Origin of the sequence: Fusibacter tunisiensis (assembly GCF_016908355.1) — a bacterium.
Lineage (GTDB): Bacteria > Bacillota > Clostridia > Peptostreptococcales > Acidaminobacteraceae > Fusibacter_D > Fusibacter_D tunisiensis.
The window spans coordinates 1-57,671 of record NZ_JAFBDT010000009.1 but is presented as its reverse complement, the minus strand read 5'-3'; the positions used below and the strand labels follow the sequence as shown (position 1 = coordinate 57,671).

Sequence of the window (57,671 nt, the reverse complement as noted above, 5' to 3'; positions counted from 1 at the left end):
GGTTTCATCACCCACTTTAGAATCAAAATATGCTTCGCCACCTGATTCCTTATATGCTTTTTCATGGATTTTATAGGATATATCAAACGATAACATTGGGATAAGTTCACCGTTTACTACCGCTATGGCATCCGTTGTATCTAATTTCTCTTGTGTTGGATTTTGGGCATTCCCATCATCTGGAGTTGTTCCCTGTGCATCACAACCTACTACGAACAGCATTGCAACGAGTGTTGCAATTGCAAATATTTTTTTAAGTCTAATCATAAATTTCCCCTCTGCTCTTCATCTAATCTTGTCATACCTTCATATATTAACATAGTCACTATGAAAACTATATAGGGTTTCAACAAATTTTTCAAGCATTCCAAGTTGTTGTTCTTTATTTCTTAATTTATTTGTAATCTTGATTTTGAGAACTGCAGGATTCCGTGCAAGGAATTTCACATTCACCGAATCCGCTTCCAGTACTTTACTAATGAAAAGCGGACTAATTTCAGCATCTTCAACAAATTTAAGGTTAAACCACCCTGATTCTTCAGAGACTTCTTCAATGGTCATTTCTTCACATAGTGACTTGATTAGCGCAATGGACATGAGGTTATAAACGGATGCAGGTACAGTTCCAAACCGGTCTTCTACCTCTTCATAAACAGCATCCAGCGCACTTCTGGAATCAATAGCAGCAATTTTTTTATAGATTTCAATTTTCATCTGGTGGTTTCCAATATAGCGGTCTGGTATGTAAGCATTGAGTGTCAAATCAATTTTTGCTTGAATCCGATCTTTGACAACCTGCCCTTTTTTACGCAACATACTTTCTTCTAAGAGTTTAACATACAAGTCATATCCAACAGCCTCCATGTGGCCATGTTGAGCCGTTCCTAGAACATTTCCAGTCCCCCTAATTTCAAGATCCCGCATTGCAATTTTAAAACCAGCACCAAGTTCTGTAAATTCCTTAATTGCTTTTAACCTTTTTTCCGCCACTTCACTTAGTACCTTGTTCTCTTGATAAAAAATGTAGCAGTAAGCAATTCGATTGCTCCGCCCAACACGTCCTCTAAGTTGATACAATTGAGAAAGACCAAATCTGTCGCCATCATTAATGATGATTGTATTCACATTTGAGATATCCATCCCAGTTTCAATTATAGTTGTAGACACCAACACATTGAATGAATTGTTCATAAAATCTACCATTAATTTTTCCAACACATGTTCATTCATTTGACCATGTGCAAATTGAACTTTTGCTTCTGGCACAAGTTCAGAAAGTTTTGCAGCAACCCTGTCGATATCTGAGATTCGGTTATGCACAAAATACACCTGGCCACCACGTTCTAACTCCCTTACAATTGCTTCACGCACAAGGTTTTCGTCATAGGACACAACATAGGTTTGAATGGGATACCTATCTTCAGGTGGGTCTTCAATTACACTCATGTCCCGAATACCAATCATCGACATATGAAGTGTTCTCGGGATTGGTGTTGCAGAAAGCGTCAATACGTCAATATTTTCTTTAAGTTGTTTAATCTTTTCTTTATGTTTAACGCCAAAGCGCTGTTCTTCATCTACAATCAAAAGGCCTAAATCTTTAAATTTAACATCTTTTGATAAAATTCGATGGGTTCCAACCACCACGTCCACTATGCCTTTTCCAATATTCTCAATAATTTTATCTTGTTCGGCTTTTGTCCTAAACCGAGAAATCATCTGAATATTTGCAGGATATTTTGAAAACCGCTCGACGATATTGGTGTAATGTTGCTGGGCAAGTATGGTTGTTGGCACTAAAATCGCAACTTGTTTCGAATCGAGAACCGCCTTAAATGCAGCCCTAAGCGCAACTTCTGTTTTACCATATCCAACATCTCCACAAAGGAGCCTTTCCATAGGCTGATCCCTTTCCATATCCGCCTTAATTTCATCAATACATTTCAATTGATCGTTGGTTTCTTGATATGGGAAAAGTGCTTCAAACTCTCTTTGCCATTCATTATCTCCCGAAAAAGCATAGCCTTTTTTTACCTTGCGAGCTGCATAAAGTTCAATCAGTTCATCTGTCATATCTTCTATTGCTTTTTTAGCACGTGATTTTGTGCGTTTCCACTCAGCGCCACCCAAACGGTTTAATTTGATTTTATCCTGGTCGGTTCCATGATATTTCTGAATCAAGCCCGCACTTTCAACCGGAATATATAGAAAGTCGTTTTGAGCATAACGAATTTTTAGAAAATCCTTACGTGTTAAGTCTATTTTCATCTGCTCGACGCCGACATATTGGCCAACACCGTGATTTTCATGGACCACAAAATCGCCCACAGCAAGTTCGGAAAAAGCTTTTATAACACCACCACGGCTTTGTTTACGCGCAGCGATTCTCTTGCCTTCACCTAAAAGTTCATTTTCCGTCAAAAGTACAGCCTTAAAGGTATCAAAATAAAAGCCCTGCTGAACAGATGCAATCACCGCCAACGCTTGGCCGCTTAAAATTTCATCAAATTCTTTTTCGGTGTTAACCACAACGTCTAGTTCTTGCATTGCATTTAAAAATCGTGCCATACGTTCTTCAGAACTTAAAGCAATCAAAACACGATACCCTTTAATTTTCCATTTTAGGATATCTTGTGCAACTTGATCATACTTGCCATAGTACTTGTTCATTTCACGCGACATCATTTTTATAATCTGCTGGGGTTCAAAATAAGCAGTTCGCTTCATTAACAACTCGTTTAACAAAACATCCCGCTTTTTTAGAAAACTCAAAACCTCCTCAAACGTAAATACACGGCCAAACTGTTCTGATACAACCTCTCCACGCTCCAGATAATCTGTAAACTGGCGGCTATAATCCTGAGAAAATTGGTCCAAGCGCGTTAGGGTTTGATTGTTTGAAACCAAGCATATTATGGGATTGTCTAAAACATCCGCTAAAAATCGCCCTTCTGGATCAATTAAAGAAAAATACTTATCACTATTTTCTGCATAAGTTCTCGTTTCAAACTGTTCGATAATTTCATCAATTTTATCCTGTTTATCTGACTTTAAACGAGATTGAATCCCTTTCAATCTCTGTATGGTATTTTCAACAGTTGTTGACGTTAATAAAAACTCCAATACTGGATAAAAGGATGCTTCCTGGACTTTATCAATGGATTTCTGCGATGCCAATTCAAACGTCCGAATCGAATCCACCTCATCCCCAAAAAACTCAATTCGATGAGGCAACTCACACATGGGTGAAAAAACATCGACAATCCCCCCTCGAACACTATATTGACCCTTGGATTCTACAATATCCACCCGTTCATAGCCAAATTCAAACAAATCCCCAACAAAGGTTTCAACCGAACAAACCGTTTCCATCGTCATATGAATCGATGCATTCAGCCAGTTATCTTGAGAAGAGTACTTATATGCCAAATTATGAATTGCTGTATAAAGCACGCCATTTTCTTTTTGATTCATTTCTAGGAGAGCTTCCATCCGTGCGAGTGATACTTGATGCGAATGGGCATAAGCGTCAAACCACACCATTTCACGACTTGGCAAATAGATGGCATCCAGAACATCTTCGGAAGCCAGCTTGGCTTTATGATCATCTTCAAAACACAAAATCACACGCCTGTTAAAATCTTTTGCCAGTTTATGAAAAACCCACTTCATGGCAGAAAAATCCGACCCATGAATCAAGACCGGCGAAATATGTTCTTCTATTGCTTTGTAAATTGTTTCATATTCAGTTGACTGTTGAAATAAACGCAATACTTTATGATTCATAATTACTCCATTAGCCATTAAAGGCGTTCATAGCCCGATCTATACCCTCCGTTATAATAACGTCTACAGCCTTTGAAGCATCTTCCAAAACGTCATTAACCGGTACCAACTCTTCCTTTGAAAATTTTTGAAGCACGTAATCTTTAAGCGGAATCCGTTCTGACTTGCCGATTCCGATTCTAATTCTTGGAAAGGTATCCTCTTGTATGCTATAAATAATATGCCGCATACCATTATGTGTCCCTGCACTCCCCTTTTTTCGAATTCTAAGTTTTCCGAAATCAGTATCGATATCATCGTATATGACAATTAAATTGGACAAGGGGAGCTGATAGTAGTTCACAATCTGTTGAACTGTCTCACCACTTAAATTCATATAGGTTTGTGGTTTTACAAGCAGAACTTTCTCCCCCGCTATTATGCCCTCGCCTATAAGTGCTTTATATTTGATTTTATTTACTTTTATGCCATGGCGAACCGCAAGCCTGTCCACAGTTTCAAAGCCGACATTGTGCCGTGTCCCTGAGTATTTTAGCCCCGGATTTCCCAATCCTACAATTACATACATGTTTTTCTCCTCAAACATTTTTCCATATCGATTATACCACAAAAATAAGCCTGACACGTGGTTTCGGTCAGGCAAATACACTCCTTTTTAAAGGGGGGGTACTTTTAGTTCTCAAACATGGTGCTCACAGAATCGTTGTTGAAAATTCTACGAATTGCTTCTGCAAAAACAGGTGCAACTGATAAAATTTTGATATTATCGAGTGCACGCATTTCATCTGAAAGATCAATCGTATCTAAAACAACCAATTCCTTAATCCCAGAGTCTTTAATCCGTTCAGCAGCAGGACCTGAGAAAACACCGTGTGTACAGCAAGCGTAAACATCTTTTGCGCCAAGTGATTTCAGAGCTTTAACAGCATTAACAATTGTTCCTGCTGTATCGATCATGTCATCAATCAGGATTACATTTTTATCTTTAATATCGCCAATTATATTCATAATCTCCGATACATTGGCTTCAGGGCGCCTTTTATCCACAATTGCAATGTTTGCATTCAATTTGTAGGAAAAATCTCTCGAACGTGTTACCGATCCCAAATCAGGTGCAACAACTACAAGATCTTCAATTTGTTTTTCTAGAAAATACTCAGCCAGAATTGGGGATCCCTTCAAATGATCAACAGGAATGTCAAAATACCCTTGAATTTGAGACGCATGTAAATCCATTGTCAATACGCGATCAGCGCCTGCAGCTACAATTAGATTTGCAACAAGTTTTGCTGAAATCGGATCTCTCGCTTTAGCCTTTCTATCTTGTCTGGCATATCCATAATAGGGTACCACCGCTGTAATTCGGCCTGCAGAAGCCCGTTTCAGCGCGTCTATCATGATTAAGAGTTCCATCAGGTAATCATTCACCTTTGGCAATGAAAAAGACTGAACGACATATACATCCACACCTCTGACACTTTCATCGATGTTGACGGATATTTCGCCATCACTAAATGTCTTCACGACACTATCACCTAACGGCAGTCCCAATTCAGCGCAAACAGCCTTAGCCAGATCCTGATTGGCATTGCATGAAAACACTTTAATCTTTCTTCCTCTTGTATGCATTGCATCCTCCTACTTTTTTGGGGTATATTTGTTAGACCACTCGGTCTTGTTCACTTGTCTTTGTCTTGCAATTGCAAGCGCTTCACCTGGCACATCATCGGTAATGGTAGAGCCCGCTGCAACATAAGCGCCCTTTCCAATTTTTACAGGTGCAATTAAATTGCTATTGCAACCTACAAACACATTATCTTCAACTTCAGTAATATGCTTGCTTTTACCGTTGTAATTTACAAAAACAACACCGCAACCCAAGTTCACATTTTTTCCAATAACACCATCTCCAACATAGGTGAGATGAGAAACTTTTGTATCATCACCGATTGTGCTGTTTTTCACTTCAACAAAATCGCCAATTTTCACATTTTTACCAATCATCGAATTTGGACGCAAATACGCATACGGACCAATTTTGGAATAACTTCCCACCTTTGATTCTACAAGTGTGGACTGCTTAATGTGTACGCCCTCTTCCACAATAACATGGTTTAAATCTGCATTGGGTCCTATAATGCAATTTTGCCCAATATTTGTATTTCCTAGCAGAATCGATCCAGGATACACAACTGTATCCTGACCAATTAAAACTTCTTTTCCAAGATAAACCGTCTCTGGCGCTAAAAAAGTAACACCATTCAACATATGTTTTTTTACTAATTTGTTTTGAAGGTATTTCTCTGCCTGAGAAAGTGCAACACGATCATTAACACCCATAAGCTCCGCTGAATCCGATGCTATAAAAGCACCCACAGGGTTTCCTGATCCTAATACCCATTCAAAAACATCTGTTAAATAATATTCACCTTGCTGATTATCATTTTGAAGATGTTTCAAACCTTCTGACAAAAGTTCAGATTTGAATATACCGATCCCAGAATTAACTTCTTTTATTTTTAAAAGGTCTGCATCTGCATCCTTATGTTCAACAATCCGTTTAAAGGCATTTGTCCCATCCCGAACAATTCGTCCGTATCCAGTAGGGTCTTCAAACTGCATGGAAATCAGGCTCGCTCCAAAATTATTTTTTTTATGATAGTCGATAAACAGAGCCAATGTTTCATGTGATAATAAGGGGGCATCCCCAAAAAGAACAAGTACATCGCCACTTCCAAAGTGTTCTTTTGCCATCATAACCGCATGTCCAGTGCCTAACTGCTCTTTCTGCTCTGCAAAAATAACATTCTCGTTCTCTAATGTTGACATCACCTGATCTTTTCCATGACCAACAACCACGACTACCCGATTGCTATCCACCGAGTATGCAACATCAATTACATGCTTTACCATTGGATTTCCACCAATTTTATGCAGAACTTTCGGCAGATTGGACTTCATCCGTTTTCCATGACCCGCAGCGAGGATCACTGTCGTTAATTGATTCATTGACTTCTCCTTATAACCCCTAAAATCTATTTAGTGTTCAACACGCAAAATTATATCATTTTTGTCTTTTTAAAAAAACATCTATTAATAAAATTTGACAATCAAAAAGAGATGCTTTTCAGCATCTCATGTGTGATTATTCCTCTTCAAAATATGAGTCTTCAACGGGAACACTCCGTGCTTTTTCATAAGCTTCAAAAATAATATCCTGAATTAAAGTCCGAGTTTCTTGATTAATTGGGTGTGCAATATCCCGATAATCTGCTTCCCCCACTTTACGACTTGGCATTGCCACAAAGAGACCATTCTGACCCTCAATCACTTTTATGTCATGCACCACAAAAGCATCGTCAAAAGTTAATGAAACCACAGCTTTCATTTTACCGTCATCTTTTAGTTTTCTGATTCTAACGTCTGTAATATTCATTTTGAAAATTCCCCCTAATTCTGTTGTATAGTACTTATTCTATAGGGATTTGGAAAATCCTTCTTTTTTTATTAATTTTTTTTAATTTTTAGATTTACAATAAATCTTCATAATTGGGATGAACCAATATTGTGCCATTTGAATCTATGCCTTCATATCGAATTAGGGACGTATACCTTGAAACCAATTTCTGTGTTGGATGAACAGAATCAAACAAGACACATATTCCAGCAACTTCGCAATCCAATTCTTTTACAAGAGCACTCATGCCCTTTGCACTTCCGCCTGCTCGCATAAAATCATCTACAATCAAAACACGAGACCCTTTTCGAATGGCATTCTTTGCAATGTACATGGTTCTAAGCGTTCCTGAAGAGCCCGATACATAATTAATGCTTAACTTTGGCCCTTCTGTCACTTTATTTTCATGTCTTGCAATTACCAAAGGGACATTTAGGCCTCTTGCAGTCATAACCGCGATTGGGATACCTTTTGTTTCAACTGTAAGCACATAGTCGACACGACTCTCTTCAGAAGAATAACGTTCGGTAAAAATATCACCAATACCCTTGGCATAAACTGGATTGTAAAGAATGTCTGCCATGTATAGAAAATTGCCTGGCACAATCCGGTCTGGGTTGCGCACATCCTGACAAATGCGTTCCACCAACTGCGTTTTGTCAATTTTACTAAGAGCGGGTACAAATTTAGCCCCACCTGCAGCACCTGCTATGGTCATAACTCTACCTAAATTCAGATCCTCCATTAGTTTTTTTACAATTACCAAGTCTTCACTAATCGTTGATTTTGCTGAATCAAATATTTCTGTGAAATAATTAAGTGTAAAAACCTTATTAGGGGCATCACTTAATATTTTTACAATTGCACCAATTCGTTCATTTCTTTTTAATTTACTCACGCGTCTCACTCCGAATATTTATATAGTATTTCCTTAATTTTATTCGTTTTTTTTAAGAACATCAATACCCTTTTAAGTTTTTATGTAATGTTTTTTAAAATATGGTATAATCATTATGATTTTATTTAACGTTAGGAGCACCCAAATGATTGATTTAAGTACGGTGAAACATATTCATTTTATAGGCATAGGCGGCGTTAGCAACAGTGCCATTGCACAGATATTAGCTAAGAAGGGTTTTCAAATCAGCGGCTCTGATCAGACAGCCTCAACATTTACCAAAGAACTTGAAGCACTTGGCATAACCATTTTCATCGGCCATGATAAAAACAATGTGCAAGATGCTGAGCTTATCGTCTACACTTCTGCAGTTTCGGATGACAATCCAGAACTACTTGCCGCACAAGCGTTAGGTCTTCCAACATTAAGCCGAGCAGAAATGCTTGGACAACTTATGCTTGGCTATAAAAACAGCATTGCAATTTCAGGAACACATGGCAAAACAACAACCACATCAATGGTAACGCGCATATTTAATGATGCCAAATACGATCCAACTGCTTTAGTTGGGGGATATTTTGAAGACTTAAAAAGCAATGTTAGAATAGGTGCTTCTGATCTTTTTATAACGGAAGCTTGCGAATATAAGGAAAACTTTTTATCATTTTACCCGAAAATTGGCGTTGTTTTAAACATCGATGAAGACCATTTAGACTATTTCAATGACTTAGACCATATCGTCAATGCTTTTGTAAAATTTGCAGCAAACATTGAAGAAGATGGTATTTTAGTGTTGAATGGCGATGACTATAACGCAAAAAAAATCATCCCCTATTATAAGGGACGCATTGCTACCTTCGGACTTTCAGACTCTTGTGACTTTATTGCCAAAAATATTACTTATAACCAAAAAGGATGCGCAACGTTTGACATCTATATAAAAGAGACCCTATTATGCCGTTTAAACTTGTCTGTTCCAGGTCTTCACAACATTTACAATGCCTTAGGGGCTTTTGCAACCGCCGCCCAAATTACAGAGGACTACAATTGGATTTCAGAAAAACTCGAAAACTTTAAAAATGCAGGTCGGCGCTTCGAAACCGTTGGTGAACTCAACGGCTGCCCTGTCATTGATGATTATGCACATCACCCCAACGAAATCAAAGCCACATTAGATGCAGCAGCCCGTATTGAAAATCACGGACGGATTATTTGCATTTTTCAGCCCCACACCTATTCGAGAACCAAGGAACTTTTGCATGGCTTCTCAAGTGCCTTTAATTTGGCTGACGAAATCATTGTTACCGATATTTATGCTGCCCGTGAAATTGACAAAGGTGAAATTCACGCTAGAGATCTTGTAACAGAACTGGTTGCTGAAAACAAGAAAAGTCTTTATATGAGTGACTTCGAGGCCATAGCTGCATATATCAAAGAGCATGCGTCCTCAGGCGATTTAATCATTACCATGGGTGCTGGAACCATTACTGAGCTCTCAAAAATGCTCACAAAATAATAATAAAAGAGGTATTGCCCATCTAATTACTTAGATTTGCAACACCTCTTTTTTAATTTAAGCCATATAATTCAAATAATTTTTCTTCCAATTTTGCCGGATCGTGAATCCAATAAGAAACCCCACCCATCATTGTATCTTCACCCTCTAGAGTATAAAACTGAATGTTCTCTTTCTCTAAAGTTGCCGCTTTTAGTGCATATGCCAGTGCATCTTCAAGTGTTAAGTCCGTCCTAACATAACGGCTTCCAATAATCGTATTTATGACAGATGGCAATTTAAAGCTTAATGATTTTTGAATCATATAATCCACAAACTGCTGCTGTCTTGGAATTCTTTGGATGTCGCCTTCTTTGATCGTACCATCATTATTTTGTCTAAATCTTAAAAATTTTACAGTTTCAGATCCACTAAGAACTTGTTTCCCAGCTTTAATGTCAATATGAAGCGGGGGATCGGCATAAATGTCATCATAAACCATATCATAAGGCACTCTAACCTCGTAGCCGCCAAGTGTATCCACAATTGCTTCTACAGCCTTAAAATCAATCCTTACATAGTAGTCAACCGGTATGCCCATGAATTCAGAAACATACTTCTTCATACCATTGACACCACCAATATCTTTCATACCATAAATGGCATTCATTTTCTTTTGACCAAGGCCATCATGTCCTTCAATGTGATTATAGGTGTCACGCGGGATGGAAATGATATCGAGTCTGGGAATTTCAGGGTCTAAACTCACCAACATCATGGTGTCTGCTAGATGATCATTTAGTCCAAAAGCGATCACATTAATTCTTGAAGATACTTCTGCAGCCTTTTCAAGTTCACTTCTATCATCTATTTCTACAGGCTCGGTCGTTGGTATCTCAGACTCTGCAACAGATGTCTCCACATCTACCGGTTCAGTTGTTTCACGTACTTCTTCTGTCCCATATGTATTGTCTATGGCAACAAAAATCCCTCCAAACAAGGCTAAAAACCCTACCAATGAAATGACAAATACCTTAATGTATATTGAATTCATAACAATCCTTTCACAATCTTTTAAATTTTCAATTGTAACAATTGTACCATAGGATACCCTAAGTCGATTTTAAATTTATGTTACAGGTTAAAAATCATACTTCATAAATAGAATTGCATAGGATAATAAAATAACACCCACAACCACCAAAACATCTGCAACATTAAATACTGGGAATCTTATGAATTTAAACTCTAAGAAATCAATTACATAATTGAGGCGTGCACGATCAATAAAATTCCCAACTGCGCCTGAAATAATAGAAATATAGGCAAGTTTCACAACAATCGGTGCCTCTGTCTTAATTGCTTTAATCATGTAGCCTATCATCCCTGCCAAAATCACAAATGTAATCAAGATTAAAAGCAGTTGTTGATCCTTTAATATACTGAAAGCAGCCCCTGTGTTTTCTACATATCTAAACCCAAGAAATCCATCTATGAAACCCTGAGGTCCTTTGTGCATCAGGGCATCTACAGCCCAAATTTTCGTTAATTGATCAATCCCAATCAAGCCTATAATCGTAATGAAATAAATCAAAATCCTACCTCCTAAATTATTGCAACGGGGAAACCAGGCGGCCCATTGCTTCCAAAAACCGATAACGCAATTTGCGCTTGTTAAAGTTTTCCAAATTATATTCAACACTGTCTTCAAAATCATTGATAAAATCTTCTTCCAAACGCACAATTACCGCTTCATCATACAAGAAAGCATTTACCTCAAAGTTAATTTCCATTGATCTAATATCTAGATTTGCCGTTCCAACTGAAGCCACCTGTCGATCGATTACGATAACTTTAGAATGTATAAACCCATTGGCATATCTATAAATACGCACACCAGCTTCCAAAAGTTGTTGAATATTTGCTTGAGATGCCCAGTAGACAAAAAAATGGTCCGGCTCAGAAGGGATTATGATTCTTACATCTACACCACTTAATGCTGCTGTTTTAAGTCCCATCATGAGACTCTCCTCCGGAACGAGATACGGGGTAGCAATCCAAATTTTATCTTCCGCATTGGCAATCATTTTATAAAAAGCCTGCAAAATACACTTCCATTCGGAATCTGGCCCTGATGCGGCAATCTGTACCAATGATTGAGTCTCTATAGCAACTTCAGGAAAATAAGAAGCGCCCTCAATCCTCTGATTGGAAACAAAATTCCAATCATTTAAAAATATAGTCTGTAAGGCATATACTGCTTCACCTTTAAGTTCCAAATGGGTGTCCCGCCAAAATGAAAATTTCGTAGAATAGCCCATATATTCATCGCCAATATTTAAACCGCCTACAAAACCAATCACACCATCAACAACCGTTATTTTCCTGTGGTTTCGATAATTAAGTTCTCTTGAAAAAACAGGAATCGGCACTTTAAAAAAAGCGTATACTTCTACCCCAGCATTTTTTAAGTCTTCTAAATATTTCTTGCTCAATCGCCAAGAGCCGACATCGTCATAGATCAAACGCACTTCGACACCTTGCAAGGCTTTTTCAATTAATAAATTTTTAAGTTCAGACCCAAGTGTATCATCTTTGATGATAAAGTATTCCAAGTGTATATGCGACTCAGCTCTACGAATTGCTTCAAACATTCGGCTAAATTTACTTGTACCATTGGTTAGAACCGTCACTTTATTACTTAAAGAAAATGGCGCTTTTGCATTGTTAAGAAGCAATTGCATCAAACGCTTATTCCCTTCCTTATCACTGTTTGGAAGGGTCATATAGTCAATAAGGCCAGATTGAATTTGAGCAGCCTTAACCATTCGGTCTGAATCTTTTAAGTGCTTTCGTTTGGCTTTGTTCTTTTTTCGATAACTGCGTCCAAATAAAACATACAGAAAAAAACCTAACAATGGCAACAAAATCAGCACAATAAGCCAAGCCAATGTTCTAGAAGGATTATCGTTTTCTAAAAAAATCACAAGTCCTATCCAGATAACATTCACTTTTAAAAGCACATTTAAAACCGAAAATACCGTCGCGCCCATTTCTGTTTCAAATGTAATGCTATTAAAAAAGCCAATTGCATACAAAGTAAAAAAAAGAAGTGTGCCAATGCCTGCCACCCCATAAAACACTTTTTTCATCTTCTAGCCTACTACTTTCTAAATTGGGTTTCTACCCTATATATCGGATGCCCCATTTTTGAAAATTTCTCTTCATATTCTGTCATTACATTTCCTTCTGGGGACTCATCGTGAAGGTTTAAAGAAATATGTTGCATTTTCATATCCAGAGCTGCAAACTCATTGAGTGAAAACTGAAACAGACTTCTGTTATCTGTTTTAAAATGTATCCAACCTTCTGACTTTAAAACCGCTTTATAGGACATCAAAAAATCTCTATAAGTCAATCTTCTTTTATAATGCCTTTTCTTTGGCCAAGGATCCGAAAAATTGAGATAAATTTGATCTAACTCACCTTCTGAAAATACATCCTCTACATTTTTCAGATCCAAAAGAATTAATCTAACATTGTTTAGTGCAGCCTTTTTCATACGCTTGGCCGCAACAAGTGCAACTTCGGTCACCGCATCTGCCATAATGAAATTCACATTTGGATACATCCGCGCCATTTCAACACTAAATCTGCCCTTACCGCCGCCAAACTCAGCATGAATCGGGTTGTCATTTCCAAAAACTTCTTTCCAATTTCCTTTTCTGAGTTCAGGATTTTTGACAAAGTATGGCTCTATTTCACAAAGCGCTTCAAATGCACCCGGCTTTCTTCTTACTCTCACCCAATCACCTCAATCTTTTGTAAATAGTCTCGGATTATCTTTCCACCGTCTTAATGCATCTAACGAATCCAAATTAATGTACCCTTTATCAACCGCTATCGGCAAAAGTGTTTCATAGTCCGTTAAGACATGAAGCGGTATCCCGGCTGATTCAAACTTTTCACGAGCCTGCGGAAAATTATAACTAAATATCGCTAAAACTGCCACGACCTCAGCACCTGCTTCTAAGATCGCATTGCAAGCAGCAATCGAACTCCCACCGGTAGAAATCAAATCCTCAATTAGGACAACCTTCTGTCCTTTTTCCAAAACACCCTCAATTTGATTGCCCTTGCCATGGCCCTTTTGTCCACTTCTAATGTAAACCATTGGCAAATCCAACAAATCTGAAACCCATGCTGCATGAGGAATTCCTGCAGTTGCTGTTCCAGCTACTACAGACACATCTGGGTACTCTTTTTTAATAATTGACTCAAACCCATGCGCAATCTTTTTACGAATTTTGGGGTAGCCAATCGTCATGCGATTGTCACAATAAACAGGGGACTTAATCCCTGAAACCCAAGTAAACAAATTGTTTACGTCAACAACTGTTACAGCTTTAATCTCCAATAAAGATACTGCAATCTCATGTGATAACATAAAATCCTCCTAGTCTATATATGCATTTTTAGAATAACGATTCCCCGCATTCCATACAAGGTACTCCTTGATGCCATTTGCTTTTAGCGCGTCAATTTGAGCTTTTACTTCTTTCGTGCCATAAGGTATATATCCCTTGACCCAACGCGCTGTAAAGTCTTGAATCCAAGGTCTCAACAAGCCTGGCGTCTGAAGGTTTGAGTTGCGTTCTATTGCATCTTTAATCGATCCATCAATGGTCTCATATGGGTATGCATCTGGCACAGACAAGCCAAAAATATTTGGACCATAATGACTTGGATACATCATTGGACACATATAATCTACTACATTGGAAATCGCTTCCCAGTGCTGACCAATTCCTACATCATCAAGTGCTGTCGCCGTCCATCCAAAAACATCTGCTGCAACATAAACCTCATAGGGAGATAACTCTGTATACGCGTATTTCAAAAACTTTTGTATCGTTGCCGTATGAGATTCATCTTCAGTATTTCGATAATCCATTCGTGATTTTTTTGAAATCGCAGGGTATCTTACATAATCAAATTGAATTTCATCAAAGCCAGCAAGAGCCGCTTCTTTTGCCACGCCCACATTGTATGCCCACAAGTCTCGGTCATGTGGTGAGGCCCATATCAGGCCATCTGCATCGCTATACAGACTTTGAGAATCTTTATATACAATGGCCCGGTCTTTGTTATTTCTTGCATATATCGGCGATTTGAATGTCACAATTCTTGCAATCAAATAAATATTTTCTGCTTTCAAACGGTTTATAAAAGCATCCATATCCTTTATATATACTTTTTCATTGGCTTTTGGATTATAGGATTCTGCAGTTTCTGAAGCAAACAGCAAGTAGCCATTGTCATCCTTCACATCAATGACCATAGCATTTAGTTCTGTTTCACCAATCAACTCAATCAGTTCATCTAATCGATCCCCACTGGCAGAATGACCTGTTACATAGACACCCCGAACTTCCTGTTTTGGGTTTGAAGCATAAGCTTCATGTCTTTCAAAAGCTTCATAGTCTACGTCATCAATAGGTTTGGCTATAAAATCACTCAATTTTGAGACAACCGATTCTGGAGATACATAGCCTAAAATTTCAACAGCATCAATTGATGTTTTTACTGCCAAATGTGTTGTTTCTCCCGTGTCAGAAACGACTTTATCCTCAACATAAAGCGGTGTTCTTGATTCAAAAGTATCAACAATTTGACCCGCTTCATCCGCTGTGTCCATTAACTCGGCACCTTTTTTCCCAACATAAACTGTATTTTCAGCAATTAATCTTGCCCGCTCTTCCTCCGCTTTTCGTTTGGCCTCAGCTTCCGCTTCTTCTTTTAGTCGTTCCTCTTCAAGTCTTTTTTCTTCTGCTTCTGCAGCTGCTTGTGCTTCTGCTGCCTCACGTGCCTGTCGTTCCGATTCACTTTCAGTTGAGGCTTCTTCTTCCTGTGTTAATATCGCTTCATCATCAACAACATATTCATCATCCGCTAAAAGTTGTGTCACTGTGAATCCAACAGCAACAAGTGCCAAAATACCGATTAGAGCCAATAATACTGTTTTCTTTTTCACATCAATTCTCCTCATCCATTCAGTCTTATTCTATTTTAACAAAGACTGAATGGAAATGCTATAATAGAGTTAATCGAATTCATTTCAAAATTAAGGAGGTTTACGATGCAAATTCAATTTCTAGGTGCTGCCGGCCATGTCACAGGTTCCATGTATCTTATCAACACTGGAACAACAAAATTTTTGGTGGACGCTGGTTTATTTCAAGGCACAGCAGATGAAACGAAACTAAACTCCGAAACACCAGATATTGATTTTTCAGATTTAGATGCTCTAATCTTGACCCATGCACACATTGATCATTCTGGCAGAATTCCGTGGATTGTAAAACAAGGCTTCCATGGAAAAGTATACTGCACACATCCCACAAAATCTTTATGTGAAATTCTGCTACGAGATTCCGGAAAAATTCAAGAGGCCGAAAATGAATGGGAAAATAAAAAAAGAAAACGTGCTGGATTAGAACCTATAGATCCCCTCTACACTGAAGATGACGCGATTATTGCCCTTCAATATTTTTATCCTGTAAACTACAGCGCGCAGGTTCAGCTCAGTAAAGATGTTGGGTTTGAGTTTGGAAATGCAGGTCATTTATTGGGATCAGCTTTCATCAAACTCTATGTTAAAGACGAAAATACAATAAAAACAATTGCCTTTTCAGGGGATTTAGGAAACGGGACCAGTTTCCTAGAAGAAAATCCAGATGTAATCGAATCTGCTGATTATTTAATTATGGAATCCACTTATGGCAATCGTACGCACAAAAATATTGAACTGCGGGGCGATCGATTAATTGATGTCATCTTATCTGCCTACAAATCAGGAGGGACAACGTTAATACCTTCTTTTGCTGTTGGAAGAACACAAGAAATTCTCTTTGAAATCAAACACTATATACACACACATGATAATGAGGCTTCTGAGCGCTTAAAAAAAATCCCCATTTATCTTGATTCTCCTTTAGCCCTAGATGCAACAGAAATCTACAAATCCTATTCTGACAAAATGAGTGATTTGATTCAAGAATATGGCACCAGCCCTTTTAGTTTAGAGACCCTAACTTTAGTAAATTCTGTTGAAGACTCCATAAAATTAAACTTTAATCAGTCCCCTAAAATTATTATTTCAGCCAGTGGTATGTGTGAAGCTGGTCGCATCAAACACCATCTAAAACATAACCTTTGGAAGCCCAATACACACGTGGCTATTGTAGGCTATCAAGCGGAGGACACCCTCGGTCGAGCCCTGCTTAATGGGGCAACTGAAGTTGTTATATACGATCAAACCATCGCTGTAAAAGCAAACGTTCATAAAATTGATGGCTTTTCAGGACATGCAGATGCGACACAACTTTTCAATTGGGTTTCACACATTAAAAACCTTAAAAAAGTTTGTGTTGTGCACGGCGAGCCAGAAAGCAGCATGATATTTGCAAAAAAAATCGAAACCACATTAGGCATCGAGACACATGTTGCAAAACTGTATGAAACCCTTGACCTCTAAATTAAGAAAAAAGGCTGCGGAAAATTTACCTTTCCCGTAGCCCTTTTTTTATTTCTTTTTTGCGATTGTCAACAAAATTCCCAGCACCATGGAAAGAAGTGCAGCCACAAGTATACGATACTCAGGTGGCAGCAAAAATGTTACTGTATGCGCAGGAATCCAAAACAAAGGGATTGTTTTAACCACGACAAACCCTATAAAGCCACTCCAGTCAATACGTTTTACAACTTGATTAATGGTTGGCGCTTTGATGGCATCACCATATTTTAAATCAAGATAAGTGTCTGTAAACCGATGAAACGCCATAAAGGTTGGTGCAAAGAACAAATTCATTAAAGCACTGGTCCAAAATGCAGTCAAGAACACATTTTTATGACCAATTAAATACCCATTTTCAAGGGCTTTTGCAACACCACCACCATAAATTTGAAACACTAGCGTAATGGCCATACCCAAGACACCCCAGATAATAACGCGCCAAATAAACCCAGCTGATTTCTGCCAAGTACCTGACTTCAAACGTACCACTAACAATTCTCCCATAGTTGCAAGTAAAGCAAATTTTACAAAACCACCAATATAGGGGTGGGCTGTTGTGGCGTCAACAAATATGTCATGTGTTGCGGGATAAAGGACAAATGCAATAAATGCAATAAAAATGCCACCCCAAATCAAATCACCTTTTTTCATAGATTACACTCCAACTTTTAAGATTCAAATGCTGTTACAACTTCTTTTAGTCTACTTATAATTTCTATATGCTGAGGGCACTGAGGCTCACATGCACCACACGCGATACATTTACTCGCCAAAACATCCTTAGCGCTGTTGTATTGCCCTTTAATCTGATCATGTGCATCAAAAATCGAAGCTCGATTATAAAGCGTAAATGCTCTTGGAATATCCACACCATGTGGACATGGCATACAATACCCACATTGTGTACAAGGTACTTTAACGCGGGCTTGATAAGCATCTCTTACTTTAGCAATCACTTTAAGTTCATCTGCCGTAAGACTTTCTGCTTGCAATCGATCTGCAATATCAATATTTTCTTTTAATTGATCTAAATTTGACATGCCACTTAAAACAACCTTCACATTTTTATAGTTGGCAACAAATCTTAGTGCCCACTCTACCGGCGACCTATTTTGATCAGATCCTGATTCTTTAAAAATTTTAGAAATTGAATCCGGTGGCGTTGCAATCATTCCACCCTTTAACGGTTCCATCACAATAACAGGTATATCTTTAGACTCTGCATATAAAAGCCCCGCTTCACCAGCTTGATCTTCAACATCCATATAGTTAAACTGGATCATGCACACGTCCCAATCATACGCATCGACTATTTCCTTAAACACATCCAATGTATCATGAAAAGAAAAACCAATATTTTTAATTTTTCCACTTGCCTTTGCACGTTCAATTGCTTCAAAAATATTTATTTCAAGCAATTTATCCCAGCGACTTTTACTTAAAGCATGAAGCAAATAAATATCCAACGTCTCTGTTTGGAGTTTTTCTAATTGTTCATCTAAATAACGGTCAAAATCAGTTTCTGTCTCCAAGAGCCAAGTTGGTGCTTTCGTTACCAGATGAACTTTTTCTCTATAACCATCCTGAAGCGCTTTACCTACAATAGACTCACTATGCCCGCCATGATATGGATACGCAGTGTCTACATAATTGACACCACCATCAATTGCATATCGAATCAGCTCAATTGCTTTGTTTTCATCAATTTTTGAACTGTCCTGGTCGATAACAGGCAGTCGCATGCAACCAATACCCAAAACAGATGCATGTATCCCAGTATTGCCAATAATTCTAGCTTGCATAATACCTCCCCAATATTTTCAGTCTCGAAACATCATCTCTATTTTACTTTTTTTGAACCCCTAAGTCAATTTGACTTGAAAATTCCAGCTGTAAGTTCAGAATCTTTAATGACCCAATCCTTATTGGTTTTAAACCTCAAAGACTCCAAAATGTTTTCTGCATAGGCAACTGCCAATGGCGAAGGTTTTTGGCTAGAATCACGCATTTCAATAACCAAATGAACTTCTGTACAATATTCCGTTTTGATACCACATCGCATTAGGTGAAAATTTAAATAAAACAGTTCCTCGGTTTCAGTTTTAAGCAACCACCTCACGGTCTGATGCCCTATTTCTTCAATTGACAAAGGTATAACCTTTGTCCACACTCTAACCTTTTCTAAATTATGAATCATACGCTTAGCAGAGAACAAATCCACCGCCAAACGCGTTTGAATTCTTCTGTACACAGGTCAACCCTCCAAAGTTAAAACCCGCTTCAATGCAGATGCACCGAAGCGGGCTTTTTATTAATTAGTACTCCATTTTCGCCAATCTTACATAGCCTTCATAACGGTTTTTCGCTTGTACTTCAGCAATCTTAAAGAGTTCATCAGCACTTTCTGAATCACTAGCCATAAGCGACGTATAACGCGTTTCAGCCATGAGGAAATCACGGAAACTTCCTGTTGGTTCTTTAGAATCCAAGAAGAATGGATTCTTGCCTTCTGCGCCAACGCGTGGGTCAAATCTCCAAAGATGCCAGTAACCTGCTTCAACAGCTTCTTTCATTCTTCTTTGTGTTGTTCCCATACCCGTCTTAATACCATGTGCTATACATGGTGAATAACAGATAATTAACGATGGGCCTTCATATGCTTCAGCTTCCTGCAACACCTTCATAAAATGATTTTGATTTGCACCCATAGAAACTTGAGCGACATAAACATAACCATAAGTTGTTGCCATCATTCCCAAATCTTTTTTCTTTACTTTCATACCAGATGCCGCAAATTTAGCAACAGCGCCAACTGGAGTAGATTTAGAGGCTTGTCCACCAGTGTTAGAATAAACTTCTGTGTCAAACACCAAGACATTGACATTTTCACCACTGGCAAGAACATGATCAAGGCCACCGAAACCAATGTCATAAGCCCATCCGTCACCACCAACAATCCAAACGGAACGCTTAACGAGGTAATCTTTATGATTTTCAGCATATGCAAGTAATTCTTTTGCCGCTGAATCTGTTACCGAATTGTTTTCAAGAACTGCAAGCACTTTTTCAGCTGCTGCTTTAGAAGCATCGGCGTCGTCCATGCCTTCAATCCAAGCAGTGAAGGCTTCATTTACAGTTGAATCAACATTCATATCGATTAACTTCTGGAAATTTTCAACCATTGCTTCACGAATTCGACGGACTGCAATTGCCATACCATGTCCATATTCAGCATTGTCTTCGAACAACGAGTTCGCCCAAGCTGGACCTTTACCTTCTGCATTTGTTGTATAAGGTGTAGAAGGTGCTGAACCACCCCAGATAGATGAACAGCCAGTCGCATTGGCAATCATCATACGATCTCCGTAAAGTTGCGTAACCGCCTTAATATAAGGTGTTTCACCACAACCTGCACACGCACCAGAGAATTCAAACAAAGGTTGTGCAAATTGTGACCCTTTAACAGAGCCAAGTGGCATTTTATCATCTTTAACTGGCAAATCAACCACATACGCCCAATTTTCAGCTTGTGGGTCAACTTGAGTTTCAATCGGCTTCATCACAAGTGCTTTTTGCTTAGATGGGCACACATCAGCACAGTTTCCACAACCTGTACAGTCATAAGGAGACACTTGAATTTTGTAATTTAGTCCCTCTAAACCTTTGCCAATAGCCTTTTTAGTTTCCAAACCTTCTGGCGCATTTGCAACTTCTTCATCAGTTAATAAGAATGGTCTAATTGCAGCATGTGGACATACATATGAACACTGATTACACTGAATACAATTGTCTATTTGCCACTCTGGAATATTAACCGCAATGCCTCGTTTCTCATAAGCAGCAGTTCCAGGCTCAAAAGATCCATCTTCAATGCCTTTAAAAGTGCTAACTGGTAAATCATCACCCTTTTGAGCTGCAATTGGTCTAAGGATATCCTTAATAAATGAAGGCTCGCCTTTTGCTTCAACTTTCACGCCTTCTTCAGCATTTGCCCAATCAGCAGGTACAGAAATTTTAGCAAGTTTTTCAATACCATAGTCAACAGCCTTATTGTTTAAGTCAACAATTTTTTGGCCTTTGCTGCCATAAGATTTCTTTATAGCTTCTTTAAGGTATCTAACCGCATCGTCAAGATCAATAACTGCAGCCAATTTAAAGAAGGCCGCTTGCATGATCATGTTGATTCTGTTACCAAGACCAATTTCTTCAGCAATGCTTGTTGCATCAATTGTATAGAAGTTAATCTCATTTTTTGCAATATATTTTTTCATATCAGCAGGCAATAAAGCTGCAACTTCTTCTTGAGTCCACTTGCAGTTCAACACAAATGTGCCACCTTTTTTTAGACCCTTCAGCAAGTCATACTGATATACATAAGATTGATTGTGACATGCAACATAATCTGCTTCATCAATCAAATACGTTGCACGAATTGGCGACTTGCCAAATCTAAGATGCGAAACCGTAATACCACCTGATTTTTTTGAATCGTATGAAAAATAACCTTGAGCATACATATCTGTGTTATCACCGATAATCTTAATGGCATTTTTGTTGGCCCCAACAGTTCCGTCAGATCCAAGTCCCCAGAATTTACATCTGATTGTATCTTTGTTTTCTGCAACAATGTTCTCTTCAACATTTAATGAAAGGTTGGTTACATCGTCTACAATACCAATTGTAAAGTTGTTTGCAGGTTTCTCATTTTTAAGTTCATCATAAACCCGTTTAATATGTGTTGGTGTTGTATCTTTTGAGCCCAAACCATATCGACCCCCAACAACAATTGGTGCATTTTCCATTTCATAGAACATCGCTCTAACGTCTTTGTATAATGGCTCTCCATCTGATCCAGGTTCTTTTGTTCGATCTAGAACTGCAATTTTCTTTACAGATTCAGGCAAAATATCAAAGAAGTATTTTGGCGCCCAAGGTCGATACAATCTAACTTTAATAAGACCAACCTTCTCACCTTTTTCAGCGAGGTAATCAACAGTTTCTTCTGCCGCTTCAATAACAGAGCCCATAGCCACTATGACACGTTCGGCATCAGGCGCACCGTAATAATCAAAAGGCTTATATGTTCTACCAGTTAATTCACTGATTTTTTCCATATAGTCCGCAACGATTTCTGGTACTGCATCATAAAATCTGTTAGATGACTCTCTTGCTTGGAAGAATATATCTGGATTTTGCGCTGTTCCGCGAGTCAATGGATGCTCTGGAGAAAGCGCATTATTTCTAAATGCTTTTATAGCGTCGTGATCAACAAGTCTATCAAAGTCGGCATAATCAATCACTTCAATTTTTTGGACTTCATGTGATGTTCTAAAGCCATCAAAGAAATGTACAAATGGGATTCTTGATTTTATGGCAGCCATATGTGCAACACCACCAAGATCCATTACTTCCTGTACAGAACAAGAAGCTAAAAATGCAAATCCTGTTTGTCTAGCAGACATTACATCCGAATGATCACCAAAGATAGAAAGTGCATGTGATGCCAGTGCTCTTGCACTTACATGGAATACACCCGGCAACAATTCGCCAGCGATTTTATACATGTTTGGAATCATCAAGAGCAAACCTTGAGAAGCTGTAAACGTAGTTGTCAGTGCGCCTGCCTGTAACGATCCGTGTACGGCACCAGCAGCACCACCTTCAGATTGAAGCTCAGATACCAATACAGGTTGACCAAAGATATTTTTCTGCCCATTAGCAGCCCACTCATCAACTGCCTCTGCCATATTGGATGACGGTGTAATCGGGTAGATTGCAGCAACATCTGTAAATGCGTATGCAACATACGCTGCAGCAGTATTGCCGTCCATGGTTTTCATAACTTTTTTACCCATTTAAAATAGCCTCCTTTAATTCAATTGTTGAATCTCACAAGATGATACTCACATCTTGTAACGCCTTAAATAACTGTCCCTCAACTTGATTGACAATTTAATGACAAATAGTTGCCCCTACCAAAACGCTTCAGGTTTATTATATAGAACTTTCTGCTTAAAGTAAACCTCTAATAGTCGGCGTTCAAGTGCATTATAGCACATTTGTATTTTGTATACAATAAGAGTTTGCTTTTAGTTTTTTGTGAATCGTGCTAGGATTTAAGCCCCTTTTATTCTATAATGAAGGGAGGAGAATCAAATACTTTATTAGAGGTGAAATAAGATGAACTGCAGATTAAACATTAAAGACAACATTCACTGGATTGGTGTCAATGATCGAGAGACGACACTTTTCGAAAATTATTGGCCCCTAGAGCAGGGCGTAGCCTACAATTCCTATTTAATCAATGACGAAAAAATCGCTATTATGGACACCGTGAAATTTAATAAAACGACAGAATATCTTGAAAAAATTAAGGAAATCATAGGCGATAGACCAGTAGACTACTTAATCGTCAATCATATGGAGCCTGACCATTCAGGGTCTATGCTTGCTTTACTTGGTGCCTATCCAGACATGAAAATTGTTGGAAACAAAAAAACATTTCCATTTATTGAAGGCTTTTATGGCATTACAAAAAATCATTACGTGGTAGATGACGGCGATGAACTGGATTTAGGCTACCATAAGCTTAAGTTTTATTTGACGCCAATGGTTCACTGGCCTGAAACAATGATGACTTATGATCAAACAAGCAAGATACTCTTTTCCATGGATGCCTTCGGCGGATTTGGCGCACTAGATGGCGGTATATTTGATGATGAGATTAATTTTGATTTTTACGAAGATGAAACCAGACGTTATTATTCTAATATTGTTGCAAAATACAGCCCAATGGTTCAACGCAGTCTGAAAAAACTCTCAGACTTAGACATTCAAATAATTGCACCAACTCATGGCCCGATCTGGCGCACCAATCCTGAAAAGATATTAAACTTATACGACAAATGGTCAAAGTTTGAAGCTGAAAAAGGAGTCGTAATCGTCTATGGGTCTATGTATGGAAATACCGCCAAAATGGCAGACTATCTCGCACGAATTATCGCTGAAAACGGCATTAAAAATGTAAAGGTATACGACGCTTCTAAAACGCACAACTCCTATATTCTTAGCGATATCTGGAAGTACAGGTCTGTAATTATTGGGTCATGTGCCTATAACACAAAAGTTTTTTCATCAGTTGAAACACTTCTTGCCAAGCTAAGCAACTCTGGTTTAAAAGATCGATGGATTTCCGTTTTCGGGAACAAGTCTTGGTCAGGAGGTGGGGTTTCTGGTATCGAGGCCTTTGTTCAAGAAATTGGATGGGAAAAAATCGGACCTTCTATAGAAGCAACTTATTCTCCAAAAGATGCAGAATTTGAGTCACTTAAATCTCTTGGTAAAGAAGTTGCCCAAAAACTAACGGAGACTTATGGGGATTAACAAAAAAACCTTTAAAACATCAAACACGGTGTTTTAAAGGTTTTTTTACTTACCAGAGCATTAATCGTTCTGCCTCTGCTTCAAGCATATCTCTGAATTTTGGATGCGCGATCGCAATTAAGCGCTTCACTCTCTCTCTAACAGATGTCCCTCTTAAAGCAGCTACCCCGTACTCCGTCACTACAAAATCCACGTCATTTCTAGACAAAGTCACAATTGCACCTGGTGTTAACATAGGCACAATTTTTGATTTCTCCTCAATTTCACCTGTGGCTTTATTGCGTATTTCCGCTGTAGAATATAAGGCAATAAAGGATTTTCCATTTTTAGCGTTTTGCGCGCCAACGGCAGTATCAACCTGACCACCCGTCCCACTAATTTGTCTTGTCCCAACTGATTCAGAACAACATTGACCTGTTAAATCAATTTCAATTGACGTATTAATGGAAACCATGTTGTCATTTCCGCCAACCACATATGGGTCGTTGACATAAGTCCCTCTAAGAATGGACACCCCTGGATTTTCATGAATAAAATCATATAACTTCTGGGACCCCAGGGCAAAAGCTGCTACCATCTTATTTTTGTGTAAAGTCTTAAGCTTACCACTAACTGCGCCAGATTCAACCAAATCCACCATACCGTCCGTAAACATTTCTGTATGAATCCCCAAATCCTTTTTATGTGTCAGCGCATGCGCCACTGCATTGGGGATACCACCAATTCCCAGTTGGATTGTAGACCCATCGTCTATGAGATCCGCAATATAGTTACCGATTACCCGGTCTTTTTCATTGGATTCCGATATCGGAAGCGTCGGCAATTTATAGTCTGCCTCAATAAAATAATCCACGTCTGTAATATGCACTTCAGTATCTCCAAATGTTCTTGGAACATTTGGATTTATTTCAAGGATTACAATGTCGGCATTTTCAACCATGTCTTTTTCATAAACATTGCTAACGCCAAGGGAGACATATCCATGGTTGTCTACTGGTGAACAATTGCCAATATAGATATTCGGGTGACGATACTGCATTCTTTTTGTTGAAGCAAAATGAAGATGATTGGGAATGAATGTAATGTTGCCGTTGTGATGCAATTTTCGCATAGCACCACTGTAGAACCACCCTTCTAGCAGAAAAGAATCCTTATATGAGGGATTGCTAAAAAATGCATACTCACCCATCGGTAAGCAATTGACCATATGAACGTCTTTAACTCTTGACGCTTCTTCATGCAAGCGTTCAAGAAAAAGCCTCGGTTCTGCGGCACCAAGACCCAAAACAACTTCATATCCCGATTGAACCAGTGCAAGTGCATCTTCAACTTGAATTCTCTTACTTAAATAAAGTGATTGATTATACATTACGTTCACTCCCTTCTCCCCATTGAATTACATTGGCCGCCCAAGCATACCCAATACCAGCTGCAATCATAGCAATTATAGAACCATCCCGGATCATGCCACGCGCCAGCGCAATGTGAAGGGATAAAATCTGATCAACTTGTCCAATGTGACCGAATTCACTAAGATAAATCGACTGATCTTCATTAAGGCCCAACAACTCTAACATGTGTATATGCATGGAGTGTTTAAAATGCAACACCGCCAAGTAATCAAGTTCACTTTTGTCAACCTTAGATTTTTCAAATGCTAAATCTATGCATTTCATCCAATTTGACATAGACACTTCATTAAGTCTATCCTTCATGTGCTTGGGATGCATTAATCGAAGCGACCTATAGGCCTCATCCAAATTGTCCTTGTTAATTGGGTTTACTGTACCCCCAATTTCAACACCCGCATCTCTAGCCATACTGCCATCAGACATAATATGGGATTCCAGCAACAAATTGCGATTGTAGTCTGCCTTTAATAGTATTGCGCCACCACCTGCACCCAAGTTAAACATCATACTCATATTAGGATCGGCATAGTCAACAAAATCGCCATTTCGATACCCACCACAAACCATTATTGTATTAATACTGGTGTCTGCCACCAGCATATCCTTTGCAATTTTCATAGCAGAAACAGTTGTACAACATCTGTTTTGCAAATCAATACCCCATGCATTTTTAGCGCCTATTCTTTCTTGAATATAAATAGCAGACGTGGTCAGTGGGTATTCTTTCCACTCTTCGCCCATACAGAGAATCACGTCAATCTCCAAAGGGTCTACACCTGTATTTTTCAAACAGTCAAGTGCTGCTAAAACACCCATTTCTTGAGTACCATCATTAGGTCCAGGTACTGGTTTTTCACTAAAACCAAGCTTGTTTACAATTGCTTCCTCAGCCCATATGCCACCTGTCGCCTCAGAAATTTCCCGTGCCGTTATACGTTCATCGGGGATATAAATCCCAGTTCCTACAATCCCCACATTTCGCCTTTTCATAAGTTTCCTCCTGACACATTTGTTTGATTTCTATATATTGCAAAAGACGTGCCAAGAAATAAATATAAAAAACAGCATTATCCAAAGGATAATGCCGTTTAATGGTGTTCAAATATATAACACTGTACAAAATATGTACAACAGAATGTTTAAAAGCGCTATGCTTCTATTTTATATTTTTCAATTTTTTCATACAAACTCGTTCGACTAATTCCTAAAACTTTTGCCGCCTTAAGTTTGTTATAATTCATCACCTTCAAACAGTTCAGAATTGTTGATTTCTCAATTTCTTCAACCGCTTCTCTCAGCGACTGTAAATGCGTTGGAGACACTGGTTGACTTAAATCAGCTTCCTTATGATGGGCAATTACGTGCATGGGCAAATGCTGTAACTCAATCGTTTCCTGATCCGTTAAATTAATTGCACGTTCAATTACATTTTCCAGTTCCCTGATATTTCCTGGCCAATTATAGGCTTTCAAACTTTCAAGTGCATCCACAGTAATATTATTCACATATTTTCCAAGTGATCCAGATAATTTTTCCATAAGTTTTAGCGTTAAAACTTCTATATCTTCTTTTCGATTTCTTAACGGTGGCACTTCGATGTTAATTACATTTAAGCGATAATACAAATCTTCTCTAAAAGCCTGTTCCTTTATGCGTTCTTTTAGATCATGATTGGTTGCAGCAATAATTCGACAATCCACTGGAATTGTCCTGTTTCCACCAATACGTTCAATTTCCTTTTCTTGTAGAACACGTAAAATTTTCACCTGCATTTCTAAAGGCATGTCTCCTATTTCATCTAAAAAAATCGTCCCACCAGCAGCCAATTCAAACTTCCCGATTTTACCTTGTTTTTTTGCCCCTGTAAACGCGCCTTCTTCATAACCAAAAAGTTCAGATTCAAGCAAATCCTTCGGAATCGCCGCACAATTGATTTTAACAAAAGGGCCCTCAGCCCGTTTGCTCTCATTGTGTATCGCATGTGCAAAGAGCTCTTTTCCAGTCCCACTCTCGCCAATAATCAACACATTGGAATCTGTTTTGGCAGACCGCGAGGCCATCTTCTTCACTTCCTGCATTAAAATCGAATTGCCGACGATTGTCTTCCAATTATATTTAGCCCCTCGAATATGCTTAAGTTCTTCTTGATAAATTGATAATTTACCTTCCAAAAGTTTATTCTTTTCAAGCACTTCCTTAAGTTGCTTAATGTCGTCAAATACAACCATCCCAAACCCGTAAGCTACATCGCCATTGTCATCTAAAACTGGAATCCTATGGACAATTGCTGTGTGCCCGTTTGAAAACTTATGTTTATAATTGATCTCCGCTCTTTTGGTTTTGATCACAAATGGAAATCGTGTGTTGGGATCAATTTCAGCTACAGGCCTACCAATTATTTCACTTCTAGGGTGTCCCAAATACTCTGCAAAAGCTTCATTAATCATGACGATTTCAGTATCCCTGTTGACAATGATAAATGGCACTTCAATTGGATCAAAGATTTGATGGAGTCTGTTCATAAACATATTGTCTTGAATGTCATCTTTTTTCCCACTGTACGTATTCATATAAACCACCTTTTCAAATCAAAATTCCCCGACTTTCATTTTTTCTATTATATTATAAAGCAAAATGAATGCCAAATAAAAAACCCGTCGCAAAGAAATTTATTCTTCACAACGGGCTTTACACATATCCTATTTTTTAATCCAACATTACAAGTGTTCCAGTTTTTCCTTCGATACCTTCTTTGGCTTTTTCCAAAGATGTAATTAATGCTTTTCGACCTGGTTTTGATGTGGCAAACTTAAGCGCGGCTTCCACTTTAGGCAGCATACTACCAGGTGCAAAATGCCCTTCTGAAATATAGGTTTCTGCTTCTTTTTGATTAATTTTACTCAACCATTTTTCGTCTGGCTTTCCAAAATTAATTGCAACTTTCTCAACAGCCGTAAGAATTATTAAATAATCTGCATCAAGGATTTCAGCAATCTTTGCAGAAGCAAAATCTTTATCAATAACAGCTGGAATGCCTACAAGGCTATTGCCATCTTGATAAACGGGAATACCGCCACCCCCAACAGTTATCACCACATGGCCTTTTTCAACCAAAGCAGAAACAGTTTCCTTTTCCGCAACATCAATTGGTTTTGGAGAAGCAACAACACGACGATAACCACGTCCTGCGTCTTCAACCATTGAATACCCCTTTTCAGAAACAAGTCGGTCTGCTTCTTCTTTGCTGTAAAAAGCACCAATTGGTTTGGTTGGATTTTGAAATGCCGGATCGTTACGATCAACAATCACTTGTGTTACAACTGTCGCCACAGGTACTTGCATATTTCTATTTAAAAGTTCTTCGCGAATAGCATTTTGCAAGTGGTATCCAATATATCCCTGGCTCATTGCGCCACATTCAGGAAATGGCATTTCAGGTGTGCCTGCAGCAGAATTTGCAGCTGTGGACATTGCCAAATTAATCATACCAACTTGAGGTCCATTTCCATGAGCAAGAATTACTTCATGGCCAGCTTCAATTAAATCAACAATAGGTTTTGCAGTTCCCTTAACAAGTTTCAATTGCTCTTCAGGCGAATTGCCTAAAGCATTACCACCTAATGCAACTACAATTTTGTCTTTCATTTTCATGCGTAACCTCCAGACTTGAATTATAGGTTCCCGATGGTCGCTACCATAACTGCTTTTATAGTGTGCATTCTATTTTCTGCTTCATCAAAAACAACAGAATGCTTACTTCTGAATACTTCATCTGTAACTTCCATGGACTCCAAACCGAATTTTTCTTGAATATCTTTACCTACATCTGTCATTATATCATGGAATGCAGGAAGACAATGCATAAAGATCACATTATCGTTTTTGGTTCTAGACAACATATCCATATTAACCTGATAAGGTTTGAGCATATTGATACGCTCTTCAAATAAGTGTTCCTCACCCATTGAAACCCAAACATCTGTATAAATAACATCTGCATTTTCAACAGCATCAAGACTTTCACTAAGCTCAATTTTTGCACCTGTATATTTTGCCACTTCGTTCATTTCGTCTACAAGTTCTTGTGCTGGCCAAAGTGATTTTGGAGCAAGTGCTACAAAATGCATCCCCATTTTTGCTGCACCAATCATTAAAGAATTGCCCATATTATTTCGCGCATCTCCTGCATAGACAAACTTCACTTTGTTAAGCGGTTTATCCACATGTTCCATAATCGTTAAGAAATCTGCTAAAATCTGTGTTGGATGATACATGTCTGTAAGGCCATTCCACACAGGCACGCCTGCGTATTCAGCTAAAGCTTCAACTGTTTCTTGTTTAAACCCTCTAAATTCAATACCATCATAAAATCTGCCCAAAACTTTTGCAGTATCTTCAACACTCTCTTTTTTACCCATTTGACTATTGGTTAAAAAAGTTACATTGGCACCTTCATCAAATGCCGCCACTTCAAATGCACATCGTGTTCTTGTGGATGTTTTTTCGAAAATCAGGCAAATATTTTTGTGATCTAACAAATCGCCTTTAATCCCAGCACGTTTTTTTGCCTTTAAATCCTGTGACAAATTCAAAAGATATCTGATTTCTTCTGGTGTAAAATCTTTCAGTGTAATTAAATGTTTTCCTCTCAAATTTACTGGCATGACAAATCCTCCTTGAATTAAATAAATAGATTTAATGATTTATTTGATAAGCTCTCTGTAAAGCGGCATGGACATACATCTTGGACCACCCCGACCTCTAGACAATTCTGATGAAGGAATCACGTGTAATTTAATACCCGCTTCCTCTAAAAGACGATTGGTTACATGATTTCGCTCATACACAATTACTTCACCCGGTGATATGGCAAGCGTATTAGAACCGTCATTCCACTGCTCGCGTCCGGCATCAATGCCTTTTTTACCGCCACAGCGAATTAACTTCACCTCATCTACTTCCAAATATTTTTTTAAAATATGGTCAAGTGCTTCCCGCTCTTGATGAATAACGTATTCACCTTTTACATCTGTTCGTGACAATGAATAAACAGTTAACGGGCCTTCAATTTCTGGATGAATTGTGAAAACATTATGATCCACCATTGTAAAAACAGTATCCAAATGCATAAAAGCTCTTTCCTTTGGAATATCAAACGCTAAAATTGTTTTAAACGGCTGGCCGTCTGAAAAAATATTTTTAGCAATGCGTTCTATTGCACTTGCATCTGTTCGCTCGGAAATACCAATACAGACAGTGGTTTCATTAAGGACGAGTATATCGCCCCCCTCAATGGCATACTGGTCGGTTCGGTCATACCAAAATGGAATGTCTTGACCTTTAAACATTGGATGATTTTTAAAAATATAATCTGAAAATAAGGTTTCTCTACGCCGCGTCACAGTTCGCATTTGATTCAGGGCAATGCCATTTCCAATCGTTGAAAAAGGATCTCTTGTAAAATATAAATTTGGCATTGGGTCCACTACAAATGGATAAGTCATTTCAATCCGGTCTACCAATGAGCCTCCCACTTGTAAATCAAGTTCCTCACGCCGAATACCCGCCATCATTTTATCCACCATTTTCAGAGTATCTGAAAAAGATTCAAAATAGTCTTTTACATACTCAAAATGATTCGGATTCTTGATGCCAGCTTCTTTCAGAAAATCCGTTATAAATCTGCTTTTGAGACCCGAATCCACAAGGGATTCTGCCATAAGTTTTTCTAGGTACATTACTTCGACACCATTTTCCTGAAAAACCTTAGCAAAAGCATCATGTTCTTTTCTTGCAATCTTCAAAAAAGGGATGTCATCAAAAAGAAGTCTTTCCATTAAATCAGGTGTTAAATTTTCAATTTCTTCACCCGGTCTATGCAAGAGCACTTTTTTGAGTTTGCCAATTTCAGAATAAATCTGCAAGCCATTGGAGTTCATTACACCACCTCGTTTCTGGAATTTGTTGGAATAATATACACTACGTTAATTCTATCTCAAGTATAACATTTGACTTTGTATGCTTCAACACTACTTTTATCAATAGTTTTAAAGGGCGAACAATTATTCGTTAATGTATGTATATTCATACATTGTATCTTTTGTAAGTTTATGGGTTTTGCAAAACGCAACACATTCTATTTTCAGAATATTAGAACTATCCAGAGTTTTTCCAAATTCTTAATAGAGAATAAACATAAAAAAAAATAAATAAAGATTTTTGCAAAAAAAAAAATAAGGACAATCCTTATTTTAAGAAACCTGAATCACGCCTGAGGTACCTACTACAGTCACTTCAACAGATTCAGTCAATATATCCGAATAACTAAAAGAGATAGTTCTTTCCGCTTCAGTTCCTTGATCGACTCTAACTGTAAATATACATGGGAATACATTTTCAATTATGCCTTCTCGAACTTTGACTTTTCTCTTTCCCTTATTGGTTCTTAGAATGACTTTTTTTCCAAGACATTCCATTACATTACTTTTGATACCATCCAAGGTTTGCCGTGTCGCCAAATAAACCACCATCCTCTCATCCACTTCACCAATTATAACATCATAACAATAAAAAGTCAATATTATACCGATTCTCACAGGTGTTGTCAATACACAATATTCTTTTACAGCCTTTTTTTTAATGCTTATTTAATAATTCCTTAAGATTTTACCACAGTAATACTGGTAAAATCTAAATACCCACATTACATACATGAATCAAAGTGAAGGGACTGAAAAAAATATGATTAAATTTTCAAGCATTACATTTGTGGGCCTCATGGTTCTATTGTTCATCCTAGCTTTTTCAACACTCTATTTTCCAAGTTCAACGTTTTTAAATAGTGCAATCCATCTTTTTGCTGTACTCTTATTAATTGTGGGTATAATATTAATTGGAGCCCTAATATATGACCGATACAGAGATTACAAAACTGAAGGGGAAGACCATAAAAAATATTAATTAAGGGAGGCGTTTGAGATGATCCTTGTCACAACACCTGATTTTCCTGCTGGAAAAATTATACGCACACTGGGAATGGTAAGAGGCAGTACTATAAGAGCACGACATATCGGAAAAGATATTTCATCTGCATTTCGTCACCTTGTTGGTGGTGAAATGAAAGAATATAATGAAATGCTCACAGAAGCAAGACAAATCGCTACAAAACTCATGGTGGATGAAGCCATAAAGCTTGGCGCCAACGCTATTGTTAATGTCCGTTATTCCACATCGAGCGTTCTTCAAGGCGCTGCAGAAATCTTAGCTTATGGAACTGCCGTTATAATTGAAACGCCAAATCAATAGACTGCTTCTTTAGAATTTTTAAATCTGTTAATTTTATGTCAACAATGTTGAAAATCTCCTGATTTTTGTTATAATATGACATGAGTTGTTTGCAAAACACTTAGGAGGTGGCTTGTAATGAGGAAATTATTTAGTTTAATGCTAGTTTTAGCATTAGTAGGAAGTTTAATGATAGGTTGCGGTAGCACTGATGAGCCAGATAATATGACACCGGAAACAACAGCAGCACCAGAAACATCTGCACCTGAAGTTCAAGGCGATTACGAAGATGGTATTTATTTTGCAACTGAGCCAGGTTTTTCGGATTCAGGTTGGAAAGGTACTGTAACAGTTACCGTTGAAGGTGGCAATATTGTAGACGTTGACTGGAACGCAGCAAATACATCAGCTGGCAAAGATAAAAAGACAGCTTCAGCAGATGGGGATTATGGTATGGTTGCAAAAGGTAACGCTCAAGCTGAATGGCATGAGCAAGCCGAATTGGCGGAAGCTTACTTGATTGAAAATCAGAGTTTCGATGGCATCAACTATGTTGACGAAGATGGACACACAGATACAATTGCTGGTGTATCCATCCATGTAAATGATTTTGAAGCATTGGTTGAAACAGCTATGGCACAAGGTCCTGTAGGAACTGGTATCTATAAAGACGGTACATTCTCTGCAGAAGCAGATGCATTCAGTGATTCAGGTTGGAAAGATACTGTATCTTTCACTGTAATTAACGGCAACATTGTTGCAGCTAACTGGAATGCTATTGGCGAAACAAGTGAGAAAGATAAGAAAACAGCTTCAATCGATGGTGATTATGGTATGGTCGCAAAAGGTAACGCATCTGCTGAATGGCATGAGCAAGCTATGGAAATTGAAAACTACCTGATTAGCGTTCAAGATCTTGGTGAAATTGATACAATTGCAAGTGTTTCCATTTCTTTTGATGGTTTCCTTGCATTGGCTGAAGAAGCTTTAGAATTACGATAATAGAATAGAGAAAAGCTGCAAACAACAACTCATATTGCAATAAAAAATAAGGCACCCACTATTGGGTGCCTTTTTTATTGATTAATATACAAGTTTATAGGTGTCATCTATTAACCTAAATTTTGATTTTAATCCTGGCGTTACTATAATGTCTTTATCCGATTGTATAAAAAGCGCTTCAACGCCTTCAAGTGATTCAACCAGTTCATACCCCTTTTCAACCCCCAATACAAAAACTGCTGTTGACAGGGCGTCTCCATCCACAGAAACATCTGACACTATGGAAATGGCCAGTAAATCATTCTGTTCAGGATAGCCTGTGTTAGGGTTAATCAAGTGGTGGTACCTGACGCCATTTTCTTCAAAGAAACGCTCATAGACACCAGAAGATACCACAGAATTATCATTTAGTTCAAGAATTCCCAGAGAAGTTCCCGAATCCGAAAGTGGATCCCTTATACCAACAGACCAATAGTCTGAATTTGGCTTATTTCCAACCATCAAAACATTTCCGCCTAAGTTGATAATGGCATTTGTATATCCCTTTTCTAAAATCAAAGCTTTAATCTCGTCCGCAATGTATCCTTTAGCAATTGCCCCAAGATCAAGAAACATATCTTTTTCATTCAAAAATACTGTTTTAGTGTCATAATCAAGTTCAATTTTGTGATAGTCCACCTTAGAAAGGGCTTTCTCCAATTCGCTGGATTCCGGAACTTTCGCTTCATAAGTTCCAATACCCCACAAATTCACAAGTGGTCCAATTGAAATATCAAATGCCCCCTGTGATAGGTCCGCATATGTGATGCCTTGATGAATTAAGTTAAACAAATCATCTGGCACAGAAACAGGTGCATCACCTGCTGCTTGATTAATCCTAGACACGTAGGAATCTGTTATGTTCCTAGAAATCATGTCCTCATACCCTGCTATCAAATCAAAAATAGCATCAAAAATTGAATTCGGGGCCTCTTTTTCATCATAAATACTAATGGTAATTCGAGTTGCCAACTGATAACTTTCTTGGGTTGTAATGGTGCGATCTGTCGTTTTATCTTTTCTAACAGACGATTCAGAACGCGCATATGGCAATTCTTCAGAAGATGTCTCCTTGGTCTGACACCCCGAAAGGACACCAAGACTCATCAATAGAACTAAAAAAATACCAATTCTTTTCATTTCCTTCATTTAATTGAAATACCTTTCTCTACATATTGAATTCAGAATTTATTATAGCACATTTTAAACCCGATCCAATACAATTTTCCCAGAAACGGTACTTGCCTTAATAAAACGGTCTTGCGATCGATTGTCTACAGAGATGTGTTTTTTACCAGACACATTTTTTTCAACAATTGCAAAGCCACTTGCATCTATGGTTCCTGAAAGGGAATCAAAAAACAAATTGTATTTTTCTGGTTCAGGTAAATAAACAGCGATTTTTCCAGAAACACTTCCAGCTGTAATCGCCTTCAAATTATCATCCCCTGAAATTTCAATACTTCCCGAAACAGTTTTACTTTCAAGTTTTGCACAGGTACCTGAAGCTTTGATTTTTCCCGAAGTACTGCTCAATATAGCTTTAGGCGCACTTACATTATCACAAACAATGCTTCCAGAAGTGGATTTCAATTGAATAACCTTCGCCTTTACGTCAGTTGCAACAATTTTCCCACTCACACTTTTTGCTTCAAGGTCAACACCTCTGACACCTATCATTGATATTTTCCCCGAAACTGTTGAAAATTTACCTTTATCAATCTCAAAATCTTTAGGTAACTTTACATTAATAAATATTCCCGAGTCGCCATTAATGGTTATGCCTTTAAAAAAATCAAAAACATCTGAAAAATTCGAGGTCCGCGTCTCTTTTATAGAAAAATAATGTGCTTCTTCATAAAATTGAAGCCACTCTGGTTTTTCAACAAGTTCTCGAGTTTTAGAATCAAAAAGCTCTACAGTAACTTCTGTCACATTTGATCTTTCAATATTGACTTGTGATGCTACAAGTGCCACATCAATGCTTTTAACAAGTTCAGCTTCCACATGACTTTCGTCATCTTCTTCTGCAATTATGTCTTCTCTAAGTTCATCTTCAATTTTTTCAGTCTGTTCTAATGTTTCTAACAATTCCAGAGCTTTTTCCAAACTAATTTCCTTTGATTCAACCATCTTTAAGATATCCAGTTTACTATTCATCTTGTCCTCCTATTCAACTGCTTGCGCCCTTATAATTGGAGATTACACCTATATAATTTCTCTGTCAATTGATTCAACAGGATTCTAATGCCATTCTAACCAAATTGTTACCCAGACGCAAAAAAGCTCAATTGTCAAATATATCGACAATTGAGCCTCAAATAGACGGTTATGCTTCGATACTGTCATCCGCAGCAAGACCTGCATTCGCTTCTTTATTGAAGTTAGAAACTTCAGAAATGCTCGCCACTAAATTTGCAACGCCACCAAGTTCTGATGGGATAATGAGTTTTGTTGCATTACCATTGGCAACCTTAGCAAGTGCTTCAAAACTTTTGATGGTTAAGACCGCTTGATCTGCACCAGCTTTCTTAATCATTTCAAGGCCTTGAGCTGTTGCCTGTTGAACTTTCAAGATTGCTTCCGCCTCACCTTCAGCTTCACGAATTTGTGCTTCTCTACGCGCTTCTGCCTTTAGAATTGCGGAACGTTTGTCTGCTTCAGCATTTAGTATAACCGCTTCTTTACGACCTTCAGCTGTAAGGATAGCAGCACGTTTTTCGCCTTCTGCACGCAAAATAGATTCTCTTCTTTCACGTTCTGCACGCATTTGTTTTTCCATTGCCTCTTGAATGTCCTTCGGTGGCAAAATGTTTTTGACTTCAACACGATTAACTTTAATACCCCATGGGTCAGTTGCTTCATCCAAGATGCTTCTCATCTGTGTATTGATAAGGTCTCTTGAAGTTAACGTTTCATCCAGTTCCAATTGACCAATAATATTTCTAAGTGTTGTTGCTGTTAAATTTTCAATTGCAACAATCGGTTGAGAAACGCCATAGGTGTAAAGTTTAGCATCTGTAATCTGATAATACACAACAGTATCGATTTTCATTGTAACATTGTCTTTCGTTATTACAGGTTGTGGTGGAAAATCGACCACCAACTCCTTAAGTGTCACCTTCTTCGCCACACGGTCTAACAGCGGCACTTTAAAGTGAAGTCCCGTTTCCCATGTTGAATCATAGGCACCAAGTCTTTCAATAACATAAGCGTTTGATTGTGGTACAATCTTAATGTTCAAAATAACGAGCAGCAATGCGAAAATCGCAAGACCAATTAAAACAAAATAACCCATAATACCCTCCTAGTTTTTAGTTTCATTCTTTTTTACAATTAACTTAACGCCTTCTATTGCCAGTACTTCCACAATTTCATCCATTGCAAAAGATTCATCCCCAGGCCCTTTAGCTGTCCAAATTTGTCCACCCAATTTAACCTGTCCGGTTTGTTGCGGCTCAATTGGTTTAACCACCAAACCGGTGCGTCCAATCAAGGCATCAATATTGGTTTTGTTTTTCCCAATCCGAAGCACTTTTTTAGCAATTGGACGTGTGTATATTATCAAAATAGTTGCAACGATAATAAAAACAACAATCTGAACAATGATATTGAATCCAAGTGCTGCTGTAATAAGTCCTGCAAGGGCTCCAACTGCAAACCAAATGGATGTCAATCCTAACGTTGCGGCTTCAGCTATGGTAAACACTACTATTAAAACAGCCCATGTAATTACAATCGGATCAAATGACATCTCCACGCCTCCTTTCAAAAATGTTATACTACTGTTATACACTTAATATATTAAGAAAACCTTAAGAAATTACAAATTTAAAATATTTTTCATGGAAAAGAGGGGAAATCCATGCCTTATTTATTAATTTTAGGCGCACTAACGCTTATATTGCTCATTGCCAATATCTATCAATATAACTTATCAAAAAAACTTCATCATGACATACAAAATCGAAAAGGTGTCCTAGACACACTTCTATCCATAGGAAAACTGTTTGTTAAAATGGACCATCTCGATGACTACTCTCACAAACTATTGGAATTGGCATTGGGCACCATTCCAAAAGCCACACGTGCCAGTTTTCTAATCTACAATGATTTAACCGGCCGTTATGAGTATAAAACATGTATTGGCTATGATCTCGAGCAACTTCAAAAGGTATCCTTTACACTAGAAGAAACTTTTCTTTATAAAAATGCAGAAGGCAACTACGATTTGCCGACACTTATTCGGGACGTTTCCCTACACGATTCCAAATTTCTTGATCCATCTGTAAATTCCTCACTGGCCAAGGCTGGCGGACTCGAGATAAAAGAAACACTTTCAACGCCTGTTGTTCTCGATCAAAAGATTGTCGCAATTTTAAACATTGACAGCGAACTGTCCAACACTTTTGACGAAACAGATCAAAAAGTGATTCACCATTTTGCAAATCATATTGCAATTGCACTTAAAAACAAACATTTAATTGAAGAAACTATAAATTTATCCAAATTTGATAGTCTGACAGGTACCTATAGTAGAAGTTATTTTGAAAAATTATTCAAGGCCTATCGGACCCATACCTTAGATAACATGGAATCCTATTCTTTAGTCATGTGTGACCTCAATAATTTGAAACTGATCAACGATCATTTTGGCCATTCAGCAGGTGACCAATTGCTTGTGGAATTTTCAAAAACAATTCAAGGGCTACTTAAAGAATCCGATATTTTTGCCAGAGTGGGTGGTGATGAATTTGCAATTCTTTTCAGAAATCTTCCCCCTGCCAAGGTAGAAGAAAAAATGCGTGAAATCGTAACCCTAACTGAAGCAAAAAAAATCACACATCAAGGCATCTCCGTCCCTATGAGTTTTAGTTATGGCATTGCCAGTTCCCCAGAAGACTCTATGGTCTATGAAGTTCTCGTACGTATTGCAGACGTTCGTATGTATCAATATAAAGAAAAACACAGAAAACCACTCTTATTTTAAAATCTGTATGAAGGTCAAAGCCTTCATACAGATTTTTTTAAATTTTTAGACAATTCATGCTATAATTAATTCGTAAGTCAAAATAATTTTGGAGGCAATCATGAATTATAAGTGGTCACTAGAATCAATTTATACCGGATTCGATTCGCACACCTTTAGGGAAGACATCACTCAATTTGAAAAAGAAATTGAAAATTTAAATGTGATTTCAACCACCCTATCAGATGTACACACACTAGAAACATTCTATTTAACATTAGAAAAAGTAGAACTTTTGGGCAGTCGCCTAATTGGTTTTTGTAACCTAAACTTCTCAACCGATACCGGTAACGAAGAGGCCCTTAAAAACAAAAACCATCTTATGGGACTCATTTCTCAAACAACACCAGCTAACGCACGGCTTACAAAATTCTTAAGTCAATTGGATTCTCTAGATACCATGATTGAGCATTCCGAGACATTAAAAAAATATGCTTTTATTCTAAAAGAAGCACAGATAAAAGCATCCCATATGTTATCAGAACCTGAAGAAATTTTAATTTCCAAACTCAAGCTAACAGGCTCCAATGCTTGGTCTACTCTCCAGAGCAAGTTGGTTTCTGGCTTAATGGCTTCTATTGAACTCAAAGGAACCGTACAGGAACTCCCAATTTCATCCGTTCGAAATTTAGCTTCTAGCACTTCAAAAGCCACCCGAAAAGCGGCATATGAAGCTGAGCTTAAAGCCTATGGCAAAATTGATGAGGCCGTTGCCATGGCACTTAACAGCATCAAAGGAGAAGTCATTGAAGTCTCAAGACTCAGAGGGTATAATAGCCCACTTGAAATGACACTTGAAAATTCTCGGATGACACAGAAAACACTTAAGGCCATGCTTGACGCTATTGAGCATAAACTGCCTAGTTTTCACCGCTATCTAAAAACAAAAGCTGGTTTGTTAGGCTACGAAAATGGTTTGCCTTTCTACGACTTATTCGCACCAATTGGAAATGCTTCTAAACAATACACCTTTGAAGAAGGTCGAAAATTTGTTGTAGATCACTTTAGAACTTTTTCCGACCGATTAGCGGATACTGCACAAAAAGCCATTGATCTCAATTGGATTGATGTTGAACCCAAAAAAGGGAAAGTTAGTGGTGCCTTCTGTGCATCACAACACAGCATAGGTGAGTTCAGAATTCTTCTCAACTACACAGGAAATCTAGGCGATGTTACGACACTCGCGCACGAACTTGGCCATGGCTATCACGCCACCTGCATATCAGAAGAAAGCATCCTCAATACACATTATCCTATGCCACTTGCTGAAACTGCATCAACCTTCTGTGAAACCATCGTCAACAACGCCGCGCTTAAAGTGGCATCTGATGCAGAAGCCATTACTGTACTTGAAAATTCTTTACAGGATGCGACGCAAGTTATTTGTGATATTTATTCAAGGTATACTTTTGAATCGACTCTTTTCGACACAAGAACAGACCACCCACTTTCTGTTCAAGAACTTAACAAACTCATGACAGATGCTCAGATAAAAGCTTATGGGGAAGGTTTGGACATCAACGTTTTAAATCCCTACATGTGGTTGATTAAACCGCATTATTATTCAGCTGGATTAAATTTTTACAATTTTCCATATGCGTTTGGCCTTTTGTTCGCAAAGGGACTCTATGCAAAATATATTGAAAATCCTGAGTTTTTTAAATCCAAATACGATTCCCTTTTGGCAGCATCGGGAAAAATGTCAATTACAGAAGTGTGTAAGATTATGGATATTGACGTAGAATCTACTGAATTTTGGATTTCATCTTTGGAAATTTTAGAAAATGACATTGATACTTTTATTGATTTAGCGGGAAAGGAGCACACAAATGAATGACAAATGGAACTTGGATGCACTCTATCCATCTTTCGACTCAAAACTTTTCAAGTCGGATTTAGACAGGGCTGACGCTCTCCTTCCAAAATACAGGAGTTGGATTGAAGAAGTGGACAAGGCATCACCCATCTCAGTAGAACTTGTGACACAATTTATAAACTATTTAATTGAAGACACCACTTTGCTGAGAAAGCTCTACGCTTTTGGCCATCTTACCTTTGCAACAGATTCAAAAAACACAAAGGCAATCGGTTTGGTCAACAAGATTCAAAACGTCCAATCAAAATTAACGGCACCTATGGTCGTCTTCAAAAGAGCATTGAAAGATTTTGACCTTAAATCAGCATGTGAAGCGTCACCGCTCATAAAAGAACATGAGTTTTTCCTTAAAGAAGCTATTTCTTCTACAAAATATATGCTAAGTGATGCTGAAGAAATATTAATCAGCAAAATGAAGCTTACAGGTTCCAGCGCATGGGAAACACTACAAAGTAAAACAGCATCGCAATTGACTTTTCCCATTGAAATAGATGGCACTACTGAAGAATGGCCAATTATGAAAATAAGAAACCTCGCTTTCTCAAGTGACCCTAAAATGCGCCAATTGGGATATGAAACCGAACTCAAAGCCTATGAAACCCATGCGGAAATATCTGCTGCTGCATTAAATGGTATCAAAGGGGAAGTCCTTACACTTTCAGATCTTAGAGGCTTTGATAGCCCACTTGATGAAACGCTTTTCAACGCCAGAATGGATACTGAAATTCTAAACGCCATGATTGAATCCATGGAAGAATATCTTCCCGTATTTAGACGCTATTTATTGGCTAAATCAAAATTACTGGGCAATAAAGGTCCAATGCCTTTTTACGACATTTATGCCCCTGTCGTTCAAATGGATCAAGAATTTACAATAGCAGAAGCAAAGACTTTTATACTCAAGTATTTTGGCGATTTTTCTGAAGATCTGCACAGTTTTGCAAAAAAAAGTTTTGACAATGATTGGGTTGACTTTGAACCACGTGCCGGTAAAGTCGGAGGTGCATTTTGTTCAAATATTCCCAGCATTGGAGAAAGTCGCATTTTAACTAATTTTACGGGTAAGTTAAAAAACGTTTTAACCCTAGCACATGAACTGGGACATGGTTTTCATGGCGATCGAATTATGACTGAAAGTATTCTCAACACAAGTTACCCAATGCCACTTGCAGAAACTGCCTCAATATTTTGCGAAACCATCGTAAGAAACGCTGTACTTAAAGAAGCAGACGAGACATTGGCACTTTCCATACTTGAAAACAGCCTCCAGGGTGCTACCAGCGTCGTCGTCGATATTTTATCAAGGTTTTACTTTGAATCTCAAATCTTTGAAACCCGCAAAGACCATCCGCTTTCTGTTGATGAGTTTAAAGAAATTATGCTGGATTCTCAAAAGAAAGCTTATGGTAACGCCTTAGATCATACACATTTACACCCTTATATGTGGCTTAATAAAACACATTATTACTATGCATCGAGAAATTTTTACAACTTCCCTTATGCCTTTGGACTTCTTTTTGCAAGAGGGCTCTATGCCGTTTACAAAGAAAAAGGAGATGCCTTTATCCCAGAATATGATGCACTTCTAAAAGCAACTGGTAAAATGCGTATTTACGATGTCTGTCAATTGGCAAACATCGATCCAACAGACAAAGCATTTTGGAAAGCATCCCTTGAACAAATAAAAAATGATGTTGATGCTTTTGAATCAATTGTGAACAAAGCGTTATAAGTTAAACACCAAACGAATGTTTGCCCACACTATCCACAGAGTTATCCACATTTGCGTGTATTTCCTGTTGAAATCATGTTAATTTTAACCCTTTACAGTGGGGATAAAAAGAAAAGCCAATGATTATTCATTGGCTTTTAACATGCGAATTATAAGGTTTGGAATCCTTGTTTTAACGTGTTCTTCAACGACACGCTCATAGGATTCCAAATACCCGGGCCCTAAATTGATATGTGGATAACCCATTTGAGATGCTGGCACCGAAATATTTGACCATCTTTTTCGGTTTATGTGTTGATTACCTTCTTGAACCTTATCATAAAAAGCTTCCAACTTACTTTTGTTTTCAAAGGTTTCAATCGAAGGTGGAACTAACTCCGGTAAAAGTCCAATTGCAACAAAGGGTTTGTCTGTACTAAACGGCCCTGTAATCTCAGATGCATTTTCTAACAAATAGTCCCCATAATCAAGACTGTTATGGCTGGGAAACAAAATATTAGGTGCATATTTTACAGTAACATCAAAATCTTGGCAGCACTCATAACTTGGCTTCTTTTGTTTTCTTAAAAACTCATTGAATGCATAATTGTACTGATTTATAGCATCTTCAAACGACCATTCACACAAAGATTTAAGCTGACCAAATTTTCGACCCAGATCACCATCCATAAAAGACCAGTTGAACATGGCAACACCGTATTGAGGCAGTCCATCTGTCTGTGCATACTTTTGAGATATAAATCTTGGCGGCGCTACCATATGTCCTTGATCCAAATCGCTCATTTCAGTATTGAGTTCAATGGCCTTAATAATTTCAGATAATATACCAATTGTTCCAAGGCCACTAAACGGAATGTCAGGATGGGCATGTGTGCCTCTCACAAAAATATAAGGCTTTATATTCCCCAAAGTGGAGTCAAATAAGGTGTAAATATCCGGATCCGCCATTTCTTGTGGCACACAAGTTAATAGAATCGCCACAGTGGCATCCAACCGAGATACGATCTCTTTAATCCCTTCTATTGAAGGTGACATACCACCATCTATGACACACAGTAGATTGTAATCAAATACGGAAGGTTCTTTCAATACCGTCTCAAAAATATCTAAAGCGTACCGATCCCACGTTTTAAGTTGTGCGTATAATATAACCGTTTCATCTTTTCCATTATCTGTAAAAGTATACTGAATTTGTGATTCAGCCATGCTTTTTAACATTTCTGAATAGTTATTATAGGCTCTTGTCTTATATTCTGTCATACAATCATCCTTTTCCAAGTATAGGTTTTTCTTATTATCTCACTATATCCGAATTTTGACAACTTCCATTTTAGAGCGTTGTCATTCTATAGAGAGGCTGTTATAATGAGGACGAGGTGGCTTATGAAAAAAGTAATTATTGTGTGTGACGGTGCTTGTTCAGGAAATGGCAAAACAGAAAATGTTGGTGGCTGGGGCGCAGTCTTAAAGTATCAAACTGAAGAAAAAACAATCTATGGTGGCTCAGACCAAACAACCAATAACATAATGGAGTTAACTGCAGCAATAGAGGCTTTAAAGTGTCTGAAATCAAAATCACTTCATGTGGAAATCTATTCCGACAGCGCTTATGTCGTCAATTGCTTTAGAAATGGATGGTACAGAAAATGGCTTATAAATGGGTGGCTGACGTCAAAAAAGGAACCTGTTGAAAACAAGTCCCTTTGGCAAATTTTAATTGATTTGGTCCATTCTTTTGAAACTGTCACGTTTTTTAAAATCAAGGGCCATCTGGATCTGGACAAGTCTTCAGACGTTTTGAAATGGCATGCAAAATTTAACAAAGACAATCAAACCGACATTAGCATAGAAGCATTTAAATCGCTTATAGAACTCAATCACAAAGCAGATGAACTGGCCAATCTGGGTATGGCCCCCTATAAAAAACTTTAGTGGATCGCATGATCCGCTTTTTTTATATCAGAATCTGTAACGGCTATAACTTCAATCATTCGTTCCAACCCTTCAAGCATCATATCTACTGGCATAAAAGCCGTTCCTGGCCGATCGACAACTTGGGATGGTGCATATGGCACATGGATAAACCCGCCTCTAATATTCGGTTTCATCGTGTGAATAAAATGCAAAAGCCCATACATCAAGTGGTTGCACACATACGTTCCAGCAGAGTTTGAAATGCTCGTTGGTATATGATATTCACCAAGCGTTTTAACAATTGCCTTTATTGGCAGATTGGTAAAGTAGGCGTCCGGTCCACTTTGTTCAATAGGTTCATCTATGGGCGCATTTCCTTTATTATCCGGCATCCGAGCATCATTAATGTTGATGGCAACACGCTCTACAGATAAAGTTGCACGTCCACCAGCCTGACCAATACATAAAACCACATCTGGTTGATGCAATTCAATACGCTCAATCAGTCTATCAATAGACGCTCCAAACACAACTGGGATTTCCTCAACAACCACAAGGTGGCCCATGTATTCTGATTTTAATTGCGACACAGCCTCCCATGCCGGATTAATAGATTCTCTCCCAAAAGGCTCAAACCCTGTTATTAAGAATTTCATAGCAAAGATACCCCTTGTTCAGACAATTCCTCTTCGCGAACTTGTAAGGCTTCAATTAGCCTTGAAATATGGTCTGTTAAATCTACACCCATTGCCTCAGCGCCTTTTTGTATGCCCTCTCGATCGACGGCTCTAGCAAAAGCCTTATCTTTCAATTTTTTCTTAACCGATTTAGGGGTCATTCCCTGAAGTTTATCTGGTCGTACCAATGCAACCGCAATAATAAAACTTGCAAGTTCATCTACCGCATACAAAGCCTTTGCGAGGTGTGTTTCACGAGGTGTGTGTGTATGATCACCATGTGCTTTAACAGCAACCACAAATTCTTCATCAAATCCTTTCTCTTTAAGCCATTCCACACCCACTAAAGGATGTTCATCTGGATAACGTTCAAAATCAATGTCGTGAAGTAGACCGCACATGCCCCATCGTTCTACGTCTTCATCATAGAAACGTCCATACGCTCTCATTGCAGCTTCTACTGCATAACAATGTTTTAAAAGACTTTCACTTGAAACGTTCTCTTTTAACCATTCTAATGCTATTTGTCGGTTCATAATCCCCCTCCTATATTCTAGATATCTCTATCATAAACTAAAAAGAAGCCCAAATCAATTTTCAGGCTTCTTTGTTTCTTTAGTAACACTTAATAATTTGATTCTTTAAGTTCAAAGTGATCTTTTGGGTGAAGACAAGTTGGACATTTTTCTGGCGCCTCAGTGCCTTCATGCACATAACCACACTTATTACATTTCCAACGAACCACTTCGCCTCTTTTAAAAACTAAATCCTTTTCAATATTTTCAGCAAGCTTCAAATACCTGTTTTCATGCTCAATTTCAGCTTTGGCAATAAACTCGAACGCTGCTGCAACTTTTGGAAATCCTTCTTCCTTCGCAATTTTAGCAAATTCCGGATAGAGTTCACTCCACTCCTCATTCTCTCCCATTGCTGCTGCCTTAAGGTTTTCAAGTGTCGTTCCAACAATGCCAGCAGGATAAGTTGCTGTAATTTCAACATCGCCACCCTCTAAAAAACTAAAAAATCTCCCCGCGTGAACGCGCTCATTATCTGCAGTTTCCATAAAGAAATCAGCAATCTGACGATAACCTTCTTTTTCTGCTTGTTTGGCAAACAACTGGTAACGATTTCTCGCTTGAGATTCTCCTGCAAATGCCTTTAGTAAATTTTGCTCTGTTTGAGTTCCTTTAATACGCGCCATTTTAAAATACCTCCCTTAATTTTATGCCTTAACTGGCGGTGTAAATACTCTTGCTGACAGCTCTCTATCCATCATAAGCATGCCATGTCCACCACCACCAATTAGTTTTAATTCATTCAATATTTTTTCAGCAGTCGCTTCTTCTTCCACTTGTTCATCTATAAACCAAATTAACATATTTTGAGTTGGTCGATCTTTTTCAACTTCTGCAATTTCAGCAATATCATTGATCAAACTTGTAACGTGTTTTTCATGTTCAAGTGTCTCTTCAAATACTTCTATTGCATCTTTCCACTCAAATCTTGGCTTATCAATGGCTTCCAATTTAACGCGTCCGCCTCTCTCAATCAAGTAATCTAAAAATTTCATTGCATGAAATTGTTCTTCTTCAAATTGAACACGCATCCAGTTGGCAAACCCTGATAAATTGGTTTCTTCAAAATACGATGCCATTGCTAAATACAGATATGCCGAGTACAATTCAGCGTTAATTTGCTGATTGATGGCATCTTCCAGTCTCTTATTAATCATACGACTCTCCTTCATAAAAGGACGTTTGAAATCAACTTCAAACGCCATAAGGTTTATTACAATTCATTTTTCCACAAACTGTGAAGGTTACAATATTCTCTTGCCATAATTGCCTTCTCGTCGGTTTTGAAAATAGCAACTGGTTCATCACCAGGATTTAAAAACGTAATTAACGTTTCATTTTCAGTCACCAGTTCAATCCATTGAATGTAATGCTCTTCCTTCATCGGATGCAAAGTAGACCCAACAGTAACTTTATAGCCACCTTCAATTTTCTCAACAACTGGAACGTGTTTCTCTGTTGTTGAATCCGCCGACTTCTCTTCAATTAAAATCATTGGCTCGCCACAGCAAACCAATTCGCCGCCACCCCAGTTCAGAACTTCTACAATGTTACCGCATTCTTCACACTTATACACGTTTAATCTTTTCATCAGTTCCTCCTTATGCGTTCTTTTTACATTTTTTACAAACCCCGTAAAAAAACATTTGCTGATCATAGATGTCGAAATCATTTAACGCTTCACCAGAAATATGGTCAATGTCGACATCAAAATCATATATTTTCTGGCACATTTCACATTTGAAATGGCCATGTACTCTCATTTCTGCATCATAACGCACTTCATTTTCATCAATGGTTATCGCCATAGCGATCCCTTTTTCAATAAATACTTTCAAAGTGTTATAGACAGTTGTTTTTGAAAGTGTGGGAATTTCACTATTTAATGCACTATAAATGACATCCACAGTTGGATGTTCTTTACTTGATAAAAGATATTCGTAAATTTTTATGCGCTGAAACGATGGCTTAATACCGTGCGCCTTAAAAAAATCGATTACACTTGCAGATTGCATAAACTCACCTTCCCACACTTTCAATCAAAGGTTTAAGCCACTGGCTCAAACATATCTTTGCCTACACCGCAAAGTGGACAAACCCAGTCCTCTGGAATGTCTTCAAAAGCAGTACCTGGCGCAATCCCACCGTCTGGATCGCCAATTTCAGGATCATAGATATAACCACATGCTACACATTCATACTTCATACGCTTACACTCCTTATATTTTTTTTGGCTGTTTAATTATCAGTTTGTACTGAATACAACTTGATAATACCACGACACTATTCTTTTGTCAACAGTCCTCTACTCTTATACCCTTAATCTCTGGAAATAACAAAAATATTTTAATTTGGTTGAAAGCAATTTTTTTTGGTATAAACTTTTTAGTCACAATGATTCAGCAAAAGAAGGGAAGGTAGATTAATGTCGAAGAAAATTATTATTGGAAATGGGGCTGCTGGAAATGCCGCTCTAGAAGAAATCTTAAAATCACAAGAATCGCATCATGTTACTGTAATTTCAAGTGAGCCAACGCCAGCATATTACAGACCGATGCTTTCAGAATATCTTAGTGAAGCTAAACTTCCAAAAAGGTTTTATCTACACGAACTTTCATGGTATTCTGATAACCATGTTGACTTCATTAACGGAAAAACTGTGACCGAAATTCATCCCGATACCAATCAAGTCAGCATAGGTACGCAAAAATTACACTATGATGTTCTAATTCTTGCAACAGGAAGCAATAACTTTATTCCACCAATGCCTGGGGCAGATCTTGAAAATGTAATTTCCTTAAGAACTTTAGAAGATGCCGAGACTATAAAACAAATGGCAATGAAGGCCAAAAAAACAGCCATTATTGGTGGTGGTTTGCTTGGCTTGGAACTAGGGTGGCAACTTATCAAGGCCGGCCTATCAGTCGATGTCATTGAAATGATGGATAGGCTTTTGCCGAGACAACTTGATCCTGAAGCTTCAGAAATTTTTGAACAAAAAGTAGAAGCTGCTGGCATTCATGTTATAAAAGGTGTACAGACAAAAGCCGTTTTAGGTGATACTAAGGCAGAAAGCGTTGAGTTGGGGAACGGTGCCACAATTGAGGCAGATTTTGTCGCATTTTCTATCGGCGTAAGAGCTGACATAAAATTGGCCAAAGCTGCAGGTATAAAAACCGATCGCGGCATATGCGTTGATGATCATATGCGTACAAATTATGAAAATATATTTGCAGCAGGTGATTGTGCTGAATTTAAAGGCATCAACTATGCCATATGGCCTGAAGCAACTGATCAGGGAAAAATTGCTGGACTTAACGCCATTGGCAAGCGCGCTGTATATGACCCTATCGTCCCATTCAATATTTATAGTGGTATGAATATGCGCCTATTTTCAATTGGAGATGTCGGTGGCAATCCTGGCTTAAATTACGAAACCCATAAAAATCAAGATGACACTCATTTTGAAAAGTACTATTTTGTAGACGATGTTATTGTGGGCGGAATTCTTCTAGATGACATTTCAAAATCCGCTAAACTCAAAAAAGCATTGCTTTCAAAAACACACAAATCCGAATTTTTAGGTTCTTTATAAAAGAAAAAAACGGTTCATAGAGTCCAAACAAATGGTCTCTATGAACCGTTTTCTTATTTGGAATAATTGAACATTAAACGAATCAATTCTTCCATCTTTTCTTTGTCTACATGGTCATCAAGCGAAAAACAGCTGCTGGCTTGCTGCTCCATAATTGCAAGACCAACCTTATGAATTGATTGTTTAATCGCCGCAATTTGGACCAACACATCTTCACACCCTTTGTCTTCTTCGACCATTTTCTCGATCCCTTGCACATGGCCTTTTATCGTCCGAAGGCGGTTGATTATCTTTTTTTTACTTTCTTCTCTTTCAGTCATGGTCAACTCCCATTAGATAAACATACTCATATTTGAATCTTCAGCTGCACCAAGCATGGTTGCAACACCACCGAGTTCAACACCATCAATGAGTTCTTCCTTTGTAATGCCCATAAGGTCCATGGACATGTTACAAGCAACCATTTTGATGCCATTGTCCATCGCCATTTTCAAAAGATCCTCCAATGAGTCCACATTGTGCTTTTTCATAACGGAGCGAATCATTTTAGGACCCATCCCAAACATATTCATCTTTGAAAGTCCTAACTTTTGCGTGCCTCTTGGCATCATACTGCTGAACATTCGGCTCATAAAGTCTTTCTTGACATTGACTTTTTCCGGACGCCTTAACACATTTAATCCCCAGAATGTATAAAACATCGTAACTTTTTTCCCCATTGAAGCAGCACCATTTGCAATAATCAAAGATGCAATTGCCTTATCCAAGTCGCCACTAAAAACCACCATGGTCTTATCATCATTCGGGTTTTCAACGCGCTCTTTAACTGCAGGTTTTTTAGTTCCTTTTCGTATTTGGGCGTAGAACTGTTTGTCCTCTTTACCGGATTCAATTAATGTGTTCCCAGTTTTATTGCACCATACACCAATATCACTCATAAAGCCAGGATCAGTGGCCTTAACCTCTAAAATATCGCCTGCATCCATTTCAGCAATTGATTTACTCACTTGCATGATTGGACCTGGACACTGAAGTCCACAAGCATTAAGCTTTACAACCTTCGCATCGTGGGCATGAATTTCTCTTGTATCTTCAATATCGCCAGATTCAGACAAATGAATTTCGTCGTCATAAGAAATACCACCACAAAGTGCTGTATCTTCTAAACAAAGCGTTGTCGCATAAGTGGCGTAGCCACCCATGAGATTATACACATGTTCAAACCCATTTTGCATTAAAATTCTTGATGCCGCATGTCCCCTAATGCCAACCGCACAGTAGACGACAATTTTTTTGTTTCTGTCCAGTTCGCTTAAACGGTCCCTAAGTTCATCCACAGGGATATTTACCGAACCTGTTATAAACCCTAAATCACGTTCAATGGGTTCGCGTACATCCAAGATAACAACATCCTCACCCACATCTTTAATTTCATGCCATTGAAAAGGCTTTGTTACACCTTTCAGTATATTTTCTCCAACGTAACCCGCCATATTGACTGGGTCTTTAGCAGATGAGTAAGGCGGTGCATAGGCAAGTTCGAGTTCTGTCAAATCATACACAGTTGCGCCAAAACGAATTGCAGTTGCAATCACATCAACGCGTTTTTCAACACCATCATAACCTACATTTTGAGCACCCAGCACTTTTCCATCCGTTGAAAAAATCAACTTTAATGTCATTGGAATAGCACCTGGATAGTAGCCTGCGTGTGAATTTGGATGCACAATTGTCGTGTAATAATCCTTGCCATATTCTTTTCCATTGCGTTTCAAAGTTTTTTCGTTAACACCTGTGGAAGCCACTGTCAAATCAAAAACTTTGGCGACAGAGGTCCCTTGAGTCCCTTTATAGGCACTATTAATCCCCGCAATATTATCTGCACAAATTCGGCCTTGCTTATTTGCTGGCCCTGCAAGTGGAACCATTGTCTTGTCACCACTTATAAAATCCACAACTTCAATGGCATCACCAATCGCATATATATTCTCATCCGACGTTTTCATGTGCGCATTTACCACAATGCCGTTTCTTTGATTCATTTCAAGACCAGCATTCTTAGCAAGTTCGCTTTGAGGTCTTACACCAATAGATAAAATCACCATATCCACTTCAATATGATTACCACTTTGAAGTGTTACACGTGCCTTTCCATTATGGTATTCAAAATTCTTAACACCATCACCTAAAAGCAAATTAACGTTTTTGGTCTTCATATGCTTGTGAACAATTTGTGCCATTTCAAAGTCAACAGGCGCCATAACTTGGTCTGCCATTTCAACAACAGAAACGTCCATGCCAAGATCGTGTAAATTTTCAGCCATTTCAAGACCTATAAATCCACCACCAATCACTGCTGCTGTTTTAGGCTTCATGCCATCCACAAACCCTTTTATTCTGTCAACATCCGGTATATTCCATAGCGAAAAAATATTTGGCGCATCAATACCAGGTATTGGTGGTTTAAGTGGCGTTGACCCCGGCGAAAGCACAAGTTTGTCATAAGATTCTTCATAAACACGATCTTCTTTAATGTCTCTAATTTGAACCGTTTTCTTTTCTCGATCTATGGAAAGCACTTCGTTTTCCACACGTACATCTACTCGAAACCTAGCATTCATGTCTTCTGGTGTTTGAACCAATAAGGCGCTTCTTTCTTCAATTGTGCCACCAATATAATAAGGCAAACCACAATTTGCAAAAGATATGTATGGTCCCCTTTCAACCATAATGATTTCAGCCTGCTCATCAACTCTTCTCAAACGGGCAGCAGCACTTGCACCACCAGCGACTCCACCGACGATAATCACTTTCTGTTTCATCAATAACCTCCATTTTTGTTTGTTTTCAAATAAAAAGAGCCCTTGAGGGGCTCCTAATTACTGGTCCTATAAACCCAACAGTGAGTCTAATTTAGCTTTATCGAAACCTTGAATAACTTCATCATCTACATAGATTACGGGTACACCCATGAACCCTTTACTCATAAGTTCCTTACGCGCTTCGATATCAGTTGATACATTTTTTTCTGTAAAAGAGACACCCTTTTCATTTAAGTACTCTTTTGCCATTGTGCAATAGCCACAAGTATTGCTTGAAAATACCACTACATTTTTAGACATATAATTCTACCTCCATATAATAAACTTTAGCACCTCGAACCATAGTGAAGTGCCTGAATATAAAACCCTCTGGTTAAAATAAAACTAGAATAGTCTATTTTAAACCCTAAATGAGCGTTTATAAGATCTGCATCTGCAAAGATATTGATACCCTCAACTTCTTCCATGTAATCATTTTCCTTTTGTTCGTCCCGAACAAGTCCAAAAGTTGGGCCACCTCAGCCAATGCCCATAACAGCAACACGGTACCCATCTTTGCTATTTTTTTCACGTTTTAACTTAGACTTCGCCTTCTCAGTTAAAGTAAATTTCATAACGTCCTCCTCCCCCGCCCAACGGGGGTCAAACATATGATACCTGTTTTTGTTTTCTGTGTCAATTCTTTTTATACCAACAAGATATGAACAGTTTGTTAACACTCTATCCACATTTTACAGCGATATTATGTGAACCTAATATCAACGCAAAACTCAAAAAATATAGGCTAATGTTAACTTTGTGTAAATAATTATCGAACATTTATTAACAAACTATGCCTAAAATTCACCAATTTCATCTCATTCATGGGCGTTATCCTAAAAATACCCGATATGCACTTTGTCAAACGTTCGTTTATACACATTATCCACACTTTTATCCACATGTCACGCTTCATTATTCACAGGTTTACAAAATCATGGTAGACTAAACCTATAAAGGAGGGGTTTTATGTGGGGAAAAAGAGGTCATCGTGGAGATGCACTTGAAGATCTTATTGTTTTGACGAACCAATACTATCATACATTGAACTTATGTCGAATCGATAAAGTTAGCACGCCCGTTAAAGTTGCTGAAATCAGTTCAAATGGCGTCATTACGCGCGGTTTTTTTGAAAAAAAATCAACTGTGGACTTTATTGGAATCGCGCAAGGGGTCTTCATAGCATTCGATGCTAAAGAAACACACTTAAAAAGTCTGCCCTTAAGCAATATTCATGCACATCAAATAACCTATATGCAAGATGTATCAGCACAAGGCGGTTTAGCCTTTATCATTGTCCACTTTAAATTCAATGATTCCTATTATTTAATTCCCCTAGAACTCTTGTTGGACTATCAGAAAACCGATTCCAGAAGGTCTATCCCCTATAAGGCCATGTTACCGGAGTTCAAAATCGAAACAAGTCGAGGCGGCAGCATATTAAACTATTTGGACACGCTTAATACTTACGTCACATATAAAGCACAAAAAGGAGGGCAAAAATGAATGCCTATATCGTCAATAGTTTTACCCATCAAGAAACAGGTGGAAACCCAGCTGGCGTTATACTTTTAGAAGCGGTTTACCCACCTGAAGAAAAAATGCAAGAAATCGCATCGTTTTTGAATCTATCAGAGACAGCTTTTATTGTTTCTGGAAAAGGAGCCTATGATTTCGAAATTCGTTTTTTCACACCGACTGATGAAGTCCCCCTATGCGGACATGCCACATTGGCCTCTATACACATGCTGTCCAGATTAGGTAAAACACATAAAAAAAGTCTAAACATTGGGACAAAGGCTGGTATGATTAAAATCGAAATTAAAGGCGATGGCACACTATTCATGAAACAACCCACGCCTCATTTTAGACTGATAAACCTTGTAGAAAGACAAAAAGTTGAAGCTTGTTTTTCGATAAAAATAAATGAAGAGGCCCACTACCCAATTGAAATTTGGAATACTGGGCTTGACGATTTGATCCTAAAAGTCAAGTCAGAAAAAGATTTGAATGCTCTAAGTGTTTCATTTGAAGCACTAAGCCAAGTTTCTAAGCAACTAAATGTCGTTGGTGCCCATGTCTTCACAATTGAAAACAATACACTCTACGCTCGCAATTTTGCCCCACTTTATGGTATTAATGAAGAATCTGCAACCGGGACTTCCAACGGTGCACTCGCCGCCTATTTACATCACCATATTTATCCCAATCAAGACCTGTTTGAAGCGCTTGTACTTCAAGGTGTTGCCATGAACCATACCAGTGCAATTCAAATAAAATCAAAAAAAACCCAAACAGAAAAATCCATTTGGGTCGGGGGGCACTGTCATTGGGTTAAAACGGTGACTATTTAATTCTGCCATCTGTTGATATCACCACTTCAGAATATGGAACAATACACTTTGCAGCCAACATGGCTTCTTTAACTGCATGTATAATGCCATTGCAACACGGAACTTCCATACGCACCACAGTGATACTTTTAATCGAATTTTGTTTTAATATTTCAGCAATCTTATCTTGATTATACTGGTTGTCGTCTAGTTTCGGACATCCAATTACAGTAACCTTATTCTTAATAAAGTCTCTGTGAAAATCACCATAGGCAAAAGCTGTACAATCTGCTGCAATTAACAAATCAGCATTTTGAAAATAAGGTGCATTTGCGCTAACAAGTTTAAGTTGCACAGGCCATTGCATCAATTCGGATTGTATAACGCCTTCAACTGACTGTCTTGATTCTGTAGGCTTTTGCGTATTCGTTATGGTTTTAACGGTTTGAAGTGGGACTGATTCACGGTCAAATGTGGTAATTGCTGTACCACCACATCCCCCTTCTTTTAGTTTAATATTTTTACGCGTTGTATCAAAAGAATCCGTTTCTTTCTCTACCATATGAATTGCATCTACAGGACATTTGGGCAAACACATTCCCAATCCATCACAATAAGAGTCACTGGTTAATTTTGCCTTCCCATCAATAATTTCAATCGCACCTTGTAAACAGGCTGTAGCACAAAGCCCACAACCAATACATAGTTCTTCATTAATTTCAATCACATTTCGTTTCACTTAAATACCCTCCATTGCTCTCAATTTCTCTCTCTAAGTGAATCATAACTGAAATGATTTGGTTTTTCTGTCACATAAGTTACTAAATCACCATATCATTGTAAATGCTAATCTTATCTTTATGAGATGCTATGGGAATCACAGCATTTTGCCTACCGCCAATAATACGGGCAGGAACACCCACTGCCGTAGACTCTGTAAGTGTGTCTGTTAAAACCACAGATCCAGCACCAATTTTTGTGCCTGATGCAATGTGAATCGGTCCCAAAATTTTAGCACCCGCACCAATGACCACACGATCTCCTACACTTGGATGTCTTTTCCCTTTTTCTTTGCCTGTGCCCCCTAATGTTACACCCTGATAAATGGTAACATAGTCTCCAATAACACAAGTTTCACCAATAACAACGCCCATACCATGATCAATAAAAAGCGCTTTTCCAATCGTCGCACCTGGATGAATTTCAATTCCCGTTAAAAACCGTGCCACTTGTGAAATTAAGCGGGCCAAGAAATACAGTTTATGCATATAAAACCAATTCCCCACACGATACAATAAAATTGCATGGACGCTTGGATACAGTATTAATTCTAAACCACTTCTTACCGAAGGATCATTCTGCCTAATATGATTTAAATAGTGTTGTGCTGATTTTAACATTTCTTTCTCCTATTCTGTAAAAACTTGGCTGGAAATATATTTTTCCCCACTATCTGGAGACAGGGTCAACACCACTTTCCCAGGCCCAAGTCTTTTAGCTGTTTCAATGGCAGCAACAACTGCTGCACCCGATGAAATTCCCAAAAACAAGCCTTCTTTTACAAATAATTGACGGGTCATTTCATAGGCTTCTTCACTGGAAACAGTAAGGACCCGATCTATAACATCTAACGCCAAAACATCTGGTTTAAAACCTGCACCTATTCCTTGAATCTTGTGCGGTCCAGGAGAATTTCCAGATAAAACACTGGATTCCAGAGGCTCCACAGCAATAATTTCTACAGACTGTCGAACTTCTTTTAATTTTTTACCAACACCTGAAACTGTACCACCAGTTCCAACTGTTGCCACAAAAGCATCCAATACTGGCATGTCTATCAATATTTCTTCTGAAGTGGTTTCATAGTGAATCCATGCGTTGTATTTGTTCTTAAACTGCTGAGGCATATAGTAGGTGTCATTTTCAGCCAACTTTGAGGCTTCCTCAATAGCGCCACTCATGCCTTTACCGCCCTCAGTTAAAATCAAATTTGCACCATAAGCTTTTATAATATTGCGACGTTCAACACTCATGGTTTCAGGCATAACAATAGTCACTGAATACCCTTTCATTTTACCAATTAAGGCCAGCGCTATTCCCGTGTTTCCACTACTTGGTTCAACAAGTGTCATACCAGGTTTTAGTATGCCCTCATTTTCTGCCCCGGTAATCATGCCATAAGCCGCACGCGCCTTAACACTGCCTGTTAAATTTAAACCCTCTAACTTAATGTAGATGTCTGCCATTTCAGTAGCATCTACCACTTTATTCAGTTTAACGATTGGCGTCTTACCAATCAAATCTAATGCTTTAAAATATTTCATACCCTTTTTCCCTCTCTCTACAGTGCACATTTTAATCCTTATTATTTTACTAGGAATTTCTTTTCATTTTAATAAGTCATTCCCCAACTGTCAAGTCATTAAATAATAACAATTTGTTAAGTTATATTGTTAAAGAATTAACTTAATATTTTCCCCATAAATTCATTTTTATGATAAACTAGGTTTATGAGACTAACTATATGAAGTCAATAGAAAAAACAAAATAATCTAAATAAAATTAAAGTTAAAAAATTGCACGACAAAAAGAAGTAGAGAAATCTACTGAAATAAAAATTGAATTATTGGCTATTTTTGAGGATAAAATTGCAAGTTATTGGTCAGTAAGTGGTGAATGACTCTGATTAATTTTTTAGCAACATGAGAGTTAGCAACATAATGATGTTTACCTTCGGATTTTTTCTT

General features: G+C 38.1%; 56 protein-coding genes (1 of these 56 running past the window's edge). 13 read left to right on the top strand and 43 right to left on the bottom strand.

Translation table 11 applies throughout. The features are described 5' to 3' along the window. The 7 genes from JOC49_RS07165 to purR all read right to left on the bottom strand — a co-directional run. Positions 1-267, bottom strand: the 5' end (the start) of a protein-coding gene (locus JOC49_RS07165; protein WP_204663845.1) for a peptidylprolyl isomerase. The gene continues 756 nt to the left of window position 1, outside the view; only the first 267 of its 1,023 coding nucleotides appear in the window; its start codon is at positions 265-267; the stop codon falls past the left edge of the window. A gap of 39 nt (positions 268-306) precedes the next feature. Then, complete coding sequence (gene mfd, locus JOC49_RS07160; RefSeq protein ID WP_204663843.1) at positions 307-3,786, bottom strand: transcription-repair coupling factor; 3,480 nt, start codon at positions 3,784-3,786, stop codon at positions 307-309. Between the two features lie 10 nt (positions 3,787-3,796). After that, a complete protein-coding gene (gene pth, locus JOC49_RS07155; protein WP_204663841.1) occupies positions 3,797-4,354 on the bottom strand; it encodes an aminoacyl-tRNA hydrolase in 558 nt (185 codons plus the stop codon). A gap of 104 nt (positions 4,355-4,458) precedes the next feature. Further along, entirely contained in the window at positions 4,459-5,415 is a 957-nt protein-coding gene (locus tag JOC49_RS07150; protein ID WP_204663839.1) for a ribose-phosphate pyrophosphokinase, read from the bottom strand. 9 nt (positions 5,416-5,424) lie between these two features. Beyond that, positions 5,425-6,795: a bifunctional UDP-N-acetylglucosamine diphosphorylase/glucosamine-1-phosphate N-acetyltransferase GlmU gene (gene glmU / locus JOC49_RS07145; protein WP_204663838.1), complete on the bottom strand. Its 1,371-nt coding sequence runs from the start codon at positions 6,793-6,795 to the stop codon at positions 5,425-5,427. A 136-nt stretch (positions 6,796-6,931) separates the two neighbouring features. After that, positions 6,932-7,222, bottom strand: coding sequence for a septation regulator SpoVG (gene spoVG, locus JOC49_RS07140; protein WP_204663836.1), 291 nt, complete (start codon positions 7,220-7,222; stop codon positions 6,932-6,934). Between the two features lie 94 nt (positions 7,223-7,316). Further along, positions 7,317-8,141 carry a pur operon repressor gene (purR, locus tag JOC49_RS07135; protein ID WP_204663834.1) on the bottom strand — a complete coding sequence of 275 codons (825 nt, stop codon included), beginning with the start codon at positions 8,139-8,141 and terminating at the stop codon, positions 7,317-7,319. Between the two features lie 145 nt (positions 8,142-8,286). On the opposite strand from purR, the gene murC reads away from it, so the two are divergent. Beyond that, complete coding sequence (gene murC, locus JOC49_RS07130) at positions 8,287-9,657, top strand: UDP-N-acetylmuramate--L-alanine ligase (protein WP_204663832.1); 1,371 nt, start codon at positions 8,287-8,289, stop codon at positions 9,655-9,657. Between the two features lie 52 nt (positions 9,658-9,709). On the opposite strand, the gene JOC49_RS07125 is transcribed toward murC, so the two are convergent. The 6 genes from JOC49_RS07125 to JOC49_RS07100 all read right to left on the bottom strand — a co-directional run bounded on the left by JOC49_RS07125 (position 9,710) and on the right by JOC49_RS07100 (position 15,670). Then, positions 9,710-10,690, bottom strand: coding sequence for an LCP family protein (locus JOC49_RS07125; RefSeq protein ID WP_204663830.1), 981 nt, complete (start codon positions 10,688-10,690; stop codon positions 9,710-9,712). 87 nt (positions 10,691-10,777) lie between these two features. Next, positions 10,778-11,230, bottom strand: a complete 453-nt coding sequence (lspA, locus tag JOC49_RS07120) for a signal peptidase II (protein ID WP_204663828.1) — start codon at positions 11,228-11,230, stop codon at positions 10,778-10,780. A 16-nt stretch (positions 11,231-11,246) separates the two neighbouring features. Then, on the bottom strand, positions 11,247-12,788 hold the full coding sequence (gene cls, locus JOC49_RS07115) for a cardiolipin synthase (RefSeq protein ID WP_243423631.1): 1,542 nt from the start codon (positions 12,786-12,788) through the stop codon (positions 11,247-11,249). Between the two features lie 11 nt (positions 12,789-12,799). Further along, positions 12,800-13,441: a tRNA (guanosine(46)-N7)-methyltransferase TrmB gene (trmB, locus tag JOC49_RS07110; RefSeq protein ID WP_204663826.1), complete on the bottom strand. Its 642-nt coding sequence runs from the start codon at positions 13,439-13,441 to the stop codon at positions 12,800-12,802. A 9-nt stretch (positions 13,442-13,450) separates the two neighbouring features. Further along, positions 13,451-14,083, bottom strand: a complete 633-nt coding sequence (gene pyrE, locus JOC49_RS07105) for an orotate phosphoribosyltransferase (protein WP_204663824.1) — start codon at positions 14,081-14,083, stop codon at positions 13,451-13,453. 9 nt (positions 14,084-14,092) lie between these two features. Next, positions 14,093-15,670, bottom strand: a complete 1,578-nt coding sequence (locus tag JOC49_RS07100; RefSeq protein WP_204663823.1) for a putative glycoside hydrolase — start codon at positions 15,668-15,670, stop codon at positions 14,093-14,095. A 105-nt stretch (positions 15,671-15,775) separates the two neighbouring features. Here JOC49_RS07100 and JOC49_RS07095 point away from each other — a divergent pair, with 105 nt between their 5' ends. Continuing rightward, positions 15,776-17,173 carry an MBL fold metallo-hydrolase RNA specificity domain-containing protein gene (locus JOC49_RS07095; RefSeq protein WP_204663821.1) on the top strand — a complete coding sequence of 466 codons (1,398 nt, stop codon included), beginning with the start codon at positions 15,776-15,778 and terminating at the stop codon, positions 17,171-17,173. 48 nt (positions 17,174-17,221) lie between these two features. Here JOC49_RS07095 and JOC49_RS07090 read toward each other — a convergent pair whose 3' ends face one another. The 4 genes from JOC49_RS07090 to nifJ all read right to left on the bottom strand — a co-directional run bounded on the left by JOC49_RS07090 (position 17,222) and on the right by nifJ (position 23,067). After that, positions 17,222-17,863 (bottom strand): hypothetical protein, encoded by a 642-nt coding sequence (locus tag JOC49_RS07090; protein WP_204663819.1) that lies wholly within the window; start codon positions 17,861-17,863, stop codon positions 17,222-17,224. Between the two features lie 17 nt (positions 17,864-17,880). Then, a complete protein-coding gene (locus JOC49_RS07085) occupies positions 17,881-19,014 on the bottom strand; it encodes an aldo/keto reductase (protein WP_204663817.1) in 1,134 nt (377 codons plus the stop codon). 65 nt (positions 19,015-19,079) lie between these two features. Further along, a complete protein-coding gene (locus JOC49_RS07080; RefSeq protein WP_204663816.1) occupies positions 19,080-19,463 on the bottom strand; it encodes a hypothetical protein in 384 nt (127 codons plus the stop codon). Between the two features lie 64 nt (positions 19,464-19,527). Next, the gene (gene nifJ, locus JOC49_RS07075) at positions 19,528-23,067 is read right to left on the bottom strand and encodes a pyruvate:ferredoxin (flavodoxin) oxidoreductase (protein ID WP_204663814.1); all 3,540 of its coding nucleotides are present in this window, start codon (positions 23,065-23,067) and stop codon (positions 19,528-19,530) included. A 325-nt stretch (positions 23,068-23,392) separates the two neighbouring features. Here nifJ and JOC49_RS07070 point away from each other — a divergent pair, with 325 nt between their 5' ends. After that, entirely contained in the window at positions 23,393-24,595 is a 1,203-nt protein-coding gene (locus tag JOC49_RS07070; protein ID WP_204663811.1) for an FprA family A-type flavoprotein, read from the top strand. 49 nt (positions 24,596-24,644) lie between these two features. Here JOC49_RS07070 and JOC49_RS07065 read toward each other — a convergent pair whose 3' ends face one another. From JOC49_RS07065 to JOC49_RS07035, 7 genes are all read right to left on the bottom strand, one after another. Further along, on the bottom strand, positions 24,645-25,964 hold the full coding sequence (locus tag JOC49_RS07065) for an acetyl-CoA hydrolase/transferase family protein (protein ID WP_204663809.1): 1,320 nt from the start codon (positions 25,962-25,964) through the stop codon (positions 24,645-24,647). Beyond that, complete coding sequence (locus tag JOC49_RS07060) at positions 25,957-26,997, bottom strand: 3-oxoacyl-ACP synthase (RefSeq protein ID WP_204663807.1); 1,041 nt, start codon at positions 26,995-26,997, stop codon at positions 25,957-25,959. Before JOC49_RS07060 ends, JOC49_RS07065 begins: the two co-directional genes overlap by 8 nt. Positions 26,998-27,155: 158 nt before the next feature. Continuing rightward, complete coding sequence (locus tag JOC49_RS07055; RefSeq protein ID WP_204663805.1) at positions 27,156-28,577, bottom strand: sigma-54 interaction domain-containing protein; 1,422 nt, start codon at positions 28,575-28,577, stop codon at positions 27,156-27,158. Between the two features lie 136 nt (positions 28,578-28,713). Continuing rightward, the gene (gene arcC, locus JOC49_RS07050; protein WP_204663889.1) at positions 28,714-29,652 is read right to left on the bottom strand and encodes a carbamate kinase; all 939 of its coding nucleotides are present in this window, start codon (positions 29,650-29,652) and stop codon (positions 28,714-28,716) included. Positions 29,653-29,678: 26 nt separating this feature from the next. Further along, positions 29,679-30,671, bottom strand: coding sequence for an ornithine carbamoyltransferase (argF, locus tag JOC49_RS07045; RefSeq protein ID WP_204663803.1), 993 nt, complete (start codon positions 30,669-30,671; stop codon positions 29,679-29,681). A gap of 39 nt (positions 30,672-30,710) precedes the next feature. Then, positions 30,711-31,946, bottom strand: a complete 1,236-nt coding sequence (arcA, locus tag JOC49_RS07040; RefSeq protein WP_204663801.1) for an arginine deiminase — start codon at positions 31,944-31,946, stop codon at positions 30,711-30,713. 312 nt (positions 31,947-32,258) lie between these two features. Then, entirely contained in the window at positions 32,259-32,603 is a 345-nt protein-coding gene (locus tag JOC49_RS07035) for a Veg family protein (protein WP_341534663.1), read from the bottom strand. Positions 32,604-32,718: 115 nt separating this feature from the next. On the opposite strand from JOC49_RS07035, the gene JOC49_RS07030 reads away from it, so the two are divergent. The 3 genes from JOC49_RS07030 to JOC49_RS07020 all read left to right on the top strand — a co-directional run bounded on the left by JOC49_RS07030 (position 32,719) and on the right by JOC49_RS07020 (position 34,293). Further along, the gene (locus JOC49_RS07030; RefSeq protein ID WP_204663799.1) at positions 32,719-32,967 is read left to right on the top strand and encodes a hypothetical protein; all 249 of its coding nucleotides are present in this window, start codon (positions 32,719-32,721) and stop codon (positions 32,965-32,967) included. Between the two features lie 18 nt (positions 32,968-32,985). Next, complete coding sequence (locus JOC49_RS07025) at positions 32,986-33,312, top strand: YbjQ family protein (protein ID WP_204663797.1); 327 nt, start codon at positions 32,986-32,988, stop codon at positions 33,310-33,312. A gap of 117 nt (positions 33,313-33,429) precedes the next feature. Then, entirely contained in the window at positions 33,430-34,293 is an 864-nt protein-coding gene (locus tag JOC49_RS07020; protein WP_204663795.1) for an FMN-binding protein, read from the top strand. 81 nt (positions 34,294-34,374) lie between these two features. Here the strand turns inward: JOC49_RS07020 and JOC49_RS07015 are convergent, their stop codons facing one another. The 4 genes from JOC49_RS07015 to JOC49_RS07000 form a co-directional block, all read right to left on the bottom strand. After that, positions 34,375-35,481: an FAD:protein FMN transferase gene (locus JOC49_RS07015; RefSeq protein WP_204663793.1), complete on the bottom strand. Its 1,107-nt coding sequence runs from the start codon at positions 35,479-35,481 to the stop codon at positions 34,375-34,377. Between the two features lie 54 nt (positions 35,482-35,535). Then, complete coding sequence (locus tag JOC49_RS07010; protein WP_204663791.1) at positions 35,536-36,492, bottom strand: DUF4097 family beta strand repeat-containing protein; 957 nt, start codon at positions 36,490-36,492, stop codon at positions 35,536-35,538. A gap of 169 nt (positions 36,493-36,661) precedes the next feature. Further along, positions 36,662-37,630: an SPFH domain-containing protein gene (locus JOC49_RS07005; RefSeq protein WP_204663789.1), complete on the bottom strand. Its 969-nt coding sequence runs from the start codon at positions 37,628-37,630 to the stop codon at positions 36,662-36,664. Between the two features lie 9 nt (positions 37,631-37,639). After that, on the bottom strand, positions 37,640-38,086 hold the full coding sequence (locus JOC49_RS07000; protein ID WP_204663787.1) for an NfeD family protein: 447 nt from the start codon (positions 38,084-38,086) through the stop codon (positions 37,640-37,642). Positions 38,087-38,197: 111 nt separating this feature from the next. Between JOC49_RS07000 and JOC49_RS06995 the strand changes: the two genes are divergently transcribed. From JOC49_RS06995 to JOC49_RS06985, 3 genes are all read left to right on the top strand, one after another. Beyond that, on the top strand, positions 38,198-39,322 hold the full coding sequence (locus JOC49_RS06995; RefSeq protein ID WP_204663785.1) for a sensor domain-containing diguanylate cyclase: 1,125 nt from the start codon (positions 38,198-38,200) through the stop codon (positions 39,320-39,322). Between the two features lie 100 nt (positions 39,323-39,422). Next, positions 39,423-41,198, top strand: coding sequence for a M3 family oligoendopeptidase (locus JOC49_RS06990; RefSeq protein WP_204663783.1), 1,776 nt, complete (start codon positions 39,423-39,425; stop codon positions 41,196-41,198). Then, complete coding sequence (locus JOC49_RS06985) at positions 41,191-42,969, top strand: M3 family oligoendopeptidase (protein ID WP_204663781.1); 1,779 nt, start codon at positions 41,191-41,193, stop codon at positions 42,967-42,969. The genes JOC49_RS06990 and JOC49_RS06985 overlap by 8 nt, the downstream gene beginning before the upstream one ends. 123 nt (positions 42,970-43,092) lie before the next feature. Here the strand turns inward: JOC49_RS06985 and JOC49_RS06980 are convergent, their stop codons facing one another. Then, on the bottom strand, positions 43,093-44,229 hold the full coding sequence (locus JOC49_RS06980; RefSeq protein ID WP_204663779.1) for a zinc-binding metallopeptidase family protein: 1,137 nt from the start codon (positions 44,227-44,229) through the stop codon (positions 43,093-43,095). Positions 44,230-44,352: 123 nt separating this feature from the next. Between JOC49_RS06980 and JOC49_RS06975 the strand changes: the two genes are divergently transcribed. After that, on the top strand, positions 44,353-44,901 hold the full coding sequence (locus tag JOC49_RS06975; RefSeq protein WP_204663777.1) for an RNase H family protein: 549 nt from the start codon (positions 44,353-44,355) through the stop codon (positions 44,899-44,901). Here the strand turns inward: JOC49_RS06975 and pcp are convergent. The 7 genes from pcp to rd all read right to left on the bottom strand — a co-directional run bounded on the left by pcp (position 44,898) and on the right by rd (position 48,341). Further along, positions 44,898-45,539 (bottom strand): pyroglutamyl-peptidase I, encoded by a 642-nt coding sequence (gene pcp, locus JOC49_RS06970; protein WP_204663775.1) that lies wholly within the window; start codon positions 45,537-45,539, stop codon positions 44,898-44,900. The genes JOC49_RS06975 and pcp overlap by 4 nt on opposite strands. After that, positions 45,536-46,096, bottom strand: a complete 561-nt coding sequence (locus JOC49_RS06965) for an HDIG domain-containing metalloprotein (RefSeq protein WP_204663773.1) — start codon at positions 46,094-46,096, stop codon at positions 45,536-45,538. The genes pcp and JOC49_RS06965 overlap by 4 nt, the downstream gene beginning before the upstream one ends. 89 nt (positions 46,097-46,185) lie before the next feature. Further along, positions 46,186-46,761, bottom strand: a complete 576-nt coding sequence (gene rbr / locus JOC49_RS06960) for a rubrerythrin (protein ID WP_204663771.1) — start codon at positions 46,759-46,761, stop codon at positions 46,186-46,188. A 21-nt stretch (positions 46,762-46,782) separates the two neighbouring features. Next, positions 46,783-47,292: a ferritin gene (locus JOC49_RS06955; protein ID WP_204663769.1), complete on the bottom strand. Its 510-nt coding sequence runs from the start codon at positions 47,290-47,292 to the stop codon at positions 46,783-46,785. A 56-nt stretch (positions 47,293-47,348) separates the two neighbouring features. Beyond that, entirely contained in the window at positions 47,349-47,726 is a 378-nt protein-coding gene (locus JOC49_RS06950) for a desulfoferrodoxin (protein ID WP_204663767.1), read from the bottom strand. Positions 47,727-47,736: 10 nt separating this feature from the next. Then, positions 47,737-48,150: a Fur family transcriptional regulator gene (locus JOC49_RS06945; RefSeq protein ID WP_204663765.1), complete on the bottom strand. Its 414-nt coding sequence runs from the start codon at positions 48,148-48,150 to the stop codon at positions 47,737-47,739. Positions 48,151-48,182: 32 nt separating this feature from the next. Further along, positions 48,183-48,341 (bottom strand): rubredoxin, encoded by a 159-nt coding sequence (rd, locus tag JOC49_RS06940; protein WP_204663763.1) that lies wholly within the window; start codon positions 48,339-48,341, stop codon positions 48,183-48,185. Between the two features lie 219 nt (positions 48,342-48,560). Between rd and JOC49_RS06935 the strand changes: the two genes are divergently transcribed. Beyond that, entirely contained in the window at positions 48,561-49,730 is a 1,170-nt protein-coding gene (locus JOC49_RS06935) for an NAD(P)/FAD-dependent oxidoreductase (protein ID WP_204663761.1), read from the top strand. Positions 49,731-49,783: 53 nt separating this feature from the next. On the opposite strand, the gene JOC49_RS06930 is transcribed toward JOC49_RS06935, so the two are convergent. From JOC49_RS06930 to JOC49_RS06915, 4 genes are all read right to left on the bottom strand, one after another. Then, positions 49,784-50,050, bottom strand: coding sequence for a metal-sensitive transcriptional regulator (locus tag JOC49_RS06930; RefSeq protein WP_204663759.1), 267 nt, complete (start codon positions 50,048-50,050; stop codon positions 49,784-49,786). A 12-nt stretch (positions 50,051-50,062) separates the two neighbouring features. Continuing rightward, positions 50,063-52,552 (bottom strand): FAD-dependent oxidoreductase, encoded by a 2,490-nt coding sequence (locus tag JOC49_RS06925; protein WP_204663757.1) that lies wholly within the window; start codon positions 52,550-52,552, stop codon positions 50,063-50,065. 66 nt (positions 52,553-52,618) lie between these two features. Further along, positions 52,619-52,852 carry a glutaredoxin family protein gene (locus JOC49_RS06920; protein ID WP_204663755.1) on the bottom strand — a complete coding sequence of 78 codons (234 nt, stop codon included), beginning with the start codon at positions 52,850-52,852 and terminating at the stop codon, positions 52,619-52,621. 26 nt (positions 52,853-52,878) lie between these two features. After that, on the bottom strand, positions 52,879-53,019 hold the full coding sequence (locus JOC49_RS06915) for a hypothetical protein (RefSeq protein ID WP_204663753.1): 141 nt from the start codon (positions 53,017-53,019) through the stop codon (positions 52,879-52,881). A gap of 541 nt (positions 53,020-53,560) precedes the next feature. On the opposite strand from JOC49_RS06915, the gene JOC49_RS06910 reads away from it, so the two are divergent. Beyond that, a complete protein-coding gene (locus JOC49_RS06910; protein ID WP_204663751.1) occupies positions 53,561-54,097 on the top strand; it encodes a Holliday junction resolvase RecU in 537 nt (178 codons plus the stop codon). Then, positions 54,094-54,945: a PhzF family phenazine biosynthesis protein gene (locus tag JOC49_RS06905; RefSeq protein WP_204663749.1), complete on the top strand. Its 852-nt coding sequence runs from the start codon at positions 54,094-54,096 to the stop codon at positions 54,943-54,945. The genes JOC49_RS06910 and JOC49_RS06905 overlap by 4 nt, the downstream gene beginning before the upstream one ends. On the opposite strand, the gene JOC49_RS06900 is transcribed toward JOC49_RS06905, so the two are convergent. The 3 genes from JOC49_RS06900 to cysK all read right to left on the bottom strand — a co-directional run bounded on the left by JOC49_RS06900 (position 54,938) and on the right by cysK (position 57,248). Further along, positions 54,938-55,663 carry a 4Fe-4S binding protein gene (locus JOC49_RS06900; protein ID WP_204663747.1) on the bottom strand — a complete coding sequence of 242 codons (726 nt, stop codon included), beginning with the start codon at positions 55,661-55,663 and terminating at the stop codon, positions 54,938-54,940. The two genes, JOC49_RS06905 and JOC49_RS06900, sit on opposite strands and share 8 nt — an antisense overlap. An 82-nt stretch (positions 55,664-55,745) precedes the next feature. After that, complete coding sequence (gene epsC, locus JOC49_RS06895; protein ID WP_204663745.1) at positions 55,746-56,324, bottom strand: serine O-acetyltransferase EpsC; 579 nt, start codon at positions 56,322-56,324, stop codon at positions 55,746-55,748. Between the two features lie 9 nt (positions 56,325-56,333). Then, the gene (gene cysK / locus JOC49_RS06890) at positions 56,334-57,248 is read right to left on the bottom strand and encodes a cysteine synthase A (RefSeq protein ID WP_204663743.1); all 915 of its coding nucleotides are present in this window, start codon (positions 57,246-57,248) and stop codon (positions 56,334-56,336) included. Between the last annotated feature and the right edge of the window lie 423 nt (positions 57,249-57,671).

What these genes read in the sequence shown, in the direction of transcription:
- JOC49_RS07095 (WP_204663821.1), top strand. Translation starts at nt 15,776, where the DNA reads ATGCAAATTCAATTTCTAGGTGCTGCCGGCCATGTCACAGGTTCCATG.
- JOC49_RS07060 (WP_204663807.1), bottom strand. Translation starts at nt 26,997, where the DNA reads ATGAAAAGGCGAAATGTGGGGATTGTAGGAACTGGGATTTATATCCCC.
- JOC49_RS06995 (WP_204663785.1), top strand. Translation starts at nt 38,198, where the DNA reads ATGCCTTATTTATTAATTTTAGGCGCACTAACGCTTATATTGCTCATT.
- JOC49_RS06950 (WP_204663767.1), bottom strand. Translation starts at nt 47,726, where the DNA reads ATGAAAAGATTAAACGTGTATAAGTGTGAAGAATGCGGTAACATTGTA.
- JOC49_RS07000 (WP_204663787.1), bottom strand. Translation starts at nt 38,086, where the DNA reads ATGTCATTTGATCCGATTGTAATTACATGGGCTGTTTTAATAGTAGTG.
- JOC49_RS07090 (WP_204663819.1), bottom strand. Translation starts at nt 17,863, where the DNA reads ATGAAAAAAGGTGATTTGATTTGGGGTGGCATTTTTATTGCATTTATT.
- JOC49_RS06920 (WP_204663755.1), bottom strand. Translation starts at nt 52,852, where the DNA reads ATGTCTAAAAATGTAGTGGTATTTTCAAGCAATACTTGTGGCTATTGC.
- JOC49_RS06945 (WP_204663765.1), bottom strand. Translation starts at nt 48,150, where the DNA reads ATGCAATCTGCAAGTGTAATCGATTTTTTTAAGGCGCACGGTATTAAG.
- JOC49_RS06935 (WP_204663761.1), top strand. Translation starts at nt 48,561, where the DNA reads ATGTCGAAGAAAATTATTATTGGAAATGGGGCTGCTGGAAATGCCGCT.
- JOC49_RS06915 (WP_204663753.1), bottom strand. Translation starts at nt 53,019, where the DNA reads ATGGAAGAAGTTGAGGGTATCAATATCTTTGCAGATGCAGATCTTATA.
- JOC49_RS07025 (WP_204663797.1), top strand. Translation starts at nt 32,986, where the DNA reads ATGATCCTTGTCACAACACCTGATTTTCCTGCTGGAAAAATTATACGC.
- JOC49_RS06905 (WP_204663749.1), top strand. Translation starts at nt 54,094, where the DNA reads ATGAATGCCTATATCGTCAATAGTTTTACCCATCAAGAAACAGGTGGA.
- JOC49_RS07055 (WP_204663805.1), bottom strand. Translation starts at nt 28,577, where the DNA reads ATGAATACGTACAGTGGGAAAAAAGATGACATTCAAGACAATATGTTT.
- nifJ (WP_204663814.1), bottom strand. Translation starts at nt 23,067, where the DNA reads ATGGGTAAAAAAGTTATGAAAACCATGGACGGCAATACTGCTGCAGCG.
- JOC49_RS07150 (WP_204663839.1), bottom strand. Translation starts at nt 5,415, where the DNA reads ATGCATACAAGAGGAAGAAAGATTAAAGTGTTTTCATGCAATGCCAAT.
- JOC49_RS06965 (WP_204663773.1), bottom strand. Translation starts at nt 46,096, where the DNA reads ATGAACCGACAAATAGCATTAGAATGGTTAAAAGAGAACGTTTCAAGT.
- JOC49_RS07085 (WP_204663817.1), bottom strand. Translation starts at nt 19,014, where the DNA reads ATGCAAGCTAGAATTATTGGCAATACTGGGATACATGCATCTGTTTTG.
- cls (WP_243423631.1), bottom strand. Translation starts at nt 12,788, where the DNA reads ATGAAAAAAGTGTTTTATGGGGTGGCAGGCATTGGCACACTTCTTTTT.
- JOC49_RS07125 (WP_204663830.1), bottom strand. Translation starts at nt 10,690, where the DNA reads ATGAATTCAATATACATTAAGGTATTTGTCATTTCATTGGTAGGGTTT.
- JOC49_RS06910 (WP_204663751.1), top strand. Translation starts at nt 53,561, where the DNA reads ATGTGGGGAAAAAGAGGTCATCGTGGAGATGCACTTGAAGATCTTATT.
- JOC49_RS06925 (WP_204663757.1), bottom strand. Translation starts at nt 52,552, where the DNA reads ATGAAACAGAAAGTGATTATCGTCGGTGGAGTCGCTGGTGGTGCAAGT.
- spoVG (WP_204663836.1), bottom strand. Translation starts at nt 7,222, where the DNA reads ATGAATATTACAGACGTTAGAATCAGAAAACTAAAAGATGACGGTAAA.
- pcp (WP_204663775.1), bottom strand. Translation starts at nt 45,539, where the DNA reads ATGAAATTCTTAATAACAGGGTTTGAGCCTTTTGGGAGAGAATCTATT.
- epsC (WP_204663745.1), bottom strand. Translation starts at nt 56,324, where the DNA reads ATGTTAAAATCAGCACAACACTATTTAAATCATATTAGGCAGAATGAT.
- rd (WP_204663763.1), bottom strand. Translation starts at nt 48,341, where the DNA reads ATGAAGTATGAATGTGTAGCATGTGGTTATATCTATGATCCTGAAATT.
- JOC49_RS07005 (WP_204663789.1), bottom strand. Translation starts at nt 37,630, where the DNA reads ATGGGTTATTTTGTTTTAATTGGTCTTGCGATTTTCGCATTGCTGCTC.
- JOC49_RS07015 (WP_204663793.1), bottom strand. Translation starts at nt 35,481, where the DNA reads ATGAAGGAAATGAAAAGAATTGGTATTTTTTTAGTTCTATTGATGAGT.
- glmU (WP_204663838.1), bottom strand. Translation starts at nt 6,795, where the DNA reads ATGAATCAATTAACGACAGTGATCCTCGCTGCGGGTCATGGAAAACGG.
- pth (WP_204663841.1), bottom strand. Translation starts at nt 4,354, where the DNA reads ATGTATGTAATTGTAGGATTGGGAAATCCGGGGCTAAAATACTCAGGG.
- JOC49_RS06980 (WP_204663779.1), bottom strand. Translation starts at nt 44,229, where the DNA reads ATGACAGAATATAAGACAAGAGCCTATAATAACTATTCAGAAATGTTA.
- JOC49_RS07010 (WP_204663791.1), bottom strand. Translation starts at nt 36,492, where the DNA reads ATGAATAGTAAACTGGATATCTTAAAGATGGTTGAATCAAAGGAAATT.
- JOC49_RS07030 (WP_204663799.1), top strand. Translation starts at nt 32,719, where the DNA reads ATGAATCAAAGTGAAGGGACTGAAAAAAATATGATTAAATTTTCAAGC.
- JOC49_RS06990 (WP_204663783.1), top strand. Translation starts at nt 39,423, where the DNA reads ATGAATTATAAGTGGTCACTAGAATCAATTTATACCGGATTCGATTCG.
- rbr (WP_204663771.1), bottom strand. Translation starts at nt 46,761, where the DNA reads ATGGCGCGTATTAAAGGAACTCAAACAGAGCAAAATTTACTAAAGGCA.
- arcA (WP_204663801.1), bottom strand. Translation starts at nt 31,946, where the DNA reads ATGAACTCCAATGGCTTGCAGATTTATTCTGAAATTGGCAAACTCAAA.
- JOC49_RS07070 (WP_204663811.1), top strand. Translation starts at nt 23,393, where the DNA reads ATGAACTGCAGATTAAACATTAAAGACAACATTCACTGGATTGGTGTC.
- arcC (WP_204663889.1), bottom strand. Translation starts at nt 29,652, where the DNA reads ATGAAAGACAAAATTGTAGTTGCATTAGGTGGTAATGCTTTAGGCAAT.
- JOC49_RS07065 (WP_204663809.1), bottom strand. Translation starts at nt 25,964, where the DNA reads ATGTATAATCAATCACTTTATTTAAGTAAGAGAATTCAAGTTGAAGAT.
- JOC49_RS06985 (WP_204663781.1), top strand. Translation starts at nt 41,191, where the DNA reads ATGAATGACAAATGGAACTTGGATGCACTCTATCCATCTTTCGACTCA.
- JOC49_RS06955 (WP_204663769.1), bottom strand. Translation starts at nt 47,292, where the DNA reads ATGATTAATAAGAGACTGGAAGATGCCATCAATCAGCAAATTAACGCT.
- murC (WP_204663832.1), top strand. Translation starts at nt 8,287, where the DNA reads ATGATTGATTTAAGTACGGTGAAACATATTCATTTTATAGGCATAGGC.
- JOC49_RS06930 (WP_204663759.1), bottom strand. Translation starts at nt 50,050, where the DNA reads ATGACTGAAAGAGAAGAAAGTAAAAAAAAGATAATCAACCGCCTTCGG.
- pyrE (WP_204663824.1), bottom strand. Translation starts at nt 14,083, where the DNA reads ATGTTATCACATGAGATTGCAGTATCTTTATTGGAGATTAAAGCTGTA.
- JOC49_RS06975 (WP_204663777.1), top strand. Translation starts at nt 44,353, where the DNA reads ATGAAAAAAGTAATTATTGTGTGTGACGGTGCTTGTTCAGGAAATGGC.
- mfd (WP_204663843.1), bottom strand. Translation starts at nt 3,786, where the DNA reads ATGAATCATAAAGTATTGCGTTTATTTCAACAGTCAACTGAATATGAA.
- argF (WP_204663803.1), bottom strand. Translation starts at nt 30,671, where the DNA reads ATGCCAGTAAATTTGAGAGGAAAACATTTAATTACACTGAAAGATTTT.
- JOC49_RS07020 (WP_204663795.1), top strand. Translation starts at nt 33,430, where the DNA reads ATGAGGAAATTATTTAGTTTAATGCTAGTTTTAGCATTAGTAGGAAGT.
- cysK (WP_204663743.1), bottom strand. Translation starts at nt 57,248, where the DNA reads ATGAAATATTTTAAAGCATTAGATTTGATTGGTAAGACGCCAATCGTT.